The organism is Nostoc sp., assembly GCF_036917135.1.
Taxonomy (GTDB): Bacteria; Cyanobacteriota; Cyanobacteriia; order Cyanobacteriales; family Nostocaceae; genus Nostoc.
Window position 1 is genome coordinate 1 of record NZ_JBALEA010000049.1, and the last position, 57,671, is coordinate 57,671.

Below are 57,671 nucleotides of genomic sequence, written 5' to 3' on the forward strand. Positions count from 1 at the left end.
ACGGTCAAATTTCTGCAACATTAGGAGCAGCAGGGAATTACTATGTTGGAATTTCAGCAGACACCAACGTCAACTCCAACTATTCTCTACAGTTAGCCAACACTACCAGCACAAGCAATCAGCGTCTCACTGGTAATGCACTGAATAACACTCTGATTGGCGGTGACGGAAATGACCAACTGCAAGGGTTAGCAGGAAATGACACCCTTCAGGGAGGTAATGGTAATGATATTCTCACTGGTGGAACTGGTAATGACTTACTTTGGGGAGGTAATGGTGACGATATTCTCACTGGTGGAACTGGGAAGGATAAATTTCTGTTCCAAAGCAGTGGGGTTTTTAACACAAACTTAGGTGTTGATTACATCACCGACTTTGAAGCGGGACAAGACCAGATTGTGCTGAGTAAAACTACCTTCAATGCTGTTACTAATACTGCAGGACAAGCTTTAACTGACTTTGCAGTTGTTGCTAACGATCAACTTGTTAACGCGAAGAATGCACATATTGTCTATAGTCAAAGTAGTGGTAGCCTCTTCTATAACCAAGATGGCAATGTTTTGGGTGCTGGAACAGTGTTTGAGTTTGCTCGTTTAGGTAATTCTGATATCACTTTGAGTAGTAGCAATTTCAGTCTGATTGCCTAGTTTTTTAGGTATTAAGATGTAGAATATCTTAATACCTTTGCCAAAAAATTAAGGTTCTTCAGTACTTGTTATGCGATAGCAGTTCCCACTCAGATGCGGTACAAAATTATATCGCAAGGTGTAGGGGCAATTCATGAATTGCCCCTACGGGTGTACCTCACGTGAACGATAACCGCTATAAACTAATAATTAAAATGCCAATTAATTTAATAAATTTAGTTTATAAGCAATTATGATAAACATTTTTACTTGATCGTAACGATTTGAAAGCTTTTAGGACAAAAAATACAACTTATACGCTAATCAAACGCTTGGTTAAACATGATTTCTCACATAAGTATGTCAGAGTAACTAATGGCGATCGCAAGATAGCTACAACAAGTTACCCGAAGAAATGGTGAGCTTACTGATAAGAAAGAAATGCCTAACTGAACTGTATTGCCTTTTAACTATATTTAGCCAGGAAATAATCCAGGTTTCCAGCTTTACATTTTGCTTGGAGTAGTGGAAATCGGTAAATATTTATACTTCCTTAAATAGCCTCTGAGGAGATTTAACATGAACAGCCTCTTATTTTTACCTGTTACTTTAGTGTTAGGAAATCTCTACTTTCGTGGCTTGTGGATGACGGTGCAGAAATTACCTACAGCCGAAAGCCCAATTCTATTAACTTTAGGCAGTTTTTTTGGACGGCTAGCGATCGCCATTATCAAATCGCTCAAGCAGTCCGCAAAACCATCACCACTTATGAGGAACTGAAAGATATTATTGCGATGTTGGGCTTAGAAGAATTATCGGTAAGCGATCGCCAAGTGGTATCCCAAGCGCGACGTTTAGAACGGTTTATGACTCAACCTTTCTTTTCCACCGCTCAGTTTACAGGTTTGACAGGGAAATTAGTCGAATTAGACGATGTACTAGATGGATGCGATCGCATTCTCAATGACGAGTTTGCTGAGACACCAGAGCGATCGCTCTACATGATCGGCTCAATTAATGAAGTCGTAAAAGCACCAGAGGAGAGCAAAAAATCATGACCGACTCACCATCAGAAATGCGGCTCAAAGTTGTCTTACCCACCAAAATCCTGATTGAAACAGCCGCGATCAAAGTGATTGCTGAAGCGGAGAATGGGATATTTTGCTTACTGCCTCGCCATATAGATTTTGTGGCAACGCTAATACCGAGTTTGCTATCCTTCGTCTCACCGCAAGGACAAGAACAATTCTTTGCCATCGATCAAGGAATTTTGATTAAACATGGGGATGAGGTAACAGTTGCTACCCAAAACGCCGTCCAAGGTGGCGATTTGGGAATGTTGAAAAAAACCGTTGAGCAGCAGTTTCACTTAATCGATGAACGGGAAAAAACAGCACGTTCCGTTTTAGAAAAGCTCGAGGTAAACACAATTCGGCACTTTATTCAGTTAGGTGAATATGTATGAAAACTCCCTCTCGAAAGTCGCAATTGCATCTTTTTGCTAAAGCGATCGCTAATAAAGAACGTCGCAAACTTTATGCTCGTCAAGCAAAACCTTATGGTGGCGTTTGGTTTGGTTTAGGTTTTGCCGGCTTGATCGGTTGGTCAGTCGTCGCACCAACTTTGTTAGGAATGGCACTAGGCATCTGGCTCGATTTCCGATTTCCCAGTAACTTGTCATGGACATTAGCCCTGATGCTAGCAGGTTTAACCATTGGTTGTTTGATTGCCTGGCAATGGGTATCCCAGAAGCAAAAACGGATGGCAAGGTCTCAACCACCCGATGATTTTCCTCAATCTCCAGCAGATTCTCCTAACCAAGAAAAAGGAGATTAAAAATTCAAATGTAAGTAGAGCGGCGTGAATAATTCAAGGTTTGTAGTAAGGACTTTAGTCCTAATTTGAGGGCTTCAGCCCTCTCTTTGAGACGCTGCGCGAACACTACGAACTCATCTCAAGATTTTTTACATTACTTAATCTACTTTGATTTATTCTCACCTACTTACTTATTGAATTTTGAATTGTTATTTCTGGCTTTCAAGCATTGCCTTTGCTTGCAAAAGTTCTTGATGCTTTTCTTCGTTGACCTTTGGATATTTGAGGTTGAGTTCCTTTAACTGGGTGTGAATGATGCCAGCTACTACAAGGCGAGTAAACCATTTGTGATCGGCTGGGATAACGTACCAGGGTGCCCATTCTGTACTGGTGTGATTGAACATATCTTCATAGACAGCCATGTACTCATTCCAAAAAGTACGCTCCCTAGCATCATCAACAGAGAACTTCCAGTTTTTATCAGGGAGGTCAATCCGTTCTAAAAAGCGCTTTTTTTGCTCTTCTTTAGAGACATTCAGGAAAAACTTCAGGACAACAATCCCATTGTTGACCAGATATTTCTCAAAGTTATTGATTTCCTCAAAGCGGCGTTTCCAAATGTGTTTGTCTATAAAACTAGGCGGGAGGTGTTGCAGTTCTAGAAGTTCTGGATGAACTCGCGTTACCAGCACTTCTTCATAATATGAGCGATTGAAAATTCCAATTTGTCCTTGTGCTGGTAACGCTTTGAAGCATCGCCATAAATAGGTATGATCCAACTCTTCTGTAGAAGGAGCTTTGAAGCTATACACCTGACATCCTTGGGGATTAATACCAGACATAACGTGTTTGATAGTACTGTCTTTACCCGCAGCATCCATTGCTTGAAAAATAATTAGTAAAGCATAGGTATTTTGGGCATAGAGAATATCCTGATATTTGGCTAAAGCCTCAATGCCTCTCTGCAACTCATTTTTAGCATCAGACTTATCCAGATAATTATCTTTGTAAGCTGGGTTATAGTCTTTAGTAAGGGAAATTTTCTGCCCTGGTGAAACAATAAAGGGACGAATAAAATCGTCACGTTTTTTGATGGGAAATAGCTTCGATGATGAATCAGTTTGGCTATGTTTATCAGTCATATTTTTCACTCTCCAATGTATAATATCAATAGTACTAAAATCAGTGACTCGTGAATTTTGTTCGGTAAATAGGACTTACACAAAACTACACCCGGTGTGGGCAATTCATGAATTGCCCCTACCGTAAAATCAGGATCTCGGCTATTGTTTGCGTAATTTCCAAAGGCAACAAAAACTCCACCAACAGGCTGAGGAACTGGACATAAAAAATTGTGAAAATCGGGATTAGCTTACTACCCACCGCAGAATAACCCGCAATTAAGAGGTCAGTGATGCCCTGACTTTTCACGTCATGTGGAAAAGCCAACGAAAAACCTAACCCCCTAACCCCCTTCCCTACAAGGGAAGGGGGAAGATTCAAAGTCTCTCTCCTTGTAGGAGAGAGAAATAGAAGCGAGGTTTTCCAGATCCCGTGAAAAGTCAGAGTGATGCCAACTGCAACAGACTTTAAAGACTACTATGCCATCTTGGGAGTGAGCAAAACTGCAAAGACTGAAGAAATCAAACGAGTTTACCGCAAGCTTGCTCGCAAATACCATCCTGACCTGAATCCTGGAGATAAAGATGCAGAGGCAAAGTTCAAAGAACTGAACGAAGCAAATGAAGTACTATCTGATCCAGAGAAGCGGGAGAAATACGATCGCTTTGATCAGCACTGGAATCACCCTGGTTACACTGAAGCGCCGCCACCCAGTTCCACTAATGTTGGTACAACTGACTTCGATCAGTACGGCGACTTTGATTCATTTATCAACGATCTGCTGGGTCGTTCGAGACGTCAAACCTCCACTGGTGGCTTTGATGATTTTAGTGGTGGATTTCGTTCTCAAGCACCTGCACCGGATACTGAAGCCGCGATCGCCCTCACATTTTCCGAAGCATTTCACGGTGTCCAAAAGCGTTTACAACTCGACGACGAAACGATCAACGTCCGTATTCCCGCAGGTGCAAAACCAGGCAGTCGAATTCGGCTCAAGGGAAAAGGTCGTCCTAGTCCGTTATCTCCACAGCGCGGCGATTTGTATTTAACTATCGAGGTGTTACCGCATCCCTGTCTATCGATTTGAGGGCGATAACCTGGTTTGTGACATTCCCATTCGCCCCGATGAAGCGGTTTTAGGGGCAGAAATTAGCGTACCATTATGCAACAGCAACGCTAGCAGTATTTTTTGTTGATCAGGATGCCGAGAATGATCAAGCAGAACTGGCAGGTGCAAAATCAATTCAAGCCCTGCAAGCAGAAATTACCGCACTGCGAACTGAGATTCAAGCTTTAGCACGACGAGATTTAGACCAATAACTTCCAAAGCATCGCAAATTAAATAAAACCTTGCTTTCATAGAAAATCTTCCTCAAGAACAATACCTTCACCAATTTTAAAGGGTAAGGTAACAATAAACTACGTTGCAAGTGGCAGAGCGATCGCCATATTAATCAAGCCTTGCAACAATTTCAGCTAAAGGTTGAAATGTATTTAAGTAGAGCGGCGTCGGCATCAAAATGGGCTGGTAGTCAATGAGCAATTGCTTTGGACAATCAACCTAATTACAATTTGCCATCAGCATCAAAAACCCTTGGTTGATCTTTGCCCTCACTGTAATCATGAATCATCTTTGTTAAACTGGCGCTCAAGACCTGGTTACTGCACAAAGTGTGGAGAGTGGTTAGGCGCAAATCAATGCCTTAAGACATTTACAGATGGTTCCAATCAAAAAGCCGCCAAATGGCGGCTTTTTTGACTATGGGCAGTACCAGACTCGAACTGATGACGTCCTGCTTGTAAGGCAGGCGCTCTACCAACTGAGCTAACCGCCCAATCCTTAACTAATATAGCAAAACATTTCGCATTGCGCTAGTAGTTTTAAGAAAATCTTTTTTCTCTTATACTGACTCAGTATTCAGTTACTCAGCACTGGCTCAACGCCCCGCTATCGCTAACAGGATTTAGGATGCCCTCTGGTCGGACGCACGATCGCATTACTATGTATGCTCTGCCGTTGGTGGCGGGCGTTACTTTGTGGCAGACTCGCAGTAGCAATGCGACTTTGTTGGTTGCAGGCGGGTTTCTCTTTGGTGGGCTGATGTTTGGCCCCGATTTGGATATCTACTCTGTGCAATTTCAACGCTGGGGTTTCTTGCGCTGGATTTGGCTACCTTATCAAAAAAGTCTCCGCCATCGTTCTTTTTTATCCCACGGGCCAATTATTGGCACGATTTTGCGGATACTTTATCTGGGGTGTTTGCTGGCTATTTTGGCAATTTTCGTTTTAGCGATCGCCCAAAAGTTGTGGAATCTGAGTTTTACTTGGCAGGATTTGGGGGGAAGTGTGGGGCGATCGCTCGTGCAATACGATACTGAATATATCGCTTTGTTTTTGGGTTTAGAACTCGGTGCAATGAGTCATTCTCTCAGCGATTGGGGCGGTTCGGCATATAAGCGTGTGCGAAAGCAGGGGGTTCGTGGGTTGCTTCCTAGTGGCAAAATGAAGAAGCGGAAAGTTACAAGTCGTGGTAGTCGTTCTCGGCCAAAGAAATAATTTTTTAAACGCAAAGGTATGCAGAGGTATGGAAAATAACAATGAGACTTTGGTGGCTTTGCAGGAGTTAATTGAGGTGGTGGCAAAATTGCGATCGCCTGATGGTGGTTGTCCGTGGGATTTGGCTCAAACTGCCGAAACGCTGACACCTTATGTGATTGAGGAAGCTTATGAGGTGGTGGATGCCATTAAGAGTGGGGATAAAGGGGCGATTGCAGAAGAGTTAGGCGATTTATTATTACAAGTGGTACTCCAAGGTCAAATCGCCAGCGAATCTGGGCAATTTTCCCTCAAAGAAATAACTCAGGGGATTTCCCAAAAGTTGATTCGCCGTCATCCCCATGTGTTTGGTGATGTGTCAGTTGCAAGTGTGGATGAGGTGCGCCAAAATTGGGAACAAATCAAAGCTGCGGAAAAAGGCGAAGTTCCAGAGGTGCAAAAATTTAGTGCGAAACTCGCTCGTTATGGGCGCACACTTCCCCCAATGACGGCGGCAATGAAGATTTCTCAAAAGGCTGCGGCGATCGGGTTTGAATGGGAAAATATTCAGGGCGTTTGGGATAAGTTTCATGAGGAGTTGGGGGAGTTTCAACAAGCTTTAGCTGAGGAAACACCCGCACGACAAGAAGCAGAATTAGGTGATTTACTGTTTGCAGTTATTCAGCTAGCCCGTTGGCATAATCTTGACCCCAGCGCCGCTTTGCAAGGTACAAATCAACGGTTTGTCCAGCGTTTAGAAAAAATGGAGGCAGTTGTTAACCGCCCCCTTTCTGATTACAGTTTGGATGAATTAGAAAAATTGTGGCAACAGGCAAAAGCTCAACTTGCTCAAGAAGGGAGTGGGGAGTAGGGAATGGTTCCCACTCAGATGCGGTACAAAATTAGATCGCAAGGTGTAGGGGCAATTCATGAGTTGCAGCCTAAAAACTCAGCTACCTGCTGCTCAAAAACATAGTCAAGACCACTCCCAGGATAATCGATCCACCGCCAAGGACGTATGACCAGAAGCGATGGTAACTGTTGACAATTGTGCCATTTTCACTCTGGAGTTGAATCAAATCCATCCAAGGTGCAACACCCCGACGGAACCAACCCACAGCCCCAACTTGTTCACCAATCAAGCTTTTTACTCGCTTCATCCCAAACAGGAAATTGCCGATGGGGCCAAAGCGTGAGGCATAATGCAGATAGAGCATTCCGCTACGATCCTGAATTTTTAAATCGGAACCAAATTTATAACCAGCGTCGCCACGACCAATTAGTTGACCTTGCAGTTTTGCCGGTTGTCCGCGCAACGGACTGGCATAAGGGTCTGACATCAGGGTGAGAATATCGGTTTCTGGTGCTTGTTTGTAGTTGGGAAACATCACCAAGGCTTTGACCAGAATTCCGATCCCTAAGCCCATAAGGGGCGCACCCAATGCTAAACCTGTGTTTGGGGAACTTGACCACAGAATCACACCCATTACCAAGCCGGCGATGAAACCTATAGTTTCAGCGCCATACAACACAACATCTAAAAAGAAGTTGCCGTAAAGCTTACTTTTACTGAGAGTTTTGCCTTCTCCAATAACTCGCCCCATATCAAACTCAGCTGGTAAACCCAATTGTTCGGCATAAGTACTTAATGCACGGACTCGTTTACCTGTCAAGGGGTGAGTGGAATTTAACTCCATCCACCAGCCCCAAGGGTTAAACATATCCCACAAAAAGACGCGACCAATTTTTTGGGTATCGGATGCAATGCGGTAGGCGGTTCCTGTGGAAGCGGCGGCTTTATGGTCGTAGATACCCAAGGCGCGAGTCCCTTCAATTAAACGACTGGGTTCTTGTGTGCGCGAACCTTCTTCTAAAATTCCGTAGGCAATCTTCACCAAAGCGCGAGATAATCCATTGGGATTGCCTGTACTTTCGGCTGAAAAATGATCGGCAAAGTATTCTCGTGTGCGGGAGAGGTACAGCAGTAGATAAGTACCCATGACATAAAAAACGTAGGCAACTAAGGCAGCAGTTTGCATCGCATCTTTGATTTTGCTATCGCCACCGCGCCCAAATCTTCTGGCTGTGCTGTAAATCAAGTAACAAATTTGCACTAAGGTTGAAGCTACTGTCATCACTGCAAAGTCCCAGTGGACGATGTGCCCCAATTCGTGGGCGTAAACGGTAGCAATTTCATCGTCATCCAGATATGTGAAAAGTCCCTGACTAACGACTAAACGGGCGCTGTTGGGCAATGAACCATAGGTAAAAGCGGTGGGGTTTTGGTCGTTAATAATTCCCAAACGAGGTGTTTTCAGCTTTTTTCGTTCGCAGATTTGGCGAATAACCTTAGCTGTCTCTGGGCTGAGGGTTTCAACTTCTGCTAACTCTACCCAGCGAGTTTGGTAAAGCCACCTTTGGGTTAAGTCCATCAGAAATGGAGAGAGGAAAAAGGCGGCGATATTAAAAACTAGGGTAATACCAATAGCGATCGCTAGCCCTTGGAGTGGATCGTCGCTACCCACAATAAATACTAAGCTCAAACCTAAAGCGAAGACCATGCCAAACAACAAGGTCATGGTGACACCAGAAGCTAATGCCAAACTACCACCCACACCCCCCATCGTTAATGTCATCCCAGTGGTAACGGCGCGACCGGCTTTTTGGCTGGCGTTAGGTGGCGTTTGACGGAAGGATTGACTAGCTTCTTCTGCCCAACTGCGAGCCTGTGGGTTTTCACTCATCATTAACTTTTGACACAGGCTCTTGGCTTTTTCGATTTCGCCTGTGGCTTGATAGGCTTTGATCAGCCACATCTGGGCTGAAAGATAATCTGAGGAATCGTGTTCAGCACAATTGCGGCAGAATTGTTCGAGTAATTTAACCGCTTCTTGATAACGCTTTTCTTTTAAGGCATCTAATCCAGATTGCAATGACATGGGATCTCCACAGCAAAAAAGTGGTATTTGATCAATCAATACTCAATAGATCCAACCTTTGTCACTGCAATTTCGTAAAAATTTAAAATAATAGGGGTATAAATTATTTACTTAAGTAAAAGACTAGAGAAACATACATTACTGTGTCTCTCTAGCCTGGGGAACGCATAAATCATCTTTAAGATTTTCAAATAAAACCTGTAATAATACTTACAATATTTTTAATGCCGTCAACTTACTACTGTTTATCTGTGTTTGATATTTAGAGGATAAATGTTTTAAACCAAGTCTTGCCTCACCCAATCAGAGTAATTATTGATTACCCAGATGGTTCACCCGATTGGAGGAAGACGAATGATAAAGGTAACCTCAGATTGATAAGATTAGGAAAAGGTAAAGATTTGTACTATGACTATTCTTAACATTGCTTCTCCCCTAATTGCGATCGCAGCACAAACCCGCCAAGCTGCAAGTAAGCTAGCGATTCTCTCCACTGAGGCCAAAAATCAAGCGATTGAAGCGATCGCAGAAGCTTTAGAATCAGCTAAAGATGAAATTTTACAAGCAAATGTTGCTGATTGTGAAGCTGCGACTGCGATCGGAATTCCCAAACCACTTTATAAGCGCTTGGAATTGGATGAACATAAATTAAGAGATGCGATCGCTGGGGTACGAGATGTTGGTAAGCTAGCCGATCCAGTGGGTAAAGTGCAGATTCACCGTGAAATTGACACTGGTTTAATTCTCAAGCGAATCACTTGTCCTTTAGGTGTTTTGGGGATTATTTTTGAAGCCCGTCCAGAGGCGGCGATTCAAATTGTTTCTTTAGCTATCAAGTCGGGAAATGGTGTAATCCTCAAATGTGGAAAGGAAGCGGTGCGTTCTTGCGAAGCGATAGTTAAGGCAATTAAACAAGGATTATCTCATACTGCTGTTAACCCAGATGCAGTACAGTTACTCACAACTAGAGAAGAAACTCTGGAACTTTTGAAGTTAGATAAATATGTGGATTTAATTATTCCTAGAGGTTCTAATTCCTTTGTTAGATTTGTGCAAGAAAATACGCGGATTCCGGTACTAGGACACGCCGATGGAATTTGTCATCTCTATATAGATAAAGCTGCTGATATTTCTAAAGCAGTTCCGATTACAGTCGATGCTAAAGCCCAATATCCTGCTGTTTGTAATGCGATTGAAACTTTGCTAGTTCACCAGTCGATTGCTACAGAATTTTTACCAAAAGTTGCCGAGGTTTTGCAAGAAAGCCATGTAGAATTAAGAGGCGATAAACGCACCTTAGAAATTTTGCCTAATATTACAGCTGCAACAGAAATAGATTGGGAAACAGAATATAGCGATTTTATTTTGTCGATAAAGATTGTAGACTCTATAGAAGATGCGATCGCTCATATTAACGAATACGGTTCTCGTCATACTGACGCGATTATTACTGAAGATTCAACATCTGTTGAAACTTTCTTTGGACTTATTAATTCAGCCAATATATTCCACAACTGTTCTACCAGATTTGCTGATGGTTTTCGCTATGGTTTCGGTGCAGAAGTAGGGATTAGTACACAACAAATGCCTCCCCGCGGCCCCGTTGGTTTAGAAGGATTAGTGACATACAAATATCAAATGACTGGTGATGGTCATATTATAGCTACTTACACCGGGGCGAATGCTAAAGCTTTTACTCATCAGGATTTGGACATGACTTTTTAACTCTGCGATAGTGCAAAAAAAATAACTCATTTTTAATTTAAGGACATTCTTGATGAATCTCACGCCCCTAAAAAATTAAAAAAAAGGTTTTCTGATTATCGGTAAAAACACAAGAATTGTGTTGCATTGAGTGGATTGTAATATAAGGAATCGAAGCGAGTAAAATTGTACTTTTGCGAGATTTCATAAAGGGTTTGCTGAGTTTCGGGAAAATCACTTGAAGAAATATGGTTTGCTACCATGAAATACTCTTGGGGAGTAAGTAAAGACCAGTATTTTTGTACACCTTCTAAGTAACGTGTAAGGTAGGTTTCTCGATCTTCTGCTTCTTTGCGAACAACATCAATAAGAATAAAAACACCATTAGATGTGAGGAGATTCTTCATCTGACCAATAATACAGTCCTTTTGTTCAAGACTTAAATGGTGGAGAGCAAAAGAAGTGAGAATGATATCAAAGCTATTCTGCTGACTTAACATCAATTCAGGAACCAATTGGGAAAAATCACCTTGGGTAAAGGTTGTGTAGCACTGAATCTTTGCCATATTATCTTTAGCAATTTCCAGCGCAGGTATAGATAAGTCTATGCCTTGATAGGAAGTAATAGTGCTATTTAACAAAGCCTGGGCTGTGAAGCTAGCATCGCCGCATCCCAAATCAAGCATTCTAAAGGGTTGTTGGAAGTAGCCCAGCAGGAACTCGTGCAGTGTAGAGTAAATTTCACGGTGTCCCATGTAATTTTTGTCAAGTACTTTCTGGTAGACTTTCCACTGCGCGTTAAAAAATTCTTGAGGCTTGAAAGCTGTATCTTCACTACTTTTAGAATTTAACATATTGCTTATCTTCTCTAATTAGGGGTGGTGGATCAGTATTTCTAGTTGATAGAGTTCGGTAAATATCTTTAGCTAGAATAATACATTACTAATTAACTTTAAACTAATGCTTTAAGTAAAGCCTGAAGTTTCAGCTGCACCTCTGCAAACTCCTTCTCAGGATCAGATCCAGCAACTATACCAGCACCAGCATACAATCTCGCGCGATCGCCATCAATTAATGCTGAACGAATTCCCACAATAAACTCACAGTTACCCTGAGAATCTATCCAACCTAGAGGCGCAGCATATAAACCTCTCTCAAAGCTTTCGTAACGACGAATTTCGGCACAAGCAACATCTCGTGCTGCCCCAGCAACGGCTGGTGTAGGATGCAATTGTCCTACAATCTTTAAGGGGTGTATGTTAGCGGGAACCACAGCACTTATTGGTGTCCATAAATGCTGGATGTTAGATAATTGTCGCAGTCGGGGTGCTAATATTTGGGGTAACAAACCTAGCTGAGATAAACGTTGAGTGATAAAATCGAGTACTAACGAATGTTCGTGCTTTTCTTTTTCGCTATTGAGTAAGCGATTGGCATTAGCTGCGTCTTCAGCAGGGGTTTTACCTCGTGGTGCAGAACCAGCCAAAGCATCTGTGATTAACTGTTGATTATTAATACTAATTAATCGTTCTGGACTGGCACCAATAAAGTTTTGTCCTTTGCCATTACTTGTAGAAAAAATATAACAATTAGGATGTATTTGCCTAAGATTATTTAATGATTTAATTAAGTCAAAGTGTTCTGTTGACTTGACATCTAATATATCTGCTAACACAATCTTACTTAAATGACTAGACCGAATTTTTTCCAAAGCAGATACTACTGAACGTTTAAATTGAGCAGCATTAGTGGCGGATTTTTTGTATAATTTTGCTGGAAAACAATCAAGATTAGCAGAGTAATATTCTAAAGATTGGATAAATTCAATTTTATTTTGCAGATTCTCCAATAATGTTTGAATATTGACATTTGCATTGATAATTATATTTGTTACTAATACACAATGTTGATTTTTTACAGCTACTTGCCAATGTGGAAGAAAGATGGTAGCAGATGGAAAGGGATAATCTATTTGGGCATTTTTATCAAAAAAGCTGAAATAACAAAAAAAGTGAGGCCCAGAAAAAGGTTGGTTAGCGTTACCAAAATTAATTATATTTGTTAGACAAGATTTGATAAAATATTCGGCTTGGCTAAAACGGTCTGCGCCATCAATCTGTAATTTTGTTACAGAATCAATTGCTGCGATCGCTTCTCCTTTACCTTTATCCTCAAAGTAAAAATTTATTTCATTTGCTTGTGTAAGTTGATCCAATACAAGTAAAGGGTCAACTAAATCAATCTCTTGGGAGATACTGACAATTTGCCTGCAATTATTTTTGAGACACTTTTGTTGCACTGCTACCAGAAATTGATATAAATCTTTGTGCTGTACAAATAAGTTACTACGACATGGTGAAACTGTCATGGATCTAAACGATAGTAAATTTTTTTTAAGTTAACTTCCTAAAGTGTAATTAATCGTGGTCGTATTTCTACAGGTAACATATTAAGTTGTCATTTCACCAGCGTAGGATTTGCCTTGTTTGTGGTGTTTTTAGACCCTCACAAGCCAGTTCCAGCCTTGGGCTGCAACATGAGGGTGGAGTGTTAACAACACCAGGTTAACGAGCCACACTAAAAGTGAGAGTTATTTTTAGCTCATGAATATCTAGCGTCTATTTAATTATAAAATCTTAAGTGTGAGTAATATTCCGATAATTTAATTAATCACAACTGATGACTACCAAGCAAATTTTATATCCCAACAGTAAGTTATGGATGGCAGCGATTAAACCGCCAATGTATAGCGTTGCCATTATGCCCATTTGGGTAGGAACAGCAGTGGCATTTGCCGAAACTAAAACTTTCAATAGTGTAGTATTTTCTACTTTTGTAACTGCGGCAATCTTAATTCTTGCCTGGGAAAATATTACTAATGATGTCTTTGATTCTGAAACAGGTATTGATCAAAATAAGCACCATTCTCTGGTGAACTTAACAGGCAATAAGCCATTAATATTTTGGATCGGAAATTTGTGTTTAGGTTTGGGGTTGCTGGGCATACTAGCGATCGCCTTTTGGCAACAAGACCTAACTGTTATCGGCATCATTCTACTATGCTGTGTTTTAGGCTATATGTACCAAGGGCCTCCCTTTCGTTTAGGATATCAGGGTTTAGGCGAGATTCTTTGCTTTTTTGCTTTTGGTCCCTTAGCAGTGGAGGCAGCATATTATAGCCAAACCCAAACTTGGTCAATAACGAGTTTAGCAGCTTCAGTGATTGTCGGCATTGCCACAACCTTAATTTTGTTTTGCTCACATTTTCACCAAGTTAAGGATGACATAGCCGCAGGTAAGCGATCGCCTATCGTCCGTCTCGGAACCCAAAAAGGTGCCCAACTATTAGTTTGGGTTACTGGTAGCATTTATCCTCTCACCTTGCTATTTGTACTATTGGGGATTTCTCCAGCTTGGACGTTACTTAGTTGGGTGAGTTTACCCTTTGCCTTCAAATTATGCCGCCACGTCCAAGAAAATCACAACCAGCCGGACAAAGTTAGTAACTGTAAATTCATCGCCGTAGCCGTGCATTTCTGGGCTTGCTCGCTGTTGGGACTGGGATTTATGATTTAGGGCATTGGGCATTGGGCACTTGTACTGAGTTTCGACTACGCTCAACTACCGCGAAGCCGTTGGCGCAGCCTCTCCAAGAGTTGTATTGGGCATTGGAACAGAGGAAAGGGAAAATAACTAATGACTAATGAGTACAGATTTGAATTTCGTCCTTATCAGCGAAGATTTTTGCGATCGCTTACCACCAATCATGGTAAGTGGGATATTCGTGAAGGTATTATTCTTCGCCTTACGGATGAATCAGGTAAAGTAGGCTGGGGAGAAATCGCCCCCATTAGCTGGTTCGGTTCCGAAACTTTAGAAGAAGCCTTAGATTTTTGTCGCCAACTCCCAGGAGAAATCACAGACGAGATAATTTTCTCCATCCCAGATGAGTTACCCGCTTGTCAATTTGGCTTTGAGTCAGCGTGGGAGTGGGAAAGTGAATTCTTTTCAATGCCCAATGCCCAATGCCCAATGCCCCATGCCCAATCTTACAGTGCCTTATTACCATCTGGGGAAGCGGCTTTAAATCAAGGGGAAACGCTGTGGCAGCAGGGATACCGCACGTTTAAGTGGAAAATTGGAGTGGATGCGATCGCTGATGAACTAAAAATTTTTGAGTCATTGATACACACCTTACCAGCCTCTGCGAAACTGCGATTAGATGCCAACGGTGGACTCAGCTATGAAGAAGCTAAGTTATGGCTGTGGACTTGCGACAATCTCAAGGCAAACGGAAAAATACCTATAGAAATTGAATTTATGGAACAACCGTTACCCGTTGAGAAATTTCAGCAGATGTTGGAATTGAGTCTGAGTTATGAAACTGCGATCGCTTTAGATGAATCTGTCGCCACACTTGGGCAACTCGCCGCCTGTTATCAAAAAGGTTGGCGAGGGATTTTTGTCATCAAGCCTGGGATAGTTGGATCGGCATCTCGTTTGAGAACGTTTTGCCAGCAGTATCAAATTGATACTGTATTTTCATCAGTATTTGAAACTGCGATCGCTAGACTTGCAGCACTCCAACTAGCAGCCGAATTATCCCGAAATAATCGAGCAATTGGTTTTGGCATCGACCATTTTTTTGAACAAGAAGAAACGTGTTTTCAAAGTTTATGGAACGACCTTTAGACTATCTTAATAACCTAACTCAGGACAATTGGCTTATCGGTTACAACAGCCATCAATTTAATCAAATAACCCAAGAATTATATTTAGAATTAACACAATTATCAGCGTGCGGAACGCCACCAAAAATCATCTTAGCTGAACGCGAACCAGTGCGATTTCTAGCAAGTTTTATTGCCGCTTGTGCAGCGAATTGTCCAGTTTTTCTTTGTAACCCCGATTGCGGAACAGAAGAATGGCAACAAGTCTTTGATTTAGTACAGCCAGATATTATTTTGGGAATAGGGCATGGGGCATCGGGCATGGGGCATGGGAATAATAATATCCAATGCCTAATTACCAATAGCATCATGATTCCTACAGGTGGTTCATCGGGACAGATGAAATTTTCCATCCATACTTGGGAAACTCTCACAGCATCCGTACAAGGATTTAGCGAATACTTTCAACTAAAGCAAGTCAATTCTTTTTGCGTTTTACCGCTATATCATGTTAGCGGTTTAATGCAATTTATGCGCTCATTCACTACCGCAGGTAAACTAGCTATTCAACCATTTAAAGCTGTAGAATCAGGTCAAATATTAAATATTAAACAATCAGAATATTTTATATCTTTAGTACCAACCCAGTTACAACGCCTTCTACAAAATCCAGAATTAACTGAATGGCTATCCCAATTTAATACTGTACTTTTAGGAGGTGCGCCAGCATGGAACGAACTACTAGAAAAAGCCAGATTTCACCGCATACGGTTAGCACCTACCTATGGCATGACAGAAACAGCCTCTCAAATTGCCACCCTCAAGCCAGATGATTTTCTGAGTGGTAAAATTAGCAGTGGTCAAATTCTTCCCCATGCAAAAGTAACTATTCGTAATCACCAAGGCGAAATTTTAAATTCCAATCAAATCGGAAACATCACCATTCATGCTAAATCTTTAGCCCTTGGTTACTATCCTAAAAATAGAGAAAATCAAACTGATTTCCAAGTAGATGATTTAGGTTTTTTAGACGAACAAGGACATTTAAATATTGTCGGACGTAACAGCGACAAAATTATTACAGGTGGCGAAAATATTTACCCAGCAGAGATTGAATCAGCTATACAAGCCACTCAAATGGTTAGTGATATCTGTGTCATCGGCATTCCAGATAAACACTGGGGACAAGCTTTAACAGCGATTTACATTCCCAAAAAATCAGATATCTCTGCCTTAAAAATCCAAACCCTACTTAAATACAAACTCAGCAAATTTAAAATCCCTAAATATTGGATTCCCCAGCAAAACTTACCCCGTAACTCTCAAGGTAAGATTAACCGCCAAAAGTTACAACAAATAGCCACAGAATTCCTCCAAAATTCCATCACATAATCTCTCTCGACCTTTTTCTCTCTGCGTCCTCTGCGTCTCTGCGGTTCGTCTCCAACCACTGAACTATCTCATCAGGTAATTCCTGTTTACTTCTAGTACTCACATCAATACAAACATGACGAGTAATAGCCTTAGCAACTATCACTTCACCCACGGTAATTTCGTAAGTAATTTCAAACTTCTCAACACCTATTTTTTGGGGAATTAAGCTAATCAGCAACTTGTCCCCAACAAACATAGGGCGCAAAAAATCAACACTAGCATGAACAATGGGAAACCCCACAGACGGATTAGTAAAAAAATCTTTGAGATTAATACTTGATGCTTCTAAAGATTCTTCATAAGCTTCATGGCAAATACTCAAAACATTAGCAAAATAAACTACCCCAGCAGCATCAGTATCTTGAAAGCGAACCGTGCGGTTATAAGTAAAAGGCATTTTTGACAATTGAATATTAAAAAACAGCAGGTTTATCCCCTGCTTTACAAACTAATTTTATTGCAACTAAGATAAGTCAGTGATAAAAATTTAATTTCCCAAATTCTGAGTTTCTATCGATTTATTTAGCCTCATCTATATGGTGAGGAAAAGCGATCGCTTCTACATCGACTCCAACGGCGGAACCTCGAAGTCATTAAACGAGGAAACATCGTAAGACGAAGTGCCTAAAGCCTTGACCAGCTTACCGTCGAGAGTCAGCAAAGTAGCACCTACCTGTTGTGAAAGTGCGACATAAGAAGCATCGTAGGCAGAAGTTCCATAGCTCAAGCTTATAGTAACTGCATCCGCCATCAAATCAGCCGTGGAGATAACACGCAAAGGGAAAGCTTTGAGGGTGGCTAAATCTATCTGAACCTCAGCAGCAGTGTACATCCTTGCACGGACGTACTTCAATAAGGCGTTAGCACACTCAATGTAAAAGAGGTCTGGAACAAATATTTCCGTCTGTGGATTGGCAAAATGGTCGAAAAGTTGATTAACTTTGGCAGTTAGTGGATCAGCGATAAAATACTTGATGCACACACTGGTATCTAACACGCATCTTAGAGGGGTGGTCATCTGTCCCGGTCTTCTCGAATCAGTTGAGTACTATCAGCTAATCCGAAGTCTGCTGGATTCACACGGCGACGCTGGCGACTTTCTTCCAGGACTTTAAGTACATTCTGGCGTTTCTGGTCTTCTATTTGCTGTGCTTCAGTTTTTAAAGCTTGTTCTAACAGAGTTATAACTTGGGCGTTAATGGAACGGTGTTCAGATGCCGCTAACTCTTGCAGTTTTGCATACAAATCATCGGGTAAATTTCTTACATAAAGGGTAGCCATCGCTTTACCTCAAAGTAGAATTTAGCAAAATGATAGCACAATGCAAGCAGGGGGGAGCGATCGTATCTCGCTTTTGATAAAGTTTAACTAAGTTCAAATTATGATTATAATACCCAAAAAAATCAGTTCATTTGTGACTTGACCCTCAAAACCTATGATTCATAAATAAAAAGTAATTTGACAGTTACATTTAATCTAGATATTCATAAATAATTACTTTGGAGAATTAATTCTTGTGAGCAGCAATAGTTCAAGTCCATTAAAGGTTGTTCTTTGGCAACCTTGTCGCTGGGGTAAAAAATACTTAGATACCAATACAAATGCTTTAGTTGAACCGACATTTTATCAAGAAGAAATTTATTCTTGGGAACCCTTTGGAGATCCCTTTGGTTCAGTGACTAGTAGTGAGCAAACTCAGCGACTAAGAGAAGAATTAATTGAAAAATTTACACTAGTAATAAAACCTGAAAAGCGTGGAATTGAACAGTTTAAGCAAGTCATCCAAGTAATAGACGAGATATTGTCTAATGACGAATCATCTTGGAGTGATTTAGAAGAGCTTGGACGCTTATCTAATAGTGATAGTGTCAACCTTCGTCAACATCAACTTTTGGCATTACGCCAGCATATTCAGTGGGTGTGTGATACGTTTGTTAATGTTCCAGATGTCAATGTATCCCTTCATTAAAATAATAACTTTATGAAATTAAAATTGTTTAGTAAAGAAGATGCACTACAATGTATCGCCCAAATAGGTAAGAATGGAGAGCCATTTGAAATATTTCTTGGTGAAGATATTTGTTTTGGACGTGACAAATGGGTCAATGTTGGAACTATTACATTACAACCAGGAGGGCAATATATTGAAAATGAAACTAGATATGATGAGTATTGTGCGGCTAAATTTGGTGGGTTTGAATGGCAACTACTATCCTTAGAAAAACTCAATGAGAATATTACTGAAGCTCTTGATAATGTAGAGAATAAAGACAGAGTTCAAAAGGATAAAGATAGAGTTCAAAAGGCTTTCAGAGAAGGATTGCAGGACGTACTACGGAGGACATTATTACTTTTACCTATTTTTGATGTTGAAACTATTGGCAAAATACCTTTGCAAAAACCGATAACTATTGTTACAGATACATCAGCTATTCACCAAGGGGGACTTGATTTTATATGTCGGTTTCTTAGTCCTTGGGCAAGAATAAAAGTACCAGCTATTGTTCACATGGAAATAATTAATCAGGTAGATAGGTACTTTGCAACTCGCAGAGACAGTCAAAAAAAGAACAAACCTGTTGCTGCGGCACTTCGAGAACATATTCTCAGCCAGGGTGGTCAACGAACTTTACTTCGTCTAGAATTTTCAGATGCAGAAATAGAACGTGGTGACTTAGGTGCAGATCCTCTGCGGGGTATTGTGACACCGAGTAGCGATCCTGAAGATGGTAATCTTAAACTACAAGAGATTGTTAGGAGTTTTGCTGATCGTCTGATTTTAGAAACTGCACGACGCTTTCAAACTCAAGTTCGCCCGGATCATGCCCTAGCTCTTCTAACTAGTGATCAAGGTCTAGCCAGAATGACGATGGCTGAAGGAATGGATGTGTTCTTTTTTGAATCTCGTTCTTTTCCTAAATTTGATGGTAGAAAACTCACTGGCTCTCTTTTTCATCCTTTCAGTCAAAAAATATATACAGTACCACTAACAGATGTCCTTTGGGAATTAGCTGTATCTTTTGGTTGCCTGCGCTTGCAAAATTACAAAACTAACGAGTCATTAGAGCTATGGGGCATACCTAGCGGGGAATATACTTGGCAACCACTTCACGTTAAAGATGATCTTCTTTGGGGAAATTTTAACTCTGGAACATCCTCTGCAACAACAGATAATACCTCTATTGCGCTATCAACTGACATAGAAAGCCAAGATCAGACTGATGCAATTTCTAGCCAAAATATAGAAGCAATAGCTAAGACATATGCATTTAGTCCAGATCAGATGTTCTTACTAATGAAATTGTTAGTAGACAAAGGAGAACTAACTAATCAAGAGGCTCAAGAAAAATTGGGTTTAACACATCAATCTCGCTATAGTTTGTATAAAAATTTTCTGCATAGTGGAAAGTTTGTTGAGCTTAATGATAATAAAATTATATGTACAGAATTACTAAAGTTTCTATGGGAAAGTATCTTGAATGAAAATCATATAAAAGTTTTATCTTCTTTGAAGAAAATACCATCATTTGACGCAATATGTAACTATGTAAATCAAAACAGAAGCGTTGAATATAGCACATTACCAATTTCAAATAAAGCGAAACCAACCTACATCAAGCTTGGCGAGGCAGCCTGTGCTTGGTTGAATATACAAAACCAAAAAATTGTTGCCACTGATAACATACCTAATTCACCAGATTTTGCTAATTTAGCAGTAAAAATTTATAAATTAATTCGTTCGCAGGAAGACACACAATGGATACTTACTGGTCGGTGGTTAGAAGAATTAGCTATTAAATATGCTGTTCATCCCATATTGGCTAGAAAACTGGTGAAAGAAGCACAAGAACAAAACTTAGTGAATGTCTATGCTGAAGGATCTACTCCAGATACTCGTTTTGAACAGCACGATTTGTGGATAATTAAGACAAGTGACGGACTTCCCCAGTTAGAAAAAGTTTATCTGTATCATGGAGATTTTCTTATACCTGGTACATCTGCTGTACGTATCAAGCTAGAAGGAGTTAAAAATGCCTCTTGAAAATCTATTTACAGATGAGGCGACTGCTAACGCACCAGAAGAACAACCCAAATTACTCTATAAAAAGTTTGGTGTGTTGAGTAACCCTTTTCCCAGCGCTGGACAAACCAGTGATCATCCGCATATGTCAACAGAAGCAGATAAGCAAGTTGATGCTGCGGTAAAGACATTTTATGCAGATCGCAAGTCTCATGTAATTTCAATAACTGCTAGTCAGGGGATTGGAAAGACTAACCTTCTGAATGCTTATGAAAATGCTTTGCGTGAAAAACTTTCTCAACATGGTTTTTTCGTTATTAGATACGTTCCAGATCCAGAACCATTTTTTGATCCGCTCATTAGGTCTATATTTGAAAATTTGGGAGAAGACTACTTACGTCGCTCAATTGATGCACTTGCAAAGAGGAAGCAAGAGATAGATGATATTGATAAATTATTAGAATTTGTGCGAATGAGCGAAATTAAAATAATGCTTAAGGCTCTTTTGAGTGTTATTAATTCCGAAGAAAAACTAAATGAGCGCCTATCTTTAGCATATCAATGGCTTTTAGGATTACCTGTAAGAAAAACTCATCAAACTGAACTGGGAGTAAATTTTCGTCTAGATACTGTAGAAGCAAAAACGAGAGCATTGCGAGACATTGTATATTTTGGTTCAGAAATGAAGACTTTAGAAGGTATCTTTATTCTTCTTGATGAATTGGAAAAACAGAATGGTAGCCTATCAAAAACTATTGTTTTAAGATATTTATCTGCTCTGCGGGCTTTAATTGATGCACTACCTAAATATCTTTTCTTAATGGTTGCTTTAACTACAGATGCCCTTGATCGTTACCGTGAGATGCTTCCAGCTATTAGAGGCCGTCTTGCTAATGAAGTTCAACTTTCACCTATAAGAAATGAAGAGGAAGCCGTAAAGTTATTCAAATTTTACTTGGAACAGGCCAAAATGGAAGCCAGAAATTTTGCACAAAACAAACAATTACAAGAAGGAAGTGATGTACTTTTACATGAAGATTCTGCTCGACTCTTATTTCATAAATTATTGACAGGTAGTAACTATCAAGGCGTGCGGCAACGTGATTACCTTAATGCTCTGTATGAAAAAGCAGATGAGTCCATCAATGAATCTATGTCGGCATTCCTTTAGTTAAGTTTTTTGAAGCTTTTGCTAACTTTAAGAATTCAATAGGCACTTATCAAGAATAAATCATACTTAAGCCGTTGCTAAGATTAAATCTAATCAATGGCTTACGTCGTTAATAACATTTGTAAAACCTAATTTTTCTTCAACGGAGAGGGGGAGATTCGAACTCCCGGAGGTTTTAGCCTCATCCGATTTCAAGTCGGACGCAATCGACCACTCTGCCACCTCTCCAGTAAATCTGTCAAACTTGTGCTGATCCTAGTTTCAGACGCTATTCAGGCGCTTTTGTTGGTTAGCACTAAACTTGACAGATCATACTATACCCTATTATCTACGCAGATTGCACTACTGGATGCGAATGTCTACGACACAATCCGCGATCGCTCGTACAAAATTTCCCCCTTAGCCACCTGAAAGTCATTCCCCACCCAAACTAGGGAAACTTGCGAAACCACACCCGCCTCTAGGGTGACAATGGAAAAATTACGCAACTTCTCGCTGTCATTTTCCACAATCCTGGGGACACTAGCCGCATTTAAGTAAATTGTCCCCTCTGGACTTCTAAAGATGGGTTTGCGCTGCACCTTCTTGGTATGGCGTAAATCTCGGTGCATGTGACCAAATGTCACCAGAGGAATGGTTTTACCAGCAGTCAAGGCATGAGAAATCGCCTCGCCAAAATCTGGATCGCCAAAATCGCCGCCAATTGGATGCCAGTCTTTGCCGCAGGGGTCTTCGGGGCGATCGCCTAAACCACTAGGCCCATTGTGACCCAAAAATATAATTGTCTCGTAAGCGGCGCTTTTGATCGCTTTGACGATGCGATCGGCGGATTCTTCCAAACTCGTCACACCGTAACGTTCTTTACAGATTTCCGCGAATTTCCACTCTGGGCCCCCCCAGGTAAAGGGACGACCCCCCACTACAGTTAAATTCCAAGCCGGAAAATCCAACTTACCGTAACCGACATGGGACGCGCCTAATAAATCGAGTTGTTCCTGTACCCAGTCTTCCTTAGAGCGGTCATAAGGAGCCTTTTTGCGTCCCCATTCGGTGGCGGTGTACCAGGCATCGTGGTTGCCCATTACGGCTGCTTTGGGAATATCGAGAGATGCGATCGCTCTGACCACTTCCACCGATTCATTGCCAAAATCCCCGACAAACAGCACTAAGTCAACACCCAAATGCTTGAGTGCAACGCCATCTTCCACTTCCCATTGGTCGTGAATATCTCCAACTACAGCAATTTTGAGGTTTATCGATTGAGTTTTCTGACTGGTCATGCCACTTTCCTTGCCGTCTATCTCCAGGATATGAAACTCAGCCCGATTTGGACACAACCCCAAAATATCAACCGTCCACTATTTTTGGTAAAAACTACTATAATTGAATCCACAGGACATACATTTGCAACATAAAGCACCCCTAAACTGTGTTTACTACTGCACTAGCTCAACGAGAAAACACCCAACTGGGTGAACTACCACTAGATTTGTTTGCCGCGATTCAGAGTCTAAAAAAAGAACTCAACGCCGTTATCCTGGCGCATTATTATCAAGAGCCAGATATTCAGGATATTGCCGACTTTATTGGGGATTCATTACAACTAGCAAGAGCCGCAGAAAAGACTAATGCGGATGTAATTGTCTTTGCTGGTGTTCACTTCATGGCAGAAACAGCAAAGATACTTAATCCCGATAAATTAGTACTTTTACCAGATTTGGATGCTGGTTGTTCTTTGTCCGACAGTTGTCCAGCAGACGAATTTGCAGCTTTTAAGGCAGCGCATCCAGATCATTTGGTGGTGTCTTACATCAACTGCTCTGCTGATATCAAGGCGATGAGCGATATTATTTGCACCAGTTCCAACGCTGTGAAAATTGTCCAGCAGATACCGAAAGAACAGCCGATTATTTTTGCCCCCGATCGCAATTTGGGGCGGTACGTCATGGAACAGACTGGACGAGATTTGGTGTTATGGCAAGGTAGCTGTGTTGTCCATGAAACCTTTTCGGAAAAGAAAATTGTCCAGTTAAAAATTACCCATCCAGAAGCAGAGGCGATCGCACATCCAGAATGTGAAAGTAGTGTATTGCGCCACGCCAGTTTTATTGGCTCTACAGCCGCTTTACTCAAATATTGTCAAAGCAGCCCTAGTAAGGAATTTATCGTTGCTACGGAGCCTGGAATCATTCACCAAATGCAAAAACTAGCTCCTGACAAGCACTTCATTCCTGCACCGCCGATGAATAACTGTGCTTGTAACGAATGTCCATTTATGCGATTAAACACCCTAGAAAAGCTTTACTGGGCAATGAAAAATCGCACTCCCGAAATTACTATGTCAGAGGATATTCGGCTTGCTGCACTGCGACCAATGCAACGAATGCTGGAGATGAGCGTGTAACCAGTATTTTTGATCCATAAGGTAGAGACGCAGTTTTATTGCGATCTCTACCCGCAAGTTATTTTTTCTAATCACTTGCTATTTATAAAACATGGTGCTAAGATTTTAAATCGTGAGAGAAATCGGGTCGGTGTCCGAGTGGTTAATGGAGACGGACTGTAAATCCGTTGGCTTGCGCCTACGCTGGTTCAAATCCAGCCCGGCCCACCACTTACGAAGTTATAAGTTATAATGTCTGGGTAAGCATCAAAACGCCCAGCATTTTAACTTCTAGCTGAAAAATCTAAATCGCATTTTGCCCGTGTGGCTCAGTGGTAGAGCACACCCTTGGTAAGGGTGAGGTCACGAGTTCAATCCTCGTCACGGGCTTTTTAAATTGATAAAACAATCAACGTAAAAGCAAGGGCTTTAGGCTTTTGAAGGGATTCAGATGTTGAAAAGCTAATTATCTTAACTTGTATTTGTGACTATTTTGACTATCAGGTGAGAATTTGGGATATCCAGCTTGTTTTTTTGGCTATGATTTGGCTATGATTTTGTAGGCTCAGTATAAGCCACAGAGACATTTACCCTACTATTCAGCAACGCCCTTTTTTCACTGTCTCCTCTAAAGTCCTTGGATCTGATTACGAATTTCATTATCAATCTGTGATTCCTGAATTACCGAAAAGTCATCCGAATCGTCATGTAATCCGTGAGAAGCGATAAATCTACTCCCATCTTCTACCTCAAACAGTAATCCAATTTCATTTGCAATATATGTGTATAGTGCGCTGCTGTAGCTTCTTTTTAATATAGTTATATTTGATATACGTTGCCCTACAAACCTAGCCCAAAAATTATTACTATATACTGCATCTCTTGCATCTACTGGATAAAGTTCCTTATCTTCTTCAGCTAGTTCTTCACTTGTTTTACCAGCCTCGTTTTTCTCAACCCAGACAGTAACTGAGTTTTTTGATGGTTGACTTGAGTATCCAATAACTAGCCCTGAGTCAAAACTCATGATAAGACAGCCGGCTGTCAGTGAAAAAACTTCTTTTGCTTCAATGCCATATTCCAGAACCGCCCTATCAGGTGGCTCCCAACTATATCTAGTCAAATTAAGTATCTTAAGTCCCTTAAGGGAGTCTAAAACCTCACTCCGATTAGATGGAATATCTGATGTATATAAAAAAGTTTTCATTTATTTAGTTTTTTGAGCAGACTCAATAAGTTTCCATCTTCGTCATGGGTTGTTAACTGTTCTTCCACTTTTCCATAAGCCTTCTTCACCCAATACCCTCTGGGTGGCTTTTCTATCCCATAAGCCTTACACCACTTTTCTACAGCCTTATCAGACACGCCCAAATCTCTCCCAATTTGCGCTGTTGGCTTTTCCCAAACTAGTTTTTCTAGTTCTTCTTTTGATGGTCTTTCAACTTTTCTAGTGTGAATTCTAGAGTCTGGGTTAACTTTTCTAGTCGTTAAATCAACACCAAACTCCTTGTAGGTTCGCTTAGAGGCTGCTTCAGTAAAGTCTATAAAATCCTCCCACCAGTAAAAGGGTGTAGGTGAATTAGGTATCTGAGTAGTTATGTAGCAACCATTAAAGTTAATTGATGGATAAACAACTTTATCTATATCAGGCAGATAAACAGCATAAAAGTCAAAGTCATTTACTTTGTACTTCTTCTGATGAGTCCCATTTTTATCTACCCAAATAGTTTTATTGACTACTCTATTATCTCCTGCGTATTTAGCTTGTATTTTGTAAAATTTATCGTCTTTGTAGACAACAAAATCAAAAGTTAAATGTTCACAAACAAGTGGGGTGAGGACTAAATAACCTTTAAGAGTTAGATCAGCGATCGCTTTTGTAGCAGCAATATCGCCTTTGTTCTTAGTATGATGCAACAATAACGAACCCTCAAATGTGGAAATTATCGTATCACTTCACCGTGCTTGAGGGTTCATATTAACTTAAAACGAGCGCGGCAGGGTTCGAACCTGCGACCGATTGCTTAGAAGGCAATTGCTCTATCCACTGAGCTACGCGCCCAAAACAAAATTATGGCTCCCGAAAGAGTCACCTACATTATTATATCGTCTTCACCTACCAACAAGCAATCAAAAATTGCAGATTTACTACTAGCAAGGCTAAGATGCTAGTCGCTAGTTAGTCAATCTACACCGAAAACGAAACAGATGGGGTATTGGTTTAGATATATTGTGTTGTCAAGGGGTTATTTGCCCGTTAGCGCTAACGTCCTCTGGGCGGCTACCTTCGGGAAGAATCTAGCGATCGCTAGGCTCATTTTCACAGTATGCTAGGTAATTTCAGCCTTGGCGATGCTGCCAAATGCCATTATATATTCGATATTAAGAGTGCCCCTGTGAGGAGTTATTTGCTAGTGCCATGTTTATTCTCAAACGGCAGGATGTTGAAATATCAAGCATTCAGCACCCAAAAAAGGATCAGCAGGTGCCGATTCTCAGTTATCAAGGGCAGACTTTTCGCTTGATTAGTGTCTTCAAAGCTAGTCAAGAGGAAGAAGCTAGAGCCTTATGGAGAGAATTAACGGATAACCGGGGTAAAGCCTGTGTTTTGCTGGAGGAACCCGAACGCTTTAGCGTCTGGGGCAAAATCCGTTTAGAGCAGCTCGATAGTGACACAGGTGGTCATGGCAAAACGGCGATTTTAATCCAAGCCAGTATTTTGCTGTTACAAGGTGTTTCTATCGATATTGAAGAGTTTTTGGGTGCTAGGCAAGTTGCATTATTTGAAAAAGATATTGCGGAAGTATTAAAGCAGAAGCAATTTCCCCAAGCGTCTTCTCTAGAAGCAGTGAAATATTTGGTATCTACTAATCCTTTGCCGGCAGCCAAAATACCTGATTGGCAAGAAAATCATGTAGTTATCTTGTTACAAGAACTGCATCGATTAGGAAAAGCCTATTTTGGTAATGCTAATTTTACCAAACAAGTGATTTATAAGCTAGAAGATATGCCAGAAGCCGAGCGAGCGCTGTTTATCACTTGGCTAAATCAATCGCCACTAGGTAAACTATGGCAGTAGCATGGAAATTTTTTCACAAAATTCCTGCCACTGGTACTTGCTTTTGGTGTCCGATTGTGTATTACCTGACAAACACACTGTTAGATATACAGTCCTTTAACTCAAAATACTGCCAGAGTGCATCTACATAGTCAATCCCTATGAATAACTCTTACGAGAATTCGTTCCTTTCTAAATCAATTTTCAGTACTCAGAACATTGTCTTAGCTAATATTGCCTGGGCTGTACTGGCACTGCTATACTTTCTGTTATTTAGTGCCAAAGTTCCCGGAGCAGATGGCATAGAAAGCCGAGCCGAGTGGTATGTGATTGGTACAAATATTTTTGAAGCTTTAGCTTATTTGGCTGCCAGTATCTTATGCTTGAGGAACTGGCTGAGTCCACAAATCGTCAGTGGTCGGAATGTTTGGCTCTTAATTGGGTTAGGTATGCTTTCCTATTTCGTTGGAGGGATAATTTTCGGCTATACCGAAATAGTTTTAAAAGATGAACCGGATGTGTCTGTAGGCGATATATTTTTTGTAGTGACTTATCTGTTACTTGGCGCAGGTATGTTTTTAGCTGTGGCTTCCAGGCGAATCAATCTGGAAAAATGGCAGTGGCTAATTGTATTAGCAATTGCAGTGTTCGGCAGTTTGTTGGCATGGTGGATTTCTATGCAACAAGAAAAACCCACAGAACTGCTAGTCGCTATCTTGAACTGGTTTTACGTAGTTAGCGATGTGCTTCTGTTAATTATTGCTACCACTCTGCTGTTAGCCTTTTGGGGGGGAAGAGTTTCCCAATCTTGGCGAATGATTGCAGCAGCGGCCTTTTCGCTCTACATTGCAGATATGTGGTTTAAATACGCCCAAGGCCCCAATTATCAAAGTGGGGAGATATTAGAAGTGTTTTGGGTGTTTAGTGGAGTGTTATTTGGTATGGGCGCTGCCTTAGAATATGACGCATCACTAAGACGAACGCGGCGTACCAGTGGACGGAAACGAGCTTAGTAAAGATTTTTGGTATCTACCGTGAGAAAATTAACAGACTCTGACAAGCAAGAAATTCTGAAGTTATATCGAGAGACTGCCGAAACAACCTCAACTTTGGCAGACCGCTATGGTGTGAGTAACTCAACGATTAGTCGTTTGCTCAAAAGCACTTTACCAGAGGATGAGTATGAATACTTAGTCTCTTTAAAGCGGGCTGCGAGAACTCCTGAGGGAAGGGCACAGGTAAGCTACGAGCAGTTACCCCTGCTGATTCAACCTGAGCCGGAGATAGAAGTTCTCCCCATTCCTCCCAGCGAAAGCCAACCCTTGGAGATGCCAAAGGTTGAGCCACTACCACGTCGGATAATTCATGTAGAGCAGGAACTTTACTCAGAGGAAACGGCAGAATCACTCGCTGCTAGTAGACGGGTGCGCCGACGCCCCTCGGCGGCGGAAAAACCCAAGCTCCGAGTCACAGAGAAATTAGAAACTCCAGAGCCAAAACTGCCGGAAATAGTCAGCATCTCCATCCCACCCCTAAAGGTTGAACATCCAGGAGCAGCCGTCATCGCGCAGATGCTAGGCGAAGATTTGCTAGATGAATCAGAGGATTTGGATGATTTAGATGATGATGATTTAGAGGATGACGATTTTGAGGAAGAAGACTTTGATGACGATGACCTGGATGAAGAAAGACCTTTAGTTACAAAACGCAGACCAGGTGAAGCGTCAGTTCAAGTTTTACCTCTGTCGGTAGCTAATTTGCCCAAAACTTGCTATTTAGTTATTGACCGTTCCTCAGAATTAATTACTCGACCTCTCAAGGATTTTGGTGACTTGGGACAAATTCCCAGCCTGGAAACTCAGCAAAGAACTCTGCCGGTGTTTGATAACCATCGCGTCGCCAAGCGTTTTTCTACAAAGCGCGATCGCGTGATTAAGGTTCCTGATAGTAAAATGCTCCATAAGGCTCGGACTCATCTCCAAGCTAAGGGCATCACACGACTGTTAATTGATGGTCAGGTTTATTCTTTGTCTACGGTTTAGGAGTTAGGAGTTAGGAGTTAGGAGTTTGGAGTTTGGAGTTAGAAGTTTCATAATTCTTAACTTTTAACCTTTAACTCCTAACTCTAACTGTAGACAGCCCTTCCAAAACGTTCTGCCAAGTAGATAATGTCCTGTCTACGGGCAATTTGGTTCATCCATTGTTTGGGAATATTTTCCACCCCATAATAAATTCCTGCTAACCCACCGGTGACGGCGGCGGTAGTATCGGTATCTCCGCCTAAGTTGACAGCTTTTAGTACCGCCTCAGAATAAGACGAGGTATTTAATAAACACCACAGGGATGATTCTAAGGTATCAATCACATAGCCACCAGAATTAATTTCTTCCACTGGTACTTTGGCAATCTCACCACTGAAAACTCTGCCAAAATGCGGCTTCTCTAACAAAAATTCCCGAACAGAATAAATTGTTTGGATATCTTGTAATCCTTGAAGATAAGCTGTTTGAGGGTCAGCCCCTTCTAAGAGCGCCACTGCAATACTAATATAAATGCCACAGGCCATCTGCGATCGCGCATGAGCATGGGTAATGGCCGAAACATCATGTACCCGCGCTAGCAATTCGCCTAAAGTTAAGTTTTTGTGACAATAAGCCATCGGCAAGATTCTCATCAACGAACCATTGCCATTACTGTTTTCAACCTTACCCCCCGCCTGATGGGGAACAACTCCCTGTTTCAGGCGCATAATCGCTGTATGAGTAGTTTGACCAATATCAAAGACATCGCCACGGGGAGTCCAGTAAGCCTCCTTGTACCAGCGCCAGAAGGAATTAGCTATGGCATCTAACGAATACCCCCTACAAAGGCATTCTGCCAAGCAAAAGCTTAAGGAACTGTCATCAGACCAAGTTCCTGGTGGTTGATTCCATGTGCCATAACCCAGCATTGTTTTCACTGGAGATTTTGCTCGTTCAGCACGGCTAGTAAACTCCACTGGCACACCCAACGCATCACCGACACATAAACCCATCAAACCAGACAACGTTTTTGTAGCGGTTAGCATTATTCAATCTCCACAAAAATTGCTCAAAATTAACTTTATAGATTCCCTCTACAGCTTGTTGCAACAGATGTTACAGCCGACTTTTTCATCCTCTGTGAAAAAGTCGGCAAAAATTATTATTAGCGTATTTTATTTACCATATACCGACTTAGTTCTAGCTCAAAATATTGTGCCAGTTGTCATAGCGTCTATTTTTGGAACAAAGAACCCAGATGAAAAGACATTGAATGTAATTATAACAGCTTATTTATTATTCTCAAGGATAGTTAATCTCTAAATATTATGCATCCATAGCAACATTCATTTAATAAAATATGGGGGAAATTTGAAACATTATGATGCAGTTTTCAACTGAGAATATACCGCGAAATTAGAAAATACGGTAATTTCCTCTGGAGTGATAAGACAAGTGCTATCATCCCAGAACTTTCTGTGGATGTACCCATAGCTAATAAAACTATAGGACTCCTATTTGATTTTTGAACAACTAAGCTGCTTAGAAGCTTGAGATACAAAGCTTTCTCGCTCAGTATACTGAGCAAGATTCAAGTAGGATTCCTATAATGCCTATTTAATTTAACTGCTGGTTATTCTTTTGTAGAGAAATATGGCTCACCAACTCCCATAGGTAACACAGATTCAGTAGTGGTAGGTGCTGGTGTAGACAAGGAAGTTGCTAACAATTTCAATTTCCTTGTCTACACTAATGCCAAAGTTGGACTTGGTGCTTACCAAAATAGCGATGCTTCTGCTTGTACCATCAATGGTGGTATTGGCGATCGCTTCAAATAAAAAATTATTGAGTCCTCAGTCGCTCTATACTTTACTTAGTACTCAGCACTGGCTCAACCATAGCTATCCGCTAACAAAACTCACTACTTCAAAAAGCTGGTTTTTTAAGTGTTGCATCACTGACAGAGCCGGTTTTTGCCGTGGTAAAATTAAAACATTCCTCATTATTCCGGTCGAATTACCGGGGATCAAGTAGCCGAAGGGTGCTGATTCGGTGTCTACCTAATGCTTTATTGAGAACACTATACAAGTCTAATGGTTAATTCTGCTCCTTCCCCCATCGCTACCCGTAAGCCTTCCAAAGTAGAAGGAATTAAGGAAAATAGTAATTTTTTACGTGAACCTGTAGCATCTGAAATCCTTGAAGAGACTACCCATTTTACCGAAAATGCAGTGCAGCTTTTGAAGTTTCACGGTTCTTACCAACAGGATAACCGCGACAACCGCACTAAGGGACAGGAGAAAGATTACCAGTTTATGCTGCGGACAAAAAATCCGGGTGGTTTGGTGCCGCCGCAGCTATATCTGGCTTTAGATAAAATAGCTGATGAGTATGGCAACCAAACGTTACGAGCAACTACCCGTCAAGGTTTCCAACTGCATGGTATTTTAAAGAAGAATCTTAAATCAGCAATTGCCACTATTGTCAAGAACCTGGGTTCGACTTTGGGAGCGTGCGGCGATGTCAACCGAAATGTGATGGCACCACCAGCCCCCTTTAAGAATCGCCCAGATTATCAGTATGCTTGGGAGTATGCCCAGAATATTGCTGACTTGCTCTCAGCGCAAACAGGTGCTTATTACGAAATTTGGCTAGATGGGGAAAAGGCAATTAGTGCTGAAGAGAACCCAGAGGTGAAGGCGGCGCGACAGCGCAATGGCAACGGCACAATAATTCATGACAACGAAGAACCGATTTATGGCACTCACTATATGCCCCGCAAGTTTAAAATTTGCGTGACGGTGCCAGGGGATAATTCGGTTGATTTGTATTCCCAAGACCTGACGTTGGTAGTAATTACGAATAAGAAGGGACAGTTAGAAGGATTTAATATTTTTGCTGGTGGTGGTTTAGGTAGAACACATGGTAAAGAAGAAACTTTCGCTAGGTTAGCAGACCCCATCGGTTATGTAACGAAAGATGACGTTTACGACATAGTGAAAGCGATTGTTGCTACCCAGAGAGATTATGGCGATCGCACTGATCGTCGTCATGCCAGATTAAAATATCTAATCAACGATTGGGGTGTAGATAAATTCCGCGCCCAAGTTGAAGAATATTTCGGCAAACCAGTTGCACCCTTCAAACCGCTACCAGAGTTTAAATATCACGACTTCCTCGGCTGGAATGAACAAGGTGATGGCAAGCTATTCTTAGGAATTTCCATTGAAAATGGTCGAGTCAAGGATGAAGGTTCGTTTCAACTAAAAACCGCCTTACGGGAAATTGTCGAGCAGTTCAACTTATCCATCCGCCTGACATCCAACCAAAACGTGATTTTTTACGATATCGAACCAGATAGCAAGGAAGCGATTCAAGACATTCTCAGCCGTCACGGTGTCGGAGACGACCCCAGTAAGATCGAACCTTTGGTGCGGTATGCAATGGCTTGTCCGGCTTTACCCACTTGCGGCTTGGCAATCACCGAATCAGAACGGGCAATACCAGGTATTTTGGAGCGAGTTCGCGCCCTGTTAGATAAAATAGGTTTACAAAATGAGCATTTTGTGGTAAGGATGACAGGATGCCCTAACGGTTGCGCTCGTCCCTACTTGGCAGAATTGGCCTTTGTTGGTAGCGCTCCAGAATCTTACCAATTATGGTTAGGGGGTTCGCCAAATCAGACTCGACTGGCACAACCTTACACAGAAAAGCTGCACCATAATGACTTAGAGAGTTTCTTAGAGCCGATTTTTGTTTACTTTAAGAAATCTCGGAAATCTAAGGAAAGCTTTGGTGATTTTTGCGATCGCATTGGTTTTGATGCCATCCGCGAATTTGCTGCTAGCTACGAACCTAACACAACCAATGCTGCAAACAAATCGCGCCATCGGGTGAATTTGAAAGAAGAGGTTTATAGCAAGTTGAAGGAAGTAGCAGAAAGTCAAGGTAAGCCAATGACTCAGTTGGTGACTGAAGCACTAGAGGCTTACTTCCAGAATCTTTCCTAAGCCGGAAAATTGAAGATAATGAAATCATGATGACCTCTCTCCAAACCTCTCTCCTAAAAGGAGAGAGGCTTTAAGGCTTACTCCCCTTCCCTTGCAGGGAAGGGGCTGGGGGTTAGGTTTCTATTGAACTCAACCCAGAAGCGCTATAAATAGGTAATCTTAATAGCAAGAAGGGAGCATACAGTAGGAAAACTGAACTATGGTAACGACAGCAAAATTTGCAGAAACTAGGGATGTGCTGCAAAACATCAGCTGGCAGACATTCAAAGCTATGCTGGCAGATATGGGATCTGAGCGAAATAAAAGGCTAGCTTATGACAACGGAATTGTAGAAATTATGACACCGCAGATGCCACACGAGAACTCAAACCGTCTGATTGAAGGTTTTGTTCTTGTGCTGTGTGAAGAATTTGGTTTAGAAGTTAAAAGCGCTGGCTCGTTGACGATGATGCGGGACGATTTGGAGCAAGGAGGCGAGCCGGACAGTAGTTATTATATCCAAAACGAATTATTAGTCCGCAACAAAGAAAATATTGACCTGAATACAGATCCACCACCAGATATAGTACTGGAAGTGGAATATTCCAGACCCAAAATAGACAAGTTGGCTCTTTATGCTTCAATGGAAGTCCCAGAATTCTGGCGATATAACGGAAATGTTTTGAGAATCTACACCCTTAATAGTGGACAATACTCGCAAAGTAATAGTAGTCCAACTTTCGCACCTGTGCTGGTAACGAAAATTCCCCGATTTATCCAAGAAAGCAAGAAAATTGGACAAATAGCAGCAACTCGTGCTTTCCGTACCTGGGTTAGACAGCAAATGTCTACAGCAGGGCAATAATTTATTAAGAAAAATGTCTCAACTGCAAAGAATTGCGATCGCACCCTCCCAACTCCAACAAGGGCAAATTTTACTCACCAAAGAACAACAGCATTATTTGGGGCGGGTGTTACGCTTGCATGAAGGCGATCGCTTTATTGCAATGGATGGTAGAGGAAAATGGTGGTTAGCGCAGCTTGCAGGGGAACAAGCACAGGTTTTAGAAGCGCTTTTGGTAGAAACTGAATTACCTGTATCAATTACGCTGATGGTGGCGTTGCCCAAAGGTAATGGATTTGATGAAGTGGTGCGGTGTTGTACAGAGTTGGGAGTAAGTTGTATTCTACCAGTATTGAGCGATCGCACTTTACTTGATCCTAGTCCTCAAAAGCTCGAACGCTGGCGGCGCATCGCTACAGAAGCCGCCGAGCAATCAGAGCGCTCTTTTGTGCCGACAATTTTAGAACCTGTTGCTTTTAACACTGCTGTCACCGCTAATCAGACAAGTCACCGTTACATTTGTGAGGCTCGTGGTGAGTATCCCCATTTAAACAAAGTGCTGAGTAGCATATCTAGCGAGATTGTCATTGCTACAGGGCCAGAGGGAGGATGGACAACACCAGAAATCGAGAATGCGAAGTCAGTTGGATTTCAACCTGTTTCCCTTGGTCGCCGCATCCTGAGAGCAGTTACAGCCCCAGTCGTAGCATTATCCTTGATTACCGCTAGTTGTGAAGTATAAATGATTTATAGCTCACGCAAAAGTGTATTAAAACTAAGTGATGATTGAGCAAGTTGCGATCGCCTTTGAGCATAAAGACTATCAAACAGCTGCTAAATTACTCAAACAGCTGCTAAAAGAATCGCCCGAAAATCCTTGGGTACAATATTATCTCGGTCGGCTACATGAAGTATCCCAAAAGCGCCAACATGCAGAAAAAATTTATCGGCAACTACTACGAGATACAACCAATACCAAGATAGTGACGCTCGCACGTCAAGGTTTGCGACGGCTACAAGAAATCGAGCAAGAAGAAAGACAAAGAGCCATTTCTCAAGCAACAGCCCAACCAAATAACACCGAAGCTGGCGTACTAGTTTTAGAGCCACTCACCACCGAGATGAAAACAGAAGCGTCTCCAAAATTCGCCCAGATTATGCAGCTAGATCCCTATACTGCAAGACTAATACTGCCAAGTCGTGGCTGGAGGTTGTATCGCACTGGCGCAGTCGGAGAACTAAAATTTTATGGCAAACAGCTACAGCAGGCTGGCATTCCTTGCTTTTGGGCCACAATCGCTCAAATTCAGCAAATTCAAGTTTATCAAGTCAAACATTTCCAAGAATCTACCCCACAAGCTACTGTTGTTTGCCGTAACCAGGCAAATCAACTCGGTTCTCTTAGCTTTGACTGGTCAGAAGTCACAGCAAGAGTAGTGGGACTGTTGCCTATTTTTGAACAAGTTGTAGATGTTGATGCCCACCATCAACTGGAATGGAAAACTAAAACACAAGACTATGCTCAGTTTTGTGATTTACATCTACCTGGTAGACGTTGCATTCTCCGACTTTATGATAACGGCTATGAATTCCAGCAAGGTTTAGAAATCATTCCCCAAGCTAACCAAAATACAATCAGAATTAATTGGAATGGTTTATCGAGTTGGATTGATCAGCAACTACCTCAAGTCAAAATCTGGTCAGATTTCACCTCCTTTGCAGATACAATATTAGATCAAACAGAAATGCTGGGTCATATCAAGTCTCACATTCATGTATTTCGTAGGAAACAGACTAATTGGGACTCAGCTTTTCAGCTATATAGTGGACTAGTGTTTGTTAAATAATTAGTAAGTGAACTACCCAGACCTCTCCTGAGGGAGAATGTCACCGACTTGTGACATAGAAATTACTGACTTAATCCAACATCTTCAACAATTAAACTTTCCTTCAAGCTTCAGTGTTGAAATCGTCTTTGAGTTTACCCTCAACAAAGGTCGGGTAGAACGGGTAGTTTTAGATGAAAAAGCCTCAACCGTACAAAGATACAGTTGTAGTGGAGAAAATTAAGCGATCGCTCCTACTTTCTACTTTGGAGAGTTCCTCTATCTACAACTGGCAAAGTTATCTTAACCTTGCATCTTCACGTTTAATTTGTAGAGATGCGAAATTTTACGTCTCTATCAATTATTTAGGCGTTTTAACCTGACGTGCCATATCTAGGTAAGCACTCATATTCGCTCCAGGACGGCGACGACCATTAGAGCTAGTAGTCGAAGGAGCAAGATATTTTGGTGCAAAGGTGGTTTCAGTAGGTGTCTTTGTGGTAGCGGCTGCTTTAGCGGATTCAGCTTTGGCTGCTTTACCATTCTGAGATGCCTCTACTTTCGTCTTGTTAGCAACTTTGGTAGCTTTAGCAGCCTCAGATGCTGCTGGTGCTGCAATTGCAACTGGTTCCTGAGCTTTTTTACCGTTTGATGCTGCTGGTTTCGACTGACTGGTTGCTTCCTCCAATTCTAGGAAGTAACCATTACTTTTCTTCTTCCCAGGTAACAGCCCAGCAAAGAAACCCAGAATACCTGAAATTAACTTTTTGATAAAATCCATTACAATTACTCCTGCCTGTTATATTTGGAAATCCACCGTAATTGTTAAAAATTACGACAAAATGTTACATTTTCTGCTTTGCGTCACCCCGTTTTGGTGACAACCCTTATAGGCTTCTGCTTAATCAACATTGTAGTAAAACTACAGGGCAAATGTTTTCTTGCAGGCACTTGCAACCTGTGTACACCGAGAATTAATTATTAAATTTTACTGTAACTAAGAGCAAGATTCTGAAACCAAGCTTTACAAAAATTAACATTAATTTGTTTGGTAAATATTTAATTGAAATGAAGCAAACAGTTTAATCTCAACCAGTGGAAGGAGTGTCATAGCCTATTGGCAGATAGCGATGGCAATAAGTTAAATTTTATACAAATTTTATTCCGAAGCATTTCAGTTTAAGCAACAGCTTCACTTTGTAGATTTGTAGAGCAGTATTTACCAGGACTTACGCAAAAGCTAAAACCCCTATTTTTAGTTAGGGGCAATTCATGAATTGCCCCTACAGCGTGTAGTTTTGCGTAAGTCCTATTTACGTACAAAAGTGAAATATACCCATTAATTCAGCCAAATTTTGTAAATGAACATTGAAAATCAACAACGCAATCCTGTTTTGTTAATACACGGCATTGACGACACAGAGGCAGTTTTTCATAAAATGAGGGCGTACTTAATACAACGAGGTTTGTCTGTACATACCCTGAATTTAGTGCCCAATAATGGTGATGTGGGTCTTGATGAGTTGGCAAAGCAGGTGGTTGATTATATTACAGCTACCTTTGGATCAGAACAACACCTAGATTTAGTAGGCTTCAGCATGGGAGGAATTGTCAGCCGTTATTATGTTCAACGACTGGGAGGAATTAACCGCGTGCAGAGGTTTATCACAATTTCTTCGCCCCATCATGGAACTGTGGTTGCTTATGCTTCCCGGCGGACTGGTTGCGTACAAATGCGTCCCGATAGCATTTTTCTCAAGGATTTAAATTCTGATGCCGTAATATTGGCGCAGCTAGATTTTACATCTATCTGGACACCTTATGATTTGATGATTGTCCCAGCCAATAGTTCACAAATGTCCGTAGGACGCGAAGTAATAGTACCAGTTCCTCTACACCCTTGGATGCTGACAGACTCCAGGAGTTTAGCGGTAGTCACAGCAGCTTTAGCAGAGCCGATTAAGCTAAAAAATCCAGTCAGTAGCCAGAATGATTGTTAAGCTGACATTTCTTGATTTTGAATTTTGAATTTATCAAAAAAATGGGTTTAAAACCCCATGCTTCTAGCACGGCTTTTCTTGATCGGGGAAAGCCAGATGGAATAAAGTTTGGCTCATAGCTTGTGTGGAAATATTACTTTAGCTGGAGAGGTTTCAGAAATTAAGCACTAAGCATGACAAATTCGTTATTCTGTTGATATTCAGACAAAATTACTCATAATTAATTGCTGATGTCATCCTTAATTGATTCTGTAAATCCCTGGTTGGTAGCAGTAGTATTAAACACAATTTTATTGGGTTTAGCTTGGATTGTGCCGAAAAAGCTACTTACCCCTGCCGGATTATTTCACGCCTGGTTCCTGGCTATCTTAATTTGGGTAACTCTAGGCTGGCAAGGATATGCAGTAGTAATGTTCTATTTTCTAGTTGGTTCTGGTGTTACCCGCATCGGTATGGCGCAGAAGGAGGCAGAAGGAATTGCCGAAAAGCGTTCTGGCGCAAGAGGCCCAGAAAATGTTTGGGGTTCGGCTTTAATTGGGGCGCTGTGTGCTTTAGGAGTAGGGTTGATAAATTCGGGATTTATTGTACTTGGTTCCCAATACTTCGGCTTCGCTCAGTACAAGTCCCTAGTCCCCAATCCCCAGTCCCTATTATTGTTAGGCTATGTAGCGAGTTTCAGTACTAAACTGGCTGACACCACTGCTAGCGAAGTTGGTAAAGCTTATGGTAAAAGCACCTTTTTGATTACTACACTCCAACCAGTGCCTCGCGGTACAGAAGGGGCGATCAGTTTGGAGGGTACTTTAGCTGGGATCGTGGCTTCTGTAGCGATCGCATTTGTTGGTTGGGGAGTTGGTTTAATTGATCTATTAGGAGTCGCTTGGTGTGTACTGGCAGCATTTATTGCCACCAACCTAGAAAGTGTGATTGGGGCAACACTGCAATCTAAGTATACCTGGCTGACCAATGAAGTGGTAAATATTTTTAATACATTAATCGGTGCGATCGCATCTGTGCTAATTGCCTGGATATGGATAAGTATCATTAATTAGATCGATTAAGTGAGGCATTGGGCACTTGTACTGAGCGTACCCCTGCGGGGAAGCAAGCTACGCGTAGCGTCTCGTAGAGAAGTCGTTGGCGAAGCCTCTCGAAGAGAAGTATTGGGCATTGGTAGAAAATAAGAAATCTGCCTTACTACTGCGCTACCCATAATATTTTCAACAGGTCGATATTGGGTACTGGGCAAGAAATTCTTTTAAATATCTGGTTGGGGTCTGAATACACATACTTATCTATCTTCCCAGTCCCTAATCCCCAATCCCCAATCCCTAATCCCCAATCCCCAATCCCCAATCCCCAGTACAACCAGTTCAATCCTGTTTTGTCCCGGATCGACTGTAAAAGTGATCATGGGAAATTATATTATTTACTAGCTATATAATTTTTTGACCATCTAGATGTAATTAGTTCATGGAATCTTTATCATATTTACCCATCACTGAGTAGATGATTTCTATATGATTTAATTTAAAAGTCCTATAAGTGTTTAACCATTTTCACATAATTAATTCATGGAATCTTTATCATTTTTGACAATTAATGACCAAATAATTTCTATTCAGTCAGCAGTAAAGTACCTGCAAGCCTCTGGAAAACTGGGACAGTTCATTGGCGATATTCTCCGCCAGTACGTACTTGAGTCAGAAATCCGCACACGAGACGATATTGAAATTGGTACAGGGATAACTGAACAGGCAATTATTGACTTTAGACTAAAAAATCAACTCACTGACCCCCAAAGTTTCCAAGAATGGTTAAAGACTAACAACACAGATTACGCTACCTTTCACACATCGGTTACTTTTGGTTACAAGTTAGAAAAGCTGAAAGCTGTAGTGACGGAAACAAAACTCCAAGAATATTTTATTGAGCGCAAAATTTTTTTGGATCGGATAGTACTTTCCCGGATTGTTGTTGATAATCGAGAATTGGCAGATGAACTACACACCCAAATTGAAGAAGGAGGTAGTTTTGAGCAACTAGCCAAAGAGTATTCACTTTCAGATGACCGAATTGTAAACGGCATGATGGGAATCGTCAGCCGAGGCAGTATGCCAGATGTATTACGCGCAGCTATTGATGTGGCCAGTCCAGGACAATTGGTAGGGCCAATAGAAATCGTTGGCAAAGACTCTCCCCAAGGAGAAGGACCTTATGGTTTGTTTCGAGTAGAACAATTTCTGCCAGCGTCTTTAGAAGATACTCAACTAAATCTTGCACTACAAAATGAGTTATTTGAAAAATGGCTAGCAGAGAAAATTCAAAAACTGACAGTCAAATTACAAGTGAGTTAAAAATTCTGGATAATGAATCTTTACGATTAAAAGTGCTAGCTTCTTTGCCTTGGAATCAGCCACCGCTATGCTGGCTGACTCCCGAACAACAATCCCAATTAGAGAATGAATCCCAAACCCGTCAGTATCGTCTTGGAGAAAAAATCTGGTCAAACGATGTCGGTGGTTATCAATTCTTAATTGTGGCTGGGAAAGTCCGCTTGCGAGAGGAGGGCATTAGCAAACCTTTAGCCGCCCTAGATGTGGGGGATTGGTTTGGTGACTTACAAAAGCTGTCTGCGGATGTTAAAGCTGTAGCTGCTAGTAAAGAAGTGATAGTAATTTGTTGGGATAGTGCGCTGTGGGCAGAATTTTCTCACCCACAAATTCAGGAGTTCTGGCAAGTGTTACCAGTGGAGATGGAAGGACAAAGAGAGATATTTTCCTTCTCTTCCACTCCTGGACTACCGCCAGCCTCTGAGGGTACTTCCAGCCCCCACAGCCTCCAACCCCAAAGAGGACTCCCAGCCGCCAACCTGATCATCTCAAATTATCCATTTGTTGCTAGCTGGAACACTGCTGCGGCTTGTTTAACAATGGTGGCACAACAGTTAGAAAATTCTGTGCAACTGGAATGGGTGCAGCGCCAACTCAGAGGACAACGCCCAAAACAGGTTGTGGAAGCAGCAGAAAAGTTAGGGTTAGTGTTACGACGGTTGCAAGTTACTTGGGGTGAGTTGCGACAGTTGTCATTTCCAGCTTTGCTGCTGTGGAATTCTGACTCATCCCAGAGTCCATCGTGGGTAGTGGCTTATGGAGTTAAAGGCGATCGCTTAATTATCGCTAACCCTCTAAATCCCGAACGGACTTGTGAAAGCTTGCCGCAGTCCATAGTTGAGGCATCCTGGGATGGAAAATTGTGGCAAGCAGAACTCGTATCTCAGCAAGAAAAATTTAACCTCAATTGGTTCACCCCAGCAGTTTGGAAGTATAAGGGATTACTAACAGAAGTATTGTTAGCATCTTTTACCTTGCAGCTTTTGGGTTTAACAACACCTTTAATTACGCAAGTTGTCATTGATAAAGTGATGGTGCAGGGGAGTTTGCCGACTCTCGATGTGATGGCGATCGCACTTTTATGCGTCGCCGTATTTGAGTCCGTACTGGGCATTCTGCGCCTATTCATCTTCACCCATACAGCTCGTCGTCTGGATTTGAGTTTATCAGCACAGCTATTTCGCCATCTGATGCGTCTGCCATTAGCTTATTTTGAGTCGCGGCGCGTCGGAGACACAGTAGCACGAGTCCAGGAACTCGAACAAATTCGTCAGTTTCTCACAGGTACAGCATTAACAGTAATTCTAGATAGCATTTTTACTGTGGTGTACCTGGCATTGATGTTTTACTATAACATCCCACTCACCTTTGTTGCCTTAGCAGTACTGCCACTATTTGCAACTTTGACGATAGTTGCAACCCCAATTCTACGTAACTGGCTCAACGAAACTTTTAACCGTTCTGCTGATAGTCAATCATTTCTCGTCGAGACAATCACCGGAATTCACTCCGTTAAAGCCCATGCAGCTGAACCAGTAGCCCGCGATCGCTGGGAAGGCTTATTTGCCCGCTTCATTCGCACAGGTTTTAAAGCCTCTACTACCTCCAATATCAGCAGCAACATTGGTGACTTTCTCACCAATTTATCCACCATGCTGATTCTTTGGTTTGGCGCGAAGTTAGTCATCGAACAAAAGCTGACAATCGGACAGCTAGTAGCCTTTCAAATGCTGTCTGGTAGAGTCACAGGCCCACTTTTGCGCTTAGTACAGTTGTGGCAAAACCTCCAACAAGTGCTACTTTCTGTAGATCGCATTGGTGATATTCTCAACGTTCCCCCAGAAGCCGAACTGGGAACTGGCCTAGTTTTACCACCCCTGAAAGGACAAGTCACCTTCGAGCAAGTATTTTTCCGCTACCGTCCCAACTTTGAAGCAATTCTGCGGGGAATATCTTTCAATGCCGAACCAGGGCAATTTGTTGGCATTGTTGGACGTAGTGGTTCTGGGAAAAGTACCCTCTCTAAGCTATTGCAACGCCTCTATCAAATTGAATCAGGACGCATCCTCATTGATGGTTTTGATATTAAAAGTGCGGATTTAGCCTCACTGCGGCAACAAGTTAGTGTAGTTCTCCAAGAAGACTTTTTATTCAACGGTTCCATTTTGGAAAATATCACTCTTGGTACTCCCGACATTACCGCAGAGCAAGTAGTAGAGGCGGCAAGGTTAGCAGTAGCCCACGACTTCATCAGCCAATTACCCTACGGTTACGAAACCAATGTTGGTGAACGCGGTACCGCTTTATCTGGGGGACAGAGACAACGTATTGCCCTAGCAAGGTTATTTCTTTCCCAAGCACCGATTTTAGTTTTAGATGAAGCTACCAGCGCTTTGGATAGTGAAACGGAACAACAAGTACTGCAAAACCTGCAAAAAATTTCCGCTAATCGCACAGTCTTCTTGATTGCTCACCGTTTTGCCCCCCTCAAACGTGCTGATTTGATTTTGGTATTGGAGCAAGGGGTGATTGCCGAACGTGGTACTCACTCAGAGTTGTTGCAACAAAAGGGTTTGTATTGGTCATTATATCAACGGCAGCAAGCAAACATTTAGTAGATTTAACTAGCTTTAGCTTCTACCTATTTTACATCTGAAGAATAGCTTAAGGATAGTTTTTGGCGAATGGAGTTATGCTCTATTCGCCATTTTAATTTTGTTCCAAACTTCTCATGCAACAGGATGAGAAATATTGCGATCGCAAATATCAGTAACAACAGTAAATAAATCAAACTATGTTATGTTATGTAATCTAAAATACAGCTATTTTCAGGTAAATAGACTACCCGGTAAGGGTACGACACGTCCGGGTAATAAGTATGCTTTTGAAAGTGAAACATCTAGCTGGGGTAATAGCTTTAATGCTCAGTGCTAAGGAAAGTCTAACTAAGCTCTCCACCGAGAGGCTCAGATCCCCGACTTCTTGAAGAAGTCGGGGATCTTTTTGTTCGTAACGCGATTAATTTTTTATCCCACCAATTTATACTTACACCACTACAAATTTAATGTTTATTTTGTCAACTACTATGTTAATAATAATTCCACTATTCATTCTAATTTTTAGTAGTAAAATTAGCATTTTGTTATGAGATTACATAGTAATTATTGACAAGGGAGCTTATTCACACATTAAAATCTTTTTCTTCTAAAGATTTTAACGCTTCGTTCTGTCAAAAAACCATTTTTTTCTTTGAAAAAAACCTATGATCAATGATGATGCTAATAACAATGTATTGTCAAATAAACAGCTTAATGTAACTTCTATCTCTTCATTAAATAGCTTTAATACGAAGGATGACTACAGCCTCAACCTCGGCGGACGTAGTAGCTACAACTCAGCCGATGCTGATGTGCAGTTACTAAATAATGCTGACTCTGAAAATAGTAGTAACGCTACTGCTAATACTTTTACAACTCAAAATTATAACTCAACTAATGGCTATGGCTTAATTAATGCAGCAGCAGCAGTGGCTAAAGCTGCTGGCAAGAATACCTTTGCTGATGTTCCCGATCTTGGTGGCAATAATTGGGGAGCAGACCTTGTGAAAGCACCGGAAGTCTGGGCACAGGGATACACAGGTAAGGGCGTTGTTGTCGCTGTTGTAGATACTGGGGTTGACTACAACCACGAGGATTTAAAGGATAATATCTGGACGAATCCCAAGGAAATTGCTGGCAATGGTAAAGATAATGATGGCAATGGCTATGCTAACGATATCCACGGCTGGAACTTTGTTGACAATAATAATAATGTCCTAGATGACAACGGTCATGGCACTCATGTTTCCGGGACGATCGCAGGAGAAAATAATAACTACGGTGTCACTGGTATTGCCTACGATGCCAAAATTATGCCCGTCAAAGTTTTAGATGACTCTGGCTCCGGTTCCTACATTTCCATCGCTAAGGGCATTCGCTATGCTGTGGATAATGGAGCTAATGTGATTAACCTCAGTTTAGGAGGCGGATCTTCCAATCAGACTCTAGAGTTAGCCATTAGCTATGCCAGCAGCAAAGGAGTAATTGTTGTCATGGCAGCAGGTAATGATGGTGGCTCATTACCAGGCTATCCCGCCCGCTATGCATCTAAGTCGGGAATTGCCGTTGGCGCAGTAGATAAAAATAATAACATGCCCGACTTCTCCAACCGCTCTGGAGCCAATGAAATCTCTTATGTTACAGCCCCAGGAGTTAAAGTCTATTCATCAGTTCCGAATAATCAATATGCCACTTATAGTGGCACTTCTATGGCTACTCCCCACGTTGCTGGTGTAGTTGCTCTGATGCTTAGTGCTAACCACAACCTGACTGATGCCCAAGTACGTCAAATTGTCACAGAAACCGCAGGAAATAGTACACAAACTACAAACTCTAGTTTAAATATTTCTAATGTCAGTTCTATCGCGAGTCAGGTGATTGCAGAGACAGCAGGAAATAGTACACAAACTACAAGTTCTAGTTTTAATCTTTCCAATGTCAGTTCTCTGGCAAGGCAGGTAATGTCTGATGCTAATCTGTTACGCATCTATGGACAGACTGCAAATTCTCTGATATCACAGAAAATTTCTAATTTTAACAGTTCTGATTTTGGTTCTCTGATGGGTCAGGCGATGTCTACGACGGGCTACGCCTACGCAGAAATGAAAAAGTATCTGACATCAGATGAAGGTAATAACGGATTAGCCAATTCAGAATTGCGATCGCCATTCCAAAACTATGAGAATATTCTGGGCAGCATCAATGTAGATAGCAATGAGGATGAGAATAATCTTGATGTTGGCAAATTCCTAGAGGGAATCCAAAAACAAATGGAACAGTATAGAAAATTCTTGGGTATCGCTTGAAAATTATAGCGATTTGCAGAGAGCTAATACTGCTCGATTAATAAAATTAACCAACCTCAAAACTTTGTAGAGATGCGAAATCTCGCGTCTCTACATTCTGATAAATCAATACAGTTCAGTTAAGCATTTCTTCCCTCTCTTCTCTCTGTGTCCTCTGCGCCTCTGCGGTACCCTGCGGGAAGCCGAAGCGTCTACGTAAAAAAAGAGTTTTAGCCTTAAGTGAACCGTATTGTCTTATAAATCCTCCTCAGTAATGAATCTAGGGGTTTAGCATAATGCTAAACCCCTACGTTTTGTCTGCGCTACGTAGGCGTAACTCAACCCAGACATCGCCTTTGAACTAGAATCAAAGCAACAGAGACTACAAACCTACCTAACTGAAAATGCTTCGCTGAATCGCCGTGTTACAGGCTCAGTAATGAATGTCAAAATTGACTTTTTACGAGTGACAATTTCACCTGTAGCAGTCATCCCTGGGGTAAATTCTACTTCTTGACCCCGGACGTTCACAGAGTGTTTACTTAGCTTAATTCTTGTCGGAAAAACTAAGCCTAATTCTTTATCAATAATTGCATTCGGACTGACTTGCATAACTTCGCCCTCCACAATACCAAATTCCTGGAAGGGGAAAGTCGCCATTTTCACTTTTGCCTTCATTCCTTGACGAATAAACCCAATATCGCGGTTGAGGACTTTCACCTCTAAGAGCATTTCTTCACCTTCCGGCAAAATTGACACCAATTCTTCACCCGATTGTACTGGACCTTTGGTGGCTTTGACTCTGTAAATCGTACCGGCAAAAGGAGCTTCGATGGTTTCTAAAGCTTGCTGCTTTCTCGCCTGCTCTAATTCACCTTGAACAGTTGTTAATTCTTCTTTACGCTTGTTAAATTGCGTCAAAATTTCGCTTTGGCGTTCTGATGCTACACGCTGGCCTTGACTGCGGGCACCGTTGTAAGCTTGTTCTGCTTGGCGAATTTCTTGGACTTGGGCAGCAATATCTTTTTCTAATGATGTGACTTTATCTTGAGCCTCTGTGATTTTATTCTGGGCATTGGTAACTTCATCTTGCGCTCTGGTGATTTCTGTCTTTGCACGAGTTAATTTTTCTTGGGCATCCAAGTAATCCACACGAGGTACAGCGCCAGGAGTAATTAGGGTGCGTAGGCTTTTTTCCCTTTCTTGTGCAAGTGCCAAGTTGCTTTCAATTTTAATCCGAATGCTATCTGCGTTGACAAGGTTGGTTTTGGCATTGGCAACGCTGCTTTTGGCATTAAGCAAGTTGTCTTGCAATCGAGTCAAGCGGACTTTGGCTTGAGCAATGAGTGCTATTTGGCGATTTGCTTCTGCTTCCGCCGCCGCTTGACGCGCTTGGAAGTCTTGCAGTCGGGAGTTTAAAAGTTCATCTTGTAATTTCGTTCCAGCAGTTTTGCCTCCGGTGCGTTCTGCATCCAAACGTTGCAAGTCGTCCTGAATCAATCTACTAGATTTGGCTAGGCGGGAAACATCAGTTATTTTCAAGTCTGGATCTTTTTGAATCAGAACTTGACCTTTAGTAACGCGCTCGCCTTCTTTAACTTTCACAGCGACAATTGACCCTCCACCCAAGGATGTCACTGGTCTTACCTGTGTGGAAGCAATTAATTCCCCTGGTGCTGTTGCTACTTCATCTATTTGCGAGAAGTACGCCCAGGCGATCGTCCCAAATACAATGACGCTCATCGTTCCCGCTAATAATCTAGTGTACAGGGGTGGCAATTCCTGTACCGCCTTCCCCAACTCATAAGTGAGTTGTTCCTCTGGTTGGGCGAATCGCTCTTTTGTCTGACGTGATTGAGCAGCATTTGTAGCTAGGGAAGATTTCATAGAATTTTAGATTTTTGATTTGAGATTATCGGTAATTGGGTATTAGGAAAACTCTTCCTAGTCCCCAGTCCCCAGCGATGCACTGAGCTTGTCGAAGTGTCCCCAGTCCCCAGTCAAACCGCTAGATAGCGCCGCAAAAAATTTTCTAATGTCTCCAACTGGAAGTTATAAATCGCTTCTAAATTGGCAATTTCATCTTTTGTACAGAAAAATTCATTTGCTAGCAATGTGCGATAAGTTCCCAAAGCTTTTTGAATTTGGGGATTAAATAAACCCAATGCACTCTGTAACCCATCAATGACAAATAGTGGTGAGTTAATTATTACTGGCTCTTTGGTGAAGATCCGACCAAAAATCCGGGGAATATCTTCTCGTAATAAAATCTCCGGTCCTCCCACGGGTAAAATCTGGTTGCGAGCGCCTTCAACTGTCACAGAATCCACCACTATCCTTGCCAAATCGTCGGTACTGACAATTGAGGTACGGTTTTTGCGATCGCCAATTAACAAATACAATCCCGTTTCCCGAAATCGTTCTACCAGTGGCAGCAAGTTAGATGCTAATCCAGATGGGCGTAAAATAGTGTAATTTAAGCCACTAGCTGCTAAATATCGCTCTACGGCTCGTTTGGCCTTGAATACCGGAGCGTCTTCATATCCGCGATCGGCTCCCAGTACAGAAATGAAGACAAAATGCTCTACGCCATTAACTTTCGCCTGGTCTATTAATTCAATATTCGCGCGGTAATCTAAAGATAGGGCATCGCTATCAGAACCGTGGGCGCTAATAATATACCGCACACCCCGACTAGCTTTCTGAATATCTTTTTCGTCTAGCAAGTCACCGATAAAGATTTCTGCACCCCGATGTTCTAACTCGCTGTAGCGCGAGGTAAGACGGACAAATGCCCGCACAGATTGTTCTCGTTGTCGTAGGAGTCGCACAACTCTACGACCAATTCCTCCCGTTGCTCCAGTTACTAGAAACATATAAATACCTAAATTGAATAGTTACAGCGTTTATAATTCTCGAAATGCTCGATATATGCTCAAAATCCGTTGAGCAATACTTAAACAGAAATATGAGCATATTTTTATACTTAGTCACCATGCTTAAGATATCCTCATGCCAACTAAGCCAATAGGTCACACCTTATTTATTTTAATACTCTAAAAATGATCCCCCATATCTTTGTAGATGTAGGGGATAGAGTAATGGGATTAGTTTTACTGGCTCAACAAGTCAATAGATTGTTCAAGCGACATCTTAGCCTTGTGCAAATTCAGCAGGTTTTCCTGGTCGTATCGGTCAGGATAGCTCATTTTCCTGCCCTCTAAAGTTATCCGAATTAGTGCTGCTTGCTCATCTGTTGGTGAATTCATCTCATCTATAGCAGAACTGATTACCTGGATAGCGTTAAAGTTAGGGAATTTTAACCCTCTACCTTGCTTCATTTGTTGCAGTGCTAAAAATGGAAATGCCATCAGAGTTACGATGTACGAGGTTTTGTATCCTGCATTCCCAGTTGGTTTGATGCCGTATCTACGACACAAGTCGCGTAATTCTTTAATAGTCTTGATTTCAAGTTCCAAACGCGTGAACATAAAATAGTAGTGTCCATTTTTGAAATTGGATATTGGTGGTTGTACTTCCGGCAAGTTGTAGCAACCACCAAAAAACAATTTAATCTGCTGCATACCAGTGATTCAAGCTATATTTATATTTCTAAATAAATGCCTAACCCTAAAGGTCATTCAGAAAATTTAAAACCATTTAAATCAGAGAGGGAAGAACCTTTAAGTGAGCGTCTTAACTTACGTGTTACAAAAACTATGAAGGAAGAACTATCCAGCAAGGATGATCCTCCAGAATTTTGCCGTCGTGCAATCCAGGAAGCATTAGATAAAGATAGAGAAAAGTAATCTCAAAGGGATAGTTGTCACAAGTGGGTGAATTACTGGAATGAGTTAGCAATTAAGCATGTTGAAAAAGCAATATGCTTAATTGCTTGCGGAAAACACGAAAATTAGTAAGTAAAAGCTCCTTTTGCTTGCGGAAAACACCAAAATGAGAAAGTAAACTGGGGTTTGAGAAAGTAAAAGCTCCTTTTGCTTGCGGAAAACACCAAAATGAGAAAGCAAACTGGGGTTTGAGAAAGTAAAAGCTCCTTTTACTTGCGGAAAACACCGAAATGAGAAAGCAAACACAGCTTTTGAGTAAGCAAACTGGGGTTTGAGTAAGTCAAATGCCTTTTTGGTTATTAAATTCGACTTGATCCATTTTTTCGATGCATTAACTAGTAACTTAAGTAATTACGTTAAGAAGATTTGTCGGTTGGGTTGAAGGCCGTGAAACCCAACAAAGAGAAAGAAAATGTTGGGTTTTGTTCCTCAACCCAACATACATTTGAGTTATTTTTTAGGGAAAACCTACGCAGTATTGGGCTGAGTTAGAATCGTTGAAGAAGGATTTAGAGCCGTAAGTATAATGCCTTGGCAAGTATAGGACTCCTATTTGATTTTTGAACAACTAAGCTGCTTAGAAGCTTGAGATACAAAGCTTTCTCGCTCAGTATACTGAGCAAGATTCAAGTAGGATTCCTATATTTCTGGTATAGATATAGCGTTTCCCGATCTAGTGACGTACACCCGTAAGGGCACGGCAGTGCCGTGCCCCTACATCTTGCTATATAATTTTGTACCTCATCTGAATGAGAACCGCTATAAGTGGATGTGAGGAGACTTATAGATTTTAATAAATATTGATAACAGGGTTGTTTTCTACGAGTTAATGAATTTTTCATAGATCCAATACCTGGCACTAAAGGCTGATAAATTCTTCTTTAGTCCTCTGAAGAGGACTTTCGCTATTAGCCGTAGGTTTCTAACCTATGGCGGGTGATGGCTTCAAATGTAAGATCCTAAACTCAGATATTTGCATCATTGCAGAATATTGGCATTGCCCACACGTCCGCCTCAGAATAAATTCTGCGGCTCATAGCGAAAGTCATCTAAAGCTGACTGAAATTCTTGTTTTACCAATTTAAAACCCCCTATATCTTTGTAGATGCAGGGGGGAGTATTAACAATTCAAAATTGTTTCAGACGGTGATTTAAACCCTTTGTCCAAACAGCCCACCTCAAAACTATTCAGCAGCTTTATTATTAGCTCTATTGGCACGCGCCTCAGCCGAAGCCATGACTTCATCGAAGTTTTCTAGCATTTCACCAGGAAAGTTTTCCAAAACTCTGGTAGAAAGAGCAACCCGCCCTTTACCTTCATCCAAGTCAATAATTACAGCTTTAATTGGCTGACCAACTTGAAATACTTTTTCTAAAGAATCAATGAATTTCTGGCTTACCTGCTTGATATGAAGTAAGGCGCTCATTCCACTTAAATCAACAAATACACCAAAAGGTTTGATGCCAGTAACTTTACCTTCTACTAGTTGACCTAGTTCTAATAAGCTGAAGTTGCTAGAACGAGTTGCTAAACGCTGAGAAAGGATGAGTTTATTGGTGTTGCGATTAATTTCCAAAAAACCCACAGTCAGATTTTGACCTTTGAGTGCTTCTAAATTATCACGCTCGGACAGGTGCGATCGCGGGATAAATCCCCGCAAAGAAAGAATATCGACGGTGACACCACCTTTGTTTACACCCATAACTCGTACTTGCACAGTCTGAGCGTTTTCCTGCATTTCGGCCAGTCGTTCCCAGATATGCTGAATTTCCAACTGCTTTCGAGAAAGGGTGACTTGTCCTTCTGCATCCTGATCTCGAATAATCAAAAACTTCATTTCCTCTTGCAATGGCAGCACTTCCGATAAATCGGTAACTGCTCTCAAAGAAGCCTCATCGCGCGGTAGAAAAGCTGACGACTTGCCACCAATATCAACATAAGCTCCATCATGGTCAAGTTGGAACACTTTGCCATGTACAACCTGTCCCTTTTGAAACTGGTAGTCGTGTTTTTCTAATGCTTTGGCAAAATCATCCATTGTAAAGGACGAATTGGCTGTTTGAGAAAGTTTCGATTCGGAATTCATGACTTTTGAAGATTAATTGTTATTTGATCTGGTGCAACTGAAGTTTAGATTGTTATTAGTCATTAGTCATTTATTACTCACTAATGACTAATGACTAATGACCAATGACCAATGGCAAACTTGGCTGTGTGTGCTTCAGTTCAGTTTACTAAAGAGTTGTTTCACTTGCTCCCAAGCATCAGCCGCAGCTTTAGGATTATAACTGCCACGATGGTCACAGAAAAATCCGTGATCAGCTCCATCGTAGCGAAACACACGATGAGGAATTTTATATTTTTCTAACTCTGCTTCAATCTCATCTAGTTGTTCCCTTGGGATGCTAGCATCTTCTATACCAAAGAAGGCATAGAGAGTACCTGTTATTTCTCTGGTACGGGTGACAGTAGGAGCGCCACCTCCCGGTGTGCGGGTAGTAACTCCAGCACCATAGAAGGAAGCCGTAGCTTTAATGTCTGGTAAGGTGGCTGCAAGATATGCAACGTGACCACCAAAGCAGAAGCCAATACAGCCAAAACCATCTTTTTTCACTTGAGGCAGATTTTTGAGGTAGTCAATTGCTAATTGAACATCGCTCAATAACTCTGAGGCTTGAGTTTGCATGGCGTAGTTTCTGCCCGTTTCAATATCTTCGGGTGTGTATCCGGTTTCAAAGCCAGGAGCAATCCGTTGAAAAAGTGCCGGTGCGATCGCTACATACCCAAGTTTGGCAATCCGTTCTGTAACCTCCCGAATGTGAACGTTGATACCAAAAATCTCTTGCAATACTACAATTCCTGGGTAAGAGCCAGATTCTTTTGGCTGGGCTACATAAGCAGACACTTGAATATTATCTTTCAAAAGATTAACCGTCGTGGTAATTATTGCTTGCTCTGTCATAATAATTTTTACCAGTGCTGTGTGATTAACGGTGTGTTTATTTGATATAACTATGCCAGTATGTCCAGGTTTTTCCAATTAAATTATCAATTACCAATAATGAGCGCATTAAAAACTTGTATCAGAACAACTTTATATGTAAATAACATATTCAATATGTAGCAAATGCATCTCGACACCAAAATAGTGCTGAGTAGGCAAGCAACACTTAATACTCCCCACTTCCAACTACTTCGGCTTCGCTCAGTACAAGTCCCCACTCCCCGCTCAGTATTCAGGAGGTTTGCTGATGATTCAATTCCGTATTCAGCCAGACAGCGAAATTCCCGCATCAACCCAGCTGTTTAATCAAATCCGGTTTGCGATCGCTTCCCGACAATATCCCCCTGCTTACAAATTGCCAAGCACACGGGCGCTGGCAATGCAAACGGGATTACACCGTAATACCATTAGCAAAGTTTACCGTCAACTGGAAGAAGACGGATTTGTTGAAAGTATGGCTGGTTCGGGAATTTATGTTCGTCCCCAAGGTCATGAGGGCGGTAGCAGGTTGCAATCACCAATTCTCAAACAAAATCCTGATACATATCAAGTTGTCCAAAAAGCACTTGACGATCTGCTCACCCAAGGATGTTCACTGAATCAAGCCAGAGAGCTATTTTTAGCAGAAATTGACTGGCGCTTGCGTTGTAGTGCGCGGGTACTGGTTGCAGTTCCATCTTATGACATGGGTGCTGGGGAGTTGATGGTGTATGAATTAGAACGATCGCTAAAAATCCCAGTCCAGTTGGTAGCAATGGAAGAATTAACAGCTGTGCTGGATAAAACTACCTCTGCCACAGTAGTCACCAGTCGGTATTTTATCAGTAATGTGGAAGCGATCGCAGCTCCCAAAGCTGCACGGGTAATTCCTTTAGATATCTACGACTACAGCAAAGAACTCAGTCTCTTGAAAACCCTACCAAAAGAAAACTGTGTTGGGATAGTTAGCCTCAGTTCGGGGATTGCACGAGCTGCAGAAGTCATCCTCCACGGCTTGCGGGGGGATGAACTACTGGTAATGACTTCACAACCAAAAGATGCCTATAAACTTCAGGCAATGGTTAAACGAGCTGAGGTAATCATCAGCGATCAAGCCAGTTTTGCGGCAGTGCAAGCAGCCGTACAAGCAGCCGATGAAGATATTATTCGTCCACCAAAGCTGATTAAGGTTGAAAATTATATCGGCACTAACTCGATTAACTTGCTAAAACGAGAACTGGGTTTAAGTTAATCTAAAAATGGTAAATAAGTTTGTAGTAAGGACTTTAGTCCTTGTTTTAAGCACAAAGCGTGCTTAAAACGTACCAGGCAAAGTTGCTCAAGATTATAAAGAACAACTGGTTTATGGATTACTAGTTTTGTAATAGTTCTAACGCTCTTTTTTGGCTTTTTTTGAACGCAATTCGTTGCTCAAGCTCAATTCTCCCCACCTAAAATACAAACACCCGATTGTGTTGCAGATGGACTGACTCTGGGTGTTATCGGCTACAGGTTAGTTGGTAATACATTTTACTATGTTCGACGATTAGCAACTGTACTTGATGCTTCTATAGATGACTTTGGTGTGAATGGAGGTGGAGATGCATTAGAATTCTTTTGTCTCACCGATAATCCTCAAACAAGCTTAGGTAAGAGTGCCGTTTGTTTATCTTGAGAGAATTGTCCCTGGAGATAAATACTGTAACTAGCATTTCACCTCGACCTTTTCAAAGCTGCAATGACATTTTTCGATATGACTAAAAAACAATTCTTTGCGTGAGGCTAATTCATATTTTTAATGAGCAACACCCAAAAAATAAGTTAACTCCCTTGGGGTTCTGGTATGGAAATTTGCAAAAACTCTTGTACCCGTTGCAGATAAGTTGGTACATCTTCCAACATCGGGAAATGCGCTGTGTTAGGAATCATCACAAATTCCACTTTGTCACTCAATGATGCTGCTTGACGACCCATCTCGGCTGGAATAATCTTGTCATACTCCCCCGCTACGAGTAGAGTCGGCACTGTCAGCTTGGCAAACTCAAACGGCATCAATTCAGCTTGAGCCTTACTGACTGAAGTAAAAATTGTCCCTAAAGCTGCATCATAATCTGCTTCGAGAAAATCTTGTAAAAAAGCTTGACGCTCAGAATGTGGTATGGAACTATATAAAAATCTGGCCATAAACATCCGGTCAACAAATGGGATTTTGCTTAACCATTTGGGACGGAATTTCACTACATAGCCACCAAATTTATGAAAGGCACTAAAAGATTTTTCGTCGTACTCAAAAATGCCGCTACAAGTTAAAATTCCTCGTTCAACTCGTTGGGGATAGCGGTTAAAAAATAAAGTGGCAACAGAAGCACCCATTGAGTGAGCATGGATATAAACACGCTGAATATGTAACCCATCTAGCAAAGCTGCCAAATCATCAGCGTATTCCTCTAACTCATAGGTTAACTCTGTGATTGCCTCTAATTCTTCCTGTGAGGACTCAGATTCAGCAACAGCTTCACTTGCTTGGGCGATGGTTGGCTTCCCACGTGAACGACCAAATCCCCGCAAATCGTAGAGTAAACAATCAAATTGCTCTGATAAAGCATCAGCAGTATTTTGCCAATATCTAGCCGAACCAGCCCAACCGTGCATGAAGACCATCACTGGTTTTACCAAAGAACCAGATGATTTCTTCACCCATTCGTAGTAATGCTCAACGCCACGAACATTAATATAAGGCATTTGTCCTTTGTCCTTTGTCAGTTGTCATTAGTCCCTGGTATATGGTTATTATTCCTTAGTTTTTGACCAATGACTAATGACCAATGACTATTATGCTGATTCTGGCTTCGGTAGTGAAGATGGATGTATTATCAGTTCAGCAGTCGATCGCTTCTCGACCATTTCCCTTGTAACTGTACAGCGTGTCACATCCTTACGGGATGGTAACTCATACATTACATCCAACATCAATTCTTCGACAATACCACGTAATGCTCTCGCACCAGTTTTACGGCGGTAAGCTTCCTGAGCGATCGCTCGCAAAGCATCTGCTTTAAAATCTAACTGGACATTATCCATCTTCAGCAGCTTTTGGTACTGCTTCACTAGGGCGCTACGTGGTTGAGTCAGAATCGCCATTAGCGCTTCTTCATCTAGCGGATCTACTACTGCTACCATTGGCATCCGCCCAATAAATTCGGGAATCAGGCCAAATTTTACTAAATCATCCGGTTCTAGATGACGGAGAGTGTCTGCTGCTCGTTTCTCCTTCGATTGACCTTCTCCCGGTTGCACAAAGCCTATTGCTTTTTTGCCAACTCTCTGATCTACAATCTTGTCTAAGCCTACGAAGGCACCACCACAGACGAACAAAATATTACTTGTATCAATTTGGATGCAGTCTTGATAGGGATGCTTCCGCCCTCCTTGAGGTGGTACATTAGCGATCGTTCCCTCTAACATTTTCAGCAAGGCTTGCTGCACGCCTTCGCCAGAAACATCGCGGGTAATTGACGTGTTCTCGCTCTTACGAGCAATTTTGTCAATTTCGTCAATGTAAATAATTCCCCGTTGCGCTTCCTCTATATCCAAATCTGCCACCTGCAACAGTCGCAGCAAGATATTTTCCACATCTTCTCCCACATACCCCGCTTCCGTCAGCGTTGTCGCATCGGCGACGGCAAAGGGCACATCCAGGATTTTCGCTAGGGTTTGGGCTAAGAGAGTTTTGCCGCAACCAGTCGGGCCAATTAATAAAATGTTGGACTTTTGCAGTTCTATGGCATCGTCCGCCCCAGGCTTGCCACTGGCTTTAGACTGAATCACCGCCAGCCGCTTGTAGTGATTGTAAACAGCGACTGACAGCACTTTCTTCGCTTCGTCTTGACCAATAACGTGTTCGTCTAGATATTTTTTAATCTCTCTTGGCTTGGGTATTTGATTAAACGAAATACTAGCAGAGTGGGTACGCCGTTTTTCAGGTGGTTCTGCTCTCGGTGCTGGTTGTGCTGCCGCACCACTGGTATCGAGTAACTCCTCGTCTAGTATTTCATTACACAAGTCAACGCATTCATCGCAGATGTAGACTCCCGGCCCCGCGATTAACTTACGCACCTGCTCTTGAGACTTGCCACAAAATGAACATTTTAAATGGGAGTCGTACTTAACCATACCAGCCTCTTATTTCAGAATGGTGACGTTTTCCCCTGCTACGGGAAGATTTTGCCTGGAAATTACCTGATCAATCAAACCGTAGTTTTTTGCCTCTTCAGCCGACATAAAAAAGTCACGCTCAGTATCAGCTTCAAGTCTTTCTAAGGGTTGACCAGTATGGTGAGCCATTAACTGATTCAACTTAGCCTTAACATAAAGAATTTCTCTGGCTTGAATTTCAATGTCGATGGCTTGACCTTGAGCGCCACCAAGTGGTTGGTGAATCATAATCCGGGAGTCGGGCAGAGACATTCGCTTACCGGCAGCCCCTGCTGTCAACAAAAATGCCCCCATGCTCGCGGCTAATCCAAAACAGATGGTAACAACATCAGGGCGAATTTGCTGTATTGTATCATAGATTGCCATCCCTGCGTAGACCGAGCCACCAGGAGAATTAACATACAGTTGGATGTCTTTTTCTGAGTCTTCGGCGTCTAGGAATAACAACTGAGCCACAATTGAGTTGGCTACGGCATCATCTATTGGCGTTCCTAAAAAGATAATCCGCTCTCGCAGCAGGCGGGAGTAGATGTCGAAAGCCCTTTCTCCCATACCAGATTGTTCTATCACCATCGGCACGATGTTGCTAGGGCTGCTCAACTGGGAGTTAATGTTTATTCGACTTAAGTTGCTGATTGGGGAATTTCCCGACTGCGATTCAAGCATACAAGCTTTATTTGACGATAATTTAGGACAAATGTTTCAGCAACGGATGCTGCCTTTTCAAGGAATGGAATTTGTATAAGCTACGTATTAACCATTATGCCTCATATAATTTCCTCTCGTGTAACACAGTATCAAGCTCAGGCGATAACGTGTGTCACTATTTGCCGAAAATTCATTAATTCTTTAATTATTTGTCATTGGGCATTGGGCATTGGGCACTTGTACTGAGCGACTTGCCTTGAGCGTTCGCGTAGCGTCTCGTAGAGAAGTCGAAAGGAGTCGAAGTATTGGGTATTGGGCATTGGGTATTAGGGATTGGTTATTTATCCCCTTGCTCCCTGCTCCCTGCTCTCCCTTACCTTACCCATTTCACCAGTACTTTAACTCAGAACTGGTGAATTCATGGCTGTGGGATTTTTTATTATCCTTCTGTAACTTCTGTAGAAGTTTCGCTGTTTCCTTCCTCAGTTTGAGGTGCATCAGCATCAACATCAACTTCTGCGTCTTCCGTTTCCTCTGCGGTA

The 57,671-nt window shown here is 41.7% G+C and carries 52 protein-coding genes, 5 tRNA genes and 3 pseudogenes (1 of these 60 running past the window's edge); 36 read left to right on the forward strand and 24 right to left on the reverse strand.

The window, feature by feature from the left end; translation table 11 throughout:
• The 5 genes from V7K50_RS14500 to V7K50_RS14515 form a co-directional block, all read left to right on the forward strand.
• Nucleotides 1-647 (forward strand): M10 family metallopeptidase C-terminal domain-containing protein (locus V7K50_RS14500; protein WP_442944597.1); only part of this gene is annotated, 647 nt, incomplete at its 5' end.
• Nucleotides 648-1,205: 558 nt separating this feature from the next.
• On the forward strand, nt 1,206-1,406 hold the full coding sequence (locus tag V7K50_RS30705) for an N-ATPase subunit AtpR (RefSeq protein WP_442944598.1): 201 nt from the start codon (nt 1,206-1,208) through the stop codon (nt 1,404-1,406).
• Nucleotides 1,313-1,684, forward strand: a complete 372-nt coding sequence (locus V7K50_RS14505) for an ATP synthase beta subunit C-terminal domain-containing protein (RefSeq protein ID WP_442944600.1) — start codon at nt 1,313-1,315, stop codon at nt 1,682-1,684. Before V7K50_RS30705 ends, V7K50_RS14505 begins: the two co-directional genes overlap by 94 nt.
• Nucleotides 1,681-2,091, forward strand: coding sequence for a F0F1 ATP synthase subunit epsilon (locus tag V7K50_RS14510; protein ID WP_334961096.1), 411 nt, complete (start codon nt 1,681-1,683; stop codon nt 2,089-2,091). Before V7K50_RS14505 ends, V7K50_RS14510 begins: the two co-directional genes overlap by 4 nt.
• Entirely contained in the window at nt 2,088-2,462 is a 375-nt protein-coding gene (locus V7K50_RS14515; RefSeq protein ID WP_334961098.1) for an AtpZ/AtpI family protein, read from the forward strand. The genes V7K50_RS14510 and V7K50_RS14515 overlap by 4 nt, the downstream gene beginning before the upstream one ends.
• A 188-nt stretch (nt 2,463-2,650) precedes the next feature.
• On the opposite strand, the gene V7K50_RS14520 is transcribed toward V7K50_RS14515, so the two are convergent.
• The gene (locus V7K50_RS14520; RefSeq protein WP_334961100.1) at nt 2,651-3,583 is read right to left on the reverse strand and encodes a polyphosphate kinase 2 family protein; all 933 of its coding nucleotides are present in this window, start codon (nt 3,581-3,583) and stop codon (nt 2,651-2,653) included.
• Nucleotides 3,584-4,011: 428 nt separating this feature from the next.
• Between V7K50_RS14520 and V7K50_RS14525 the strand changes: the two are divergent.
• Both V7K50_RS14525 and V7K50_RS30710 read left to right on the forward strand, forming a co-directional pair.
• A pseudogene (locus V7K50_RS14525) lies at nt 4,012-4,723 on the forward strand (DnaJ domain-containing protein); the annotation flags it as partial.
• Nucleotides 4,719-4,883, forward strand: a pseudogene (locus V7K50_RS30710) (potassium channel protein); the annotation flags it as partial. The pseudogenes V7K50_RS14525 and V7K50_RS30710, both read left to right, overlap by 5 nt.
• Before the next feature lie 442 nt (nt 4,884-5,325).
• Here the strand turns inward: V7K50_RS30710 and V7K50_RS14530 are convergent.
• Nucleotides 5,326-5,398, reverse strand: a tRNA-Val gene (locus V7K50_RS14530).
• Nucleotides 5,399-5,532: 134 nt separating this feature from the next.
• Here V7K50_RS14530 and V7K50_RS14535 point away from each other — a divergent pair.
• Together V7K50_RS14535 and mazG are read left to right on the forward strand one after the other, a co-directional pair.
• Complete coding sequence (locus V7K50_RS14535; RefSeq protein WP_334961102.1) at nt 5,533-6,120, forward strand: metal-binding protein; 588 nt, start codon at nt 5,533-5,535, stop codon at nt 6,118-6,120.
• A 28-nt stretch (nt 6,121-6,148) separates the two neighbouring features.
• Nucleotides 6,149-6,970, forward strand: a complete 822-nt coding sequence (gene mazG / locus V7K50_RS14540) for a nucleoside triphosphate pyrophosphohydrolase (protein WP_334961104.1) — start codon at nt 6,149-6,151, stop codon at nt 6,968-6,970.
• Between the two features lie 82 nt (nt 6,971-7,052).
• On the opposite strand, the gene V7K50_RS14545 is transcribed toward mazG, so the two are convergent.
• Complete coding sequence (locus tag V7K50_RS14545) at nt 7,053-9,038, reverse strand: zinc metalloprotease HtpX (protein WP_334961106.1); 1,986 nt, start codon at nt 9,036-9,038, stop codon at nt 7,053-7,055.
• Between the two features lie 408 nt (nt 9,039-9,446).
• Here V7K50_RS14545 and V7K50_RS14550 point away from each other — a divergent pair, with 408 nt between their 5' ends.
• Nucleotides 9,447-10,763 (forward strand): glutamate-5-semialdehyde dehydrogenase, encoded by a 1,317-nt coding sequence (locus V7K50_RS14550; RefSeq protein ID WP_334961108.1) that lies wholly within the window; start codon nt 9,447-9,449, stop codon nt 10,761-10,763.
• A gap of 95 nt (nt 10,764-10,858) precedes the next feature.
• On the opposite strand, the gene V7K50_RS14555 is transcribed toward V7K50_RS14550, so the two are convergent.
• Both V7K50_RS14555 and V7K50_RS14560 read right to left on the reverse strand, forming a co-directional pair.
• The gene (locus V7K50_RS14555) at nt 10,859-11,596 is read right to left on the reverse strand and encodes a class I SAM-dependent methyltransferase (RefSeq protein ID WP_334961110.1); all 738 of its coding nucleotides are present in this window, start codon (nt 11,594-11,596) and stop codon (nt 10,859-10,861) included.
• 98 nt (nt 11,597-11,694) lie between these two features.
• Complete coding sequence (locus V7K50_RS14560) at nt 11,695-13,110, reverse strand: isochorismate synthase (RefSeq protein WP_334961112.1); 1,416 nt, start codon at nt 13,108-13,110, stop codon at nt 11,695-11,697.
• A 311-nt stretch (nt 13,111-13,421) separates the two neighbouring features.
• Here V7K50_RS14560 and menA point away from each other — a divergent pair, with 311 nt between their 5' ends.
• From menA to V7K50_RS14575, 3 genes are all read left to right on the forward strand, one after another.
• Nucleotides 13,422-14,318, forward strand: coding sequence for a 2-carboxy-1,4-naphthoquinone phytyltransferase (gene menA, locus V7K50_RS14565; protein WP_334961114.1), 897 nt, complete (start codon nt 13,422-13,424; stop codon nt 14,316-14,318).
• Between the two features lie 120 nt (nt 14,319-14,438).
• A complete protein-coding gene (locus V7K50_RS14570; RefSeq protein ID WP_334961116.1) occupies nt 14,439-15,434 on the forward strand; it encodes an o-succinylbenzoate synthase in 996 nt (331 codons plus the stop codon).
• On the forward strand, nt 15,419-16,804 hold the full coding sequence (locus V7K50_RS14575; protein ID WP_334961118.1) for a 2-succinylbenzoate--CoA ligase: 1,386 nt from the start codon (nt 15,419-15,421) through the stop codon (nt 16,802-16,804). The genes V7K50_RS14570 and V7K50_RS14575 overlap by 16 nt, the downstream gene beginning before the upstream one ends.
• On the opposite strand, the gene V7K50_RS14580 is transcribed toward V7K50_RS14575, so the two are convergent.
• The 3 genes from V7K50_RS14580 to V7K50_RS14590 all read right to left on the reverse strand — a co-directional run bounded on the left by V7K50_RS14580 (nt 16,797) and on the right by V7K50_RS14590 (nt 18,127).
• Complete coding sequence (locus V7K50_RS14580; RefSeq protein WP_334961120.1) at nt 16,797-17,243, reverse strand: acyl-CoA thioesterase; 447 nt, start codon at nt 17,241-17,243, stop codon at nt 16,797-16,799. The two genes, V7K50_RS14575 and V7K50_RS14580, sit on opposite strands and share 8 nt — an antisense overlap.
• Nucleotides 17,244-17,405: 162 nt before the next feature.
• A complete protein-coding gene (locus V7K50_RS14585; protein WP_334961122.1) occupies nt 17,406-17,864 on the reverse strand; it encodes a type II toxin-antitoxin system VapC family toxin in 459 nt (152 codons plus the stop codon).
• Nucleotides 17,861-18,127: a FitA-like ribbon-helix-helix domain-containing protein gene (locus tag V7K50_RS14590; protein WP_334961124.1), complete on the reverse strand. Its 267-nt coding sequence runs from the start codon at nt 18,125-18,127 to the stop codon at nt 17,861-17,863. Before V7K50_RS14590 ends, V7K50_RS14585 begins: the two co-directional genes overlap by 4 nt.
• A gap of 235 nt (nt 18,128-18,362) precedes the next feature.
• On the opposite strand from V7K50_RS14590, the gene V7K50_RS14595 reads away from it, so the two are divergent.
• The 3 genes from V7K50_RS14595 to V7K50_RS14605 are packed head-to-tail and all read left to right on the forward strand — an operon-like array spanning nt 18,363 to nt 22,038.
• Nucleotides 18,363-18,815 (forward strand): hypothetical protein, encoded by a 453-nt coding sequence (locus V7K50_RS14595; protein ID WP_322669646.1) that lies wholly within the window; start codon nt 18,363-18,365, stop codon nt 18,813-18,815.
• Between the two features lie 12 nt (nt 18,816-18,827).
• The gene (locus V7K50_RS14600; protein ID WP_334961126.1) at nt 18,828-20,888 is read left to right on the forward strand and encodes a hypothetical protein; all 2,061 of its coding nucleotides are present in this window, start codon (nt 18,828-18,830) and stop codon (nt 20,886-20,888) included.
• Nucleotides 20,878-22,038 carry a P-loop NTPase fold protein gene (locus tag V7K50_RS14605; protein WP_334961127.1) on the forward strand — a complete coding sequence of 387 codons (1,161 nt, stop codon included), beginning with the start codon at nt 20,878-20,880 and terminating at the stop codon, nt 22,036-22,038. The genes V7K50_RS14600 and V7K50_RS14605 overlap by 11 nt, the downstream gene beginning before the upstream one ends.
• A gap of 143 nt (nt 22,039-22,181) precedes the next feature.
• Here the strand turns inward: V7K50_RS14605 and V7K50_RS14610 are convergent.
• Nucleotides 22,182-22,266, reverse strand: a tRNA-Ser gene (locus tag V7K50_RS14610).
• A 131-nt stretch (nt 22,267-22,397) separates the two neighbouring features.
• Nucleotides 22,398-23,318, reverse strand: coding sequence for a TIGR04168 family protein (locus V7K50_RS14615; RefSeq protein ID WP_334961128.1), 921 nt, complete (start codon nt 23,316-23,318; stop codon nt 22,398-22,400).
• A gap of 149 nt (nt 23,319-23,467) precedes the next feature.
• On the opposite strand from V7K50_RS14615, the gene nadA reads away from it, so the two are divergent.
• From nadA to V7K50_RS14630, 3 genes are all read left to right on the forward strand, one after another.
• Nucleotides 23,468-24,442 carry a quinolinate synthase NadA gene (nadA, locus tag V7K50_RS14620; protein WP_334961130.1) on the forward strand — a complete coding sequence of 325 codons (975 nt, stop codon included), beginning with the start codon at nt 23,468-23,470 and terminating at the stop codon, nt 24,440-24,442.
• 124 nt (nt 24,443-24,566) lie between these two features.
• Nucleotides 24,567-24,652, forward strand: a tRNA-Tyr gene (locus tag V7K50_RS14625).
• An 87-nt stretch (nt 24,653-24,739) separates the two neighbouring features.
• Nucleotides 24,740-24,811, forward strand: a tRNA-Thr gene (locus V7K50_RS14630).
• Nucleotides 24,812-25,049: 238 nt separating this feature from the next.
• Here V7K50_RS14630 and V7K50_RS14635 read toward each other — a convergent pair.
• The 3 genes from V7K50_RS14635 to V7K50_RS14645 all read right to left on the reverse strand — a co-directional run bounded on the left by V7K50_RS14635 (nt 25,050) and on the right by V7K50_RS14645 (nt 26,483).
• Nucleotides 25,050-25,628, reverse strand: coding sequence for a hypothetical protein (locus tag V7K50_RS14635; protein WP_334961132.1), 579 nt, complete (start codon nt 25,626-25,628; stop codon nt 25,050-25,052).
• Complete coding sequence (locus V7K50_RS14640; RefSeq protein ID WP_334961134.1) at nt 25,625-26,341, reverse strand: group I intron-associated PD-(D/E)XK endonuclease; 717 nt, start codon at nt 26,339-26,341, stop codon at nt 25,625-25,627. Before V7K50_RS14640 ends, V7K50_RS14635 begins: the two co-directional genes overlap by 4 nt.
• A 69-nt stretch (nt 26,342-26,410) precedes the next feature.
• Nucleotides 26,411-26,483, reverse strand: a tRNA-Arg gene (locus V7K50_RS14645).
• Between the two features lie 357 nt (nt 26,484-26,840).
• Here V7K50_RS14645 and V7K50_RS14650 point away from each other — a divergent pair.
• From V7K50_RS14650 to V7K50_RS14660, 3 genes are all read left to right on the forward strand, one after another.
• Entirely contained in the window at nt 26,841-27,500 is a 660-nt protein-coding gene (locus V7K50_RS14650; protein ID WP_334961136.1) for an Npun_F0813 family protein, read from the forward strand.
• Nucleotides 27,501-27,640: 140 nt separating this feature from the next.
• A complete protein-coding gene (locus tag V7K50_RS14655; protein WP_334961138.1) occupies nt 27,641-28,492 on the forward strand; it encodes a hypothetical protein in 852 nt (283 codons plus the stop codon).
• A 21-nt stretch (nt 28,493-28,513) separates the two neighbouring features.
• Nucleotides 28,514-29,521 (forward strand): transposase, encoded by a 1,008-nt coding sequence (locus V7K50_RS14660; protein ID WP_334961140.1) that lies wholly within the window; start codon nt 28,514-28,516, stop codon nt 29,519-29,521.
• An 83-nt stretch (nt 29,522-29,604) separates the two neighbouring features.
• Here V7K50_RS14660 and V7K50_RS14665 read toward each other — a convergent pair whose 3' ends face one another.
• Nucleotides 29,605-30,546, reverse strand: coding sequence for an ADP-ribosylglycohydrolase family protein (locus V7K50_RS14665; protein ID WP_334961142.1), 942 nt, complete (start codon nt 30,544-30,546; stop codon nt 29,605-29,607).
• 381 nt (nt 30,547-30,927) lie between these two features.
• Here V7K50_RS14665 and V7K50_RS30715 point away from each other — a divergent pair.
• From V7K50_RS30715 to V7K50_RS14695, 6 genes and pseudogenes are all read left to right on the forward strand, one after another.
• Nucleotides 30,928-31,338: pseudogene (locus V7K50_RS30715) on the forward strand (hypothetical protein); the annotation flags it as partial.
• Between the two features lie 255 nt (nt 31,339-31,593).
• Nucleotides 31,594-33,510, forward strand: a complete 1,917-nt coding sequence (sir, locus tag V7K50_RS14675) for a sulfite reductase, ferredoxin dependent (protein WP_334961144.1) — start codon at nt 31,594-31,596, stop codon at nt 33,508-33,510.
• A 199-nt stretch (nt 33,511-33,709) separates the two neighbouring features.
• Nucleotides 33,710-34,354: a Uma2 family endonuclease gene (locus tag V7K50_RS14680; protein WP_334961146.1), complete on the forward strand. Its 645-nt coding sequence runs from the start codon at nt 33,710-33,712 to the stop codon at nt 34,352-34,354.
• A 13-nt stretch (nt 34,355-34,367) separates the two neighbouring features.
• Nucleotides 34,368-35,075, forward strand: coding sequence for a 16S rRNA (uracil(1498)-N(3))-methyltransferase (locus tag V7K50_RS14685; RefSeq protein WP_334961148.1), 708 nt, complete (start codon nt 34,368-34,370; stop codon nt 35,073-35,075).
• 40 nt (nt 35,076-35,115) lie between these two features.
• Complete coding sequence (locus V7K50_RS14690; protein WP_334961150.1) at nt 35,116-36,180, forward strand: tetratricopeptide repeat protein; 1,065 nt, start codon at nt 35,116-35,118, stop codon at nt 36,178-36,180.
• Between the two features lie 37 nt (nt 36,181-36,217).
• A complete protein-coding gene (locus V7K50_RS14695; protein WP_334961152.1) occupies nt 36,218-36,403 on the forward strand; it encodes an after-VIT domain-containing protein in 186 nt (61 codons plus the stop codon).
• A gap of 117 nt (nt 36,404-36,520) precedes the next feature.
• On the opposite strand, the gene V7K50_RS14700 is transcribed toward V7K50_RS14695, so the two are convergent.
• A complete protein-coding gene (locus V7K50_RS14700; RefSeq protein ID WP_334804629.1) occupies nt 36,521-36,940 on the reverse strand; it encodes a hypothetical protein in 420 nt (139 codons plus the stop codon).
• 580 nt (nt 36,941-37,520) lie between these two features.
• Between V7K50_RS14700 and V7K50_RS14705 the strand changes: the two genes are divergently transcribed.
• The 5 genes from V7K50_RS14705 to V7K50_RS14725 all read left to right on the forward strand — a co-directional run bounded on the left by V7K50_RS14705 (nt 37,521) and on the right by V7K50_RS14725 (nt 45,455).
• Complete coding sequence (locus tag V7K50_RS14705) at nt 37,521-38,159, forward strand: esterase/lipase family protein (RefSeq protein ID WP_334961154.1); 639 nt, start codon at nt 37,521-37,523, stop codon at nt 38,157-38,159.
• Between the two features lie 230 nt (nt 38,160-38,389).
• Nucleotides 38,390-39,211, forward strand: a complete 822-nt coding sequence (locus tag V7K50_RS14710) for a TIGR00297 family protein (RefSeq protein WP_334961156.1) — start codon at nt 38,390-38,392, stop codon at nt 39,209-39,211.
• Nucleotides 39,212-39,733: 522 nt separating this feature from the next.
• Nucleotides 39,734-40,516 (forward strand): peptidylprolyl isomerase, encoded by a 783-nt coding sequence (locus V7K50_RS14715; protein ID WP_334961158.1) that lies wholly within the window; start codon nt 39,734-39,736, stop codon nt 40,514-40,516.
• Nucleotides 40,465-43,167, forward strand: a complete 2,703-nt coding sequence (locus V7K50_RS14720; protein ID WP_334961159.1) for a type I secretion system permease/ATPase — start codon at nt 40,465-40,467, stop codon at nt 43,165-43,167. The genes V7K50_RS14715 and V7K50_RS14720 overlap by 52 nt, the downstream gene beginning before the upstream one ends.
• 647 nt (nt 43,168-43,814) lie before the next feature.
• Nucleotides 43,815-45,455 carry a S8 family peptidase gene (locus V7K50_RS14725; protein WP_334961160.1) on the forward strand — a complete coding sequence of 547 codons (1,641 nt, stop codon included), beginning with the start codon at nt 43,815-43,817 and terminating at the stop codon, nt 45,453-45,455.
• A 369-nt stretch (nt 45,456-45,824) separates the two neighbouring features.
• Here V7K50_RS14725 and V7K50_RS14730 read toward each other — a convergent pair whose 3' ends face one another.
• The 3 genes from V7K50_RS14730 to V7K50_RS14740 form a co-directional block, all read right to left on the reverse strand.
• A complete protein-coding gene (locus tag V7K50_RS14730; protein WP_334961162.1) occupies nt 45,825-47,321 on the reverse strand; it encodes an HlyD family efflux transporter periplasmic adaptor subunit in 1,497 nt (498 codons plus the stop codon).
• A gap of 113 nt (nt 47,322-47,434) precedes the next feature.
• Nucleotides 47,435-48,310 (reverse strand): SDR family oxidoreductase, encoded by an 876-nt coding sequence (locus V7K50_RS14735; protein ID WP_334961164.1) that lies wholly within the window; start codon nt 48,308-48,310, stop codon nt 47,435-47,437.
• A gap of 237 nt (nt 48,311-48,547) precedes the next feature.
• Entirely contained in the window at nt 48,548-48,925 is a 378-nt protein-coding gene (locus V7K50_RS14740; protein ID WP_334961206.1) for a hypothetical protein, read from the reverse strand.
• A 129-nt stretch (nt 48,926-49,054) separates the two neighbouring features.
• On the opposite strand from V7K50_RS14740, the gene V7K50_RS14745 reads away from it, so the two are divergent.
• Complete coding sequence (locus tag V7K50_RS14745) at nt 49,055-49,243, forward strand: hypothetical protein (protein ID WP_292775243.1); 189 nt, start codon at nt 49,055-49,057, stop codon at nt 49,241-49,243.
• A 1,223-nt stretch (nt 49,244-50,466) separates the two neighbouring features.
• On the opposite strand, the gene V7K50_RS14750 is transcribed toward V7K50_RS14745, so the two are convergent.
• Entirely contained in the window at nt 50,467-51,369 is a 903-nt protein-coding gene (locus tag V7K50_RS14750) for a S1 RNA-binding domain-containing protein (protein WP_334961167.1), read from the reverse strand.
• Nucleotides 51,370-51,504: 135 nt separating this feature from the next.
• Complete coding sequence (locus V7K50_RS14755) at nt 51,505-52,245, reverse strand: dienelactone hydrolase family protein (protein ID WP_334961169.1); 741 nt, start codon at nt 52,243-52,245, stop codon at nt 51,505-51,507.
• A 289-nt stretch (nt 52,246-52,534) separates the two neighbouring features.
• Between V7K50_RS14755 and V7K50_RS14760 the strand changes: the two genes are divergently transcribed.
• Nucleotides 52,535-53,518 (forward strand): GntR family transcriptional regulator, encoded by a 984-nt coding sequence (locus V7K50_RS14760; RefSeq protein WP_334804642.1) that lies wholly within the window; start codon nt 52,535-52,537, stop codon nt 53,516-53,518.
• Between the two features lie 569 nt (nt 53,519-54,087).
• Here the strand turns inward: V7K50_RS14760 and V7K50_RS14765 are convergent.
• The 3 genes from V7K50_RS14765 to clpP all read right to left on the reverse strand — a co-directional run bounded on the left by V7K50_RS14765 (nt 54,088) and on the right by clpP (nt 57,081).
• Nucleotides 54,088-55,008, reverse strand: coding sequence for an alpha/beta fold hydrolase (locus tag V7K50_RS14765; protein ID WP_334961171.1), 921 nt, complete (start codon nt 55,006-55,008; stop codon nt 54,088-54,090).
• 90 nt (nt 55,009-55,098) lie between these two features.
• Nucleotides 55,099-56,439, reverse strand: coding sequence for an ATP-dependent protease ATP-binding subunit ClpX (gene clpX / locus V7K50_RS14770; RefSeq protein ID WP_292849512.1), 1,341 nt, complete (start codon nt 56,437-56,439; stop codon nt 55,099-55,101).
• Between the two features lie 9 nt (nt 56,440-56,448).
• A complete protein-coding gene (gene clpP / locus V7K50_RS14775) occupies nt 56,449-57,081 on the reverse strand; it encodes an ATP-dependent Clp endopeptidase proteolytic subunit ClpP (RefSeq protein ID WP_334764975.1) in 633 nt (210 codons plus the stop codon).
• Here clpP and V7K50_RS14780 point away from each other — a divergent pair.
• A complete protein-coding gene (locus V7K50_RS14780) occupies nt 57,011-57,226 on the forward strand; it encodes a hypothetical protein (protein WP_334961208.1) in 216 nt (71 codons plus the stop codon). The two genes, clpP and V7K50_RS14780, sit on opposite strands and share 71 nt — an antisense overlap.
• A 342-nt stretch (nt 57,227-57,568) precedes the next feature.
• On the opposite strand, the gene tig is transcribed toward V7K50_RS14780, so the two are convergent.
• Nucleotides 57,569-57,671: the 3' end of a trigger factor gene (tig, locus tag V7K50_RS14785; protein ID WP_334961173.1), read on the reverse strand. 1,337 nt of this gene lie beyond the right edge of the window; 103 of the gene's 1,440 nt are visible here — the last part of the coding sequence; its start codon lies off the right edge, out of view — the gene reads right to left on this strand; the stop codon is at nt 57,569-57,571.

What these genes read in the sequence shown, in the direction of transcription:
- V7K50_RS14750 (WP_334961167.1), bottom strand. Translation starts at nt 51,369, where the DNA reads ATGAATTCCGAATCGAAACTTTCTCAAACAGCCAATTCGTCCTTTACA.
- V7K50_RS14605 (WP_334961127.1), top strand. Translation starts at nt 20,878, where the DNA reads ATGCCTCTTGAAAATCTATTTACAGATGAGGCGACTGCTAACGCACCA.
- V7K50_RS14535 (WP_334961102.1), top strand. Translation starts at nt 5,533, where the DNA reads ATGCCCTCTGGTCGGACGCACGATCGCATTACTATGTATGCTCTGCCG.
- V7K50_RS14735 (WP_334961164.1), bottom strand. Translation starts at nt 48,310, where the DNA reads ATGTTTCTAGTAACTGGAGCAACGGGAGGAATTGGTCGTAGAGTTGTG.
- V7K50_RS14695 (WP_334961152.1), top strand. Translation starts at nt 36,218, where the DNA reads ATGTCACCGACTTGTGACATAGAAATTACTGACTTAATCCAACATCTT.
- V7K50_RS14780 (WP_334961208.1), top strand. Translation starts at nt 57,011, where the DNA reads ATGTCGAAAGCCCTTTCTCCCATACCAGATTGTTCTATCACCATCGGC.
- V7K50_RS14615 (WP_334961128.1), bottom strand. Translation starts at nt 23,318, where the DNA reads ATGACCAGTCAGAAAACTCAATCGATAAACCTCAAAATTGCTGTAGTT.
- V7K50_RS14755 (WP_334961169.1), bottom strand. Translation starts at nt 52,245, where the DNA reads ATGACAGAGCAAGCAATAATTACCACGACGGTTAATCTTTTGAAAGAT.
- V7K50_RS14765 (WP_334961171.1), bottom strand. Translation starts at nt 55,008, where the DNA reads ATGCCTTATATTAATGTTCGTGGCGTTGAGCATTACTACGAATGGGTG.
- V7K50_RS14555 (WP_334961110.1), bottom strand. Translation starts at nt 11,596, where the DNA reads ATGTTAAATTCTAAAAGTAGTGAAGATACAGCTTTCAAGCCTCAAGAA.
- V7K50_RS14600 (WP_334961126.1), top strand. Translation starts at nt 18,828, where the DNA reads ATGAAATTAAAATTGTTTAGTAAAGAAGATGCACTACAATGTATCGCC.
- menA (WP_334961114.1), top strand. Translation starts at nt 13,422, where the DNA reads ATGACTACCAAGCAAATTTTATATCCCAACAGTAAGTTATGGATGGCA.
- V7K50_RS14680 (WP_334961146.1), top strand. Translation starts at nt 33,710, where the DNA reads ATGGTAACGACAGCAAAATTTGCAGAAACTAGGGATGTGCTGCAAAAC.
- V7K50_RS14635 (WP_334961132.1), bottom strand. Translation starts at nt 25,628, where the DNA reads ATGAAAACTTTTTTATATACATCAGATATTCCATCTAATCGGAGTGAG.
- V7K50_RS14740 (WP_334961206.1), bottom strand. Translation starts at nt 48,925, where the DNA reads ATGTTCACGCGTTTGGAACTTGAAATCAAGACTATTAAAGAATTACGC.
- V7K50_RS14685 (WP_334961148.1), top strand. Translation starts at nt 34,368, where the DNA reads ATGTCTCAACTGCAAAGAATTGCGATCGCACCCTCCCAACTCCAACAA.
- V7K50_RS14650 (WP_334961136.1), top strand. Translation starts at nt 26,841, where the DNA reads ATGTTTATTCTCAAACGGCAGGATGTTGAAATATCAAGCATTCAGCAC.
- V7K50_RS14575 (WP_334961118.1), top strand. Translation starts at nt 15,419, where the DNA reads ATGGAACGACCTTTAGACTATCTTAATAACCTAACTCAGGACAATTGG.
- V7K50_RS14515 (WP_334961098.1), top strand. Translation starts at nt 2,088, where the DNA reads ATGAAAACTCCCTCTCGAAAGTCGCAATTGCATCTTTTTGCTAAAGCG.
- sir (WP_334961144.1), top strand. Translation starts at nt 31,594, where the DNA reads ATGGTTAATTCTGCTCCTTCCCCCATCGCTACCCGTAAGCCTTCCAAA.
- V7K50_RS14585 (WP_334961122.1), bottom strand. Translation starts at nt 17,864, where the DNA reads ATGACCACCCCTCTAAGATGCGTGTTAGATACCAGTGTGTGCATCAAG.
- V7K50_RS14710 (WP_334961156.1), top strand. Translation starts at nt 38,390, where the DNA reads ATGTCATCCTTAATTGATTCTGTAAATCCCTGGTTGGTAGCAGTAGTA.
- clpX (WP_292849512.1), bottom strand. Translation starts at nt 56,439, where the DNA reads ATGGTTAAGTACGACTCCCATTTAAAATGTTCATTTTGTGGCAAGTCT.
- V7K50_RS14560 (WP_334961112.1), bottom strand. Translation starts at nt 13,110, where the DNA reads ATGACAGTTTCACCATGTCGTAGTAACTTATTTGTACAGCACAAAGAT.
- V7K50_RS30705 (WP_442944598.1), top strand. Translation starts at nt 1,206, where the DNA reads ATGAACAGCCTCTTATTTTTACCTGTTACTTTAGTGTTAGGAAATCTC.
- V7K50_RS14665 (WP_334961142.1), bottom strand. Translation starts at nt 30,546, where the DNA reads ATGCTAACCGCTACAAAAACGTTGTCTGGTTTGATGGGTTTATGTGTC.
- mazG (WP_334961104.1), top strand. Translation starts at nt 6,149, where the DNA reads ATGGAAAATAACAATGAGACTTTGGTGGCTTTGCAGGAGTTAATTGAG.
- V7K50_RS14720 (WP_334961159.1), top strand. Translation starts at nt 40,465, where the DNA reads ATGGCTAGCAGAGAAAATTCAAAAACTGACAGTCAAATTACAAGTGAG.
- V7K50_RS14580 (WP_334961120.1), bottom strand. Translation starts at nt 17,243, where the DNA reads ATGCCTTTTACTTATAACCGCACGGTTCGCTTTCAAGATACTGATGCT.
- V7K50_RS14730 (WP_334961162.1), bottom strand. Translation starts at nt 47,321, where the DNA reads ATGAAATCTTCCCTAGCTACAAATGCTGCTCAATCACGTCAGACAAAA.
- V7K50_RS14545 (WP_334961106.1), bottom strand. Translation starts at nt 9,038, where the DNA reads ATGTCATTGCAATCTGGATTAGATGCCTTAAAAGAAAAGCGTTATCAA.
- V7K50_RS14510 (WP_334961096.1), top strand. Translation starts at nt 1,681, where the DNA reads ATGACCGACTCACCATCAGAAATGCGGCTCAAAGTTGTCTTACCCACC.
- V7K50_RS14690 (WP_334961150.1), top strand. Translation starts at nt 35,116, where the DNA reads ATGATTGAGCAAGTTGCGATCGCCTTTGAGCATAAAGACTATCAAACA.
- V7K50_RS14705 (WP_334961154.1), top strand. Translation starts at nt 37,521, where the DNA reads ATGAACATTGAAAATCAACAACGCAATCCTGTTTTGTTAATACACGGC.
- V7K50_RS14570 (WP_334961116.1), top strand. Translation starts at nt 14,439, where the DNA reads ATGACTAATGAGTACAGATTTGAATTTCGTCCTTATCAGCGAAGATTT.
- V7K50_RS14520 (WP_334961100.1), bottom strand. Translation starts at nt 3,583, where the DNA reads ATGACTGATAAACATAGCCAAACTGATTCATCATCGAAGCTATTTCCC.
- V7K50_RS14550 (WP_334961108.1), top strand. Translation starts at nt 9,447, where the DNA reads ATGACTATTCTTAACATTGCTTCTCCCCTAATTGCGATCGCAGCACAA.
- V7K50_RS14590 (WP_334961124.1), bottom strand. Translation starts at nt 18,127, where the DNA reads ATGGCTACCCTTTATGTAAGAAATTTACCCGATGATTTGTATGCAAAA.
- V7K50_RS14745 (WP_292775243.1), top strand. Translation starts at nt 49,055, where the DNA reads ATGCCTAACCCTAAAGGTCATTCAGAAAATTTAAAACCATTTAAATCA.
- V7K50_RS14700 (WP_334804629.1), bottom strand. Translation starts at nt 36,940, where the DNA reads ATGGATTTTATCAAAAAGTTAATTTCAGGTATTCTGGGTTTCTTTGCT.
- V7K50_RS14715 (WP_334961158.1), top strand. Translation starts at nt 39,734, where the DNA reads ATGGAATCTTTATCATTTTTGACAATTAATGACCAAATAATTTCTATT.
- V7K50_RS14760 (WP_334804642.1), top strand. Translation starts at nt 52,535, where the DNA reads ATGATTCAATTCCGTATTCAGCCAGACAGCGAAATTCCCGCATCAACC.
- V7K50_RS14725 (WP_334961160.1), top strand. Translation starts at nt 43,815, where the DNA reads ATGATCAATGATGATGCTAATAACAATGTATTGTCAAATAAACAGCTT.
- V7K50_RS14655 (WP_334961138.1), top strand. Translation starts at nt 27,641, where the DNA reads ATGAATAACTCTTACGAGAATTCGTTCCTTTCTAAATCAATTTTCAGT.